This is a genomic window from Thermococcus sp. EP1, from assembly GCF_001317345.1.
Taxonomy (GTDB): Archaea; Methanobacteriota_B; Thermococci; order Thermococcales; family Thermococcaceae; genus Thermococcus_A.
Genome location: NZ_JXCG01000001.1, coordinates 398,736 through 455,277 on the forward strand (window position 1 = coordinate 398,736; position 56,542 = coordinate 455,277).

Genomic DNA, 56,542 nt, shown 5'->3' on the forward strand with positions numbered 1-56,542 from the left:
TTTTATCTTATCTCCTAATTAACTTTTTGACCTATTTTCTGTTTCATCCGTTGGATTTATTAGCCACTTTTCTTAATTTTAATATGGTGAGAGCATGAGAATAACTAGGGTTAGAACTCCATTAGAACTTAAAGATGAGTTGGTAAAGTTTGTTTTCCGCGTCTATCAAGGAACCAATGGAGCATATCCAGCCCTTGAATGGGTAGAAAATAAACCAAGTATAGATGATTTTGAGGGCTTTAAGAGAGTATATGAGCCATTCCTTGAGTTTAGACTTGGAAAAGAGTTTGATGAACTGTATTTGGGAACTGAAGAAGAGAAAGTCATTGGTACCATAGCTCTCGTTTACAATCTTGAAGGCAAAGATGTGTGGTGGGTGCCAGAGGATATCAAAGATGAAGAGACAGGTCTTATAGAGTTTTTCATGGTGGATCCTGCATACAAAGGTAAGGGCTACGGTTCACAGCTTCTTGAATTTGCCGTGGAACGTTTAAGAGAATTGAAAAAAGAGCCATATATAATAACGTTTCCAAATCTCGAAGCTTATAGCTACTATCTAAAGAAGGGTTTCAAAAAGATCATGGACTACAAAGAGTTCGTAGTGCTGAAGAAAGAATAACCACCCTTTTATTATCTTTTGAGGCTGTGTTTTCATTATAGGATAGAGAAGATGTCAACGGTGTCTTCTAATAAACTCTCCTATATCAGTAATATTTTTGATAAATTTTCTTTCGCTTTGGGGATTTATTAAGCCTAGTCCAAGAATTATGCCTTCTTCGTTCATAACGACTATTTTTTTACTGCCCTGCCAGACGTATTCCCTAACCCCATTCTTTGGAACATCTTTTCCTGTAGTAAAGAGAAATGCCGGTTTGGGTTTCAAAATTGCATAGTTTTTCTTTATCTCTACAAAGTAAAAGAACTCGATGTTAGGGTAAAATTTCTCAACGAGGTTCTTATCCTTTTTAATCGTCCCAACAAATGTTCCAAAAGAGTAGGGGTGTATTTTTAAGTCTTCTATTTCTCTCCAAATCTTTTCATTTACAGCATAAATGTCTATAAATTTTCCCTCAACTACACCAAAGAAGTTATGTTTCAGCTCTCCAAACTTTTCTGCTTCTTTTGTTATTAGTTCAAGCTCTTGTGGTAATGCCCTTCTATAATGGAGCTCCATTCTCGCCACCATTCAGAAGTCTGTTTAAACTATCTAAATCAGTTTTCTTAAACTCTCTGTGGAATTTTATGCCTAGCTCGGCTATCTGTTCTCTTGTTATAACGTTTCCTCCCTCTCCGAGTCCAGGGCAATTCTCGTCATAATAAAGCCAAAACTTTTCTCCATTGTACTCAAACGGTTCCTCCCCTTCAATGCCAAGGGGTTTGTGAGAGACCATGAACGGATAGATCTGGCAGACTAAAGGGTTGTAATCGTGGATTTTGCATTTCCCTGTTTCTGGATCGTGAAAGATGCACCCCAAATCCCATTCCCTGTATGCAAGTACGAAGCGGATCCTTTCTCCTTCTGCAGTTAAAAGCATGAATTCTTGTGGGTCATGACCATGGTTTATTATTTTCTCAATATCTGAAAGGGTTAAATAGATAAATCTACCCCGACAACAATCAAGGCAGAATTTACACTCAAAGTTTACGTCCCTTGTTAATGGTCTTGGTTTGAACCGCACTTTTTAACCCTCATGAAAAGCTATCCTCAAAACTTTTAAATCTCTCGGAATAAAAGTAGAAATATGAAAGCACGTTCTGTTGTAGTAGTCTTTTTAGTAACTTTCATAGTCATGTGCATCAGTCCTTCATATACATTCGATAAGTTCCAATTTTCAAAAACAGACAATGCTAAGCTCCTTTTTGAAAGAAGCAAGGAATTTATCTGGGGTAATAGCAGTATTTCTTTAGAGATAACTTTTGATGGTTGGAATGCAATCATCAGTGGGATTCAAGAGGTTGAGCTCTCTTTAACATCTCCGACTCTTGTTACCTTCTTCTTCGAAAACTCCTCTATTCTGAATGTGAACATTAAGAAAATCGAGGTCTACGGTGCAAAAGCAACCATGGAAGCGTTTTATGATGGAAGATACGGCCTTTTGCTGCTCAATGTGAGCCCCAATAAAAGTAGACAAAAGATTAGGATTTTCTATACTTCGCATTATCAGCCTTTATTGGACGTATATATGAGAGATCTAATTGAGTGGCACTTGAAATCTACTAAAGACTACTTCTACATTCCCCCTGAGGCTTATATGTTACTTTCAAAGCTGAAGGGAAACTTCACAATCAACGTGGAATCTTACCCAGCGAACTATATGCTTGCTGGTATTTTAAAGCTCCCAAACAACAAATACAAGCCACTTCTTCCAGAAAGGGGTACTTTTTACGCTAATGGTGGAAGATTTTACATCCTTCTTGGAAGATGGGATATTTACAAGAAGAACATCGTGATTGATGGAAAAAATGTAAATGTGGTGGCTCTTACTGATGAGGGAGAATGGACTGTTGATGAGCTTGCAAAAATTCTTAAAATATATTCCTCTCGTCTTATTCCATATCCATACGATGAGTTCATTTACATAAGGATCAAAGGGCATAGAAGTGAAACCGAGGGATTTGGACTCTATGAAGGAGCAGTGGGGACACAGTTTAAGAGTGTTATCCCCCATGAGGCTGCTCACAATTGGTTCGGAATTTATGCAGAGCTTGGACTTTTGGATGAGTCCTTCGCAACATACACTTCCTCCTTTTACAACATGACATCTGAGCAACTGGACTATTGGGAGGGAATATGCCTCAGCTCAAGGGATTGGACCCCAATAGTTGATATTAACGCTGTTACAAGAAAGCACCAAACCAATCTCTATCAGAGGGGTGGCTTTATTCTCCGATCTCTCCAGTTTGTTGTTGGAGACGAAATATTCTTCGAAGGGCTTAGAGAACTCCTTAAGATCTGCCACGTTAGAGATTGCACTCAAACTGAAGAAACACTAAACTTGATCAAGGAAATCTATGAAAATCTGACTGAGCAGAATTTGGACTGGTTCTTCAAGGAGTGGTTCTATACAGCAGATTATCCAAACTTCACAGTCTCCAGCTTGAAAATCACCCAAAATAGTGGTTATTATACTCTAATACTTAACATCACCGAAGAAAACGGCTTTGCAATGCCTCTGGAAGTGAGAATTGTAACATTGGCGGAGAACATAACGAAGAGAATCCTTGTGAATGGCTCATCTTTTCTGGAGGTTAAAACCAAGGAGAGACCCATAATGATAATTTTAGACCCCAATGACTGGATGGCTAATATTAATGGCTCCTCTTATAGAATTAACTGGGAAAAACTCACATTTGAGAAAATCGAGAAAAAAGAAAGGGAAATTAATGGAGTTAAAATAGTCATAAACTGAATTAGGTATTCAAGTGTCCATCGAATTCTCTGCTTTTTGTGAAGTTGGCATATCCCTTTTTATCAAGTCTCTTACTTACATAGGGCCCATCCTTGCGGTAGCCGAACTTTCTGTAGTACCCCCTAACACCAACACCACTTATGATAAGCATTTTCTTTCTGTCAAATTCTTCAAAGGCTATTCTCTCCGCCTCAGCTAAAAGTTCCTTTCCATATCCCCTGTGTTGCCATTCATATTTTGGTCTTCCTCCTATTGGCACAAGCGGTCCATAGACATGGAGTTCTCTGACTATTGCAGATGGGCAACAATTAATTTCTTTTCTATGGGCCTTTTCACTTGGAATTCTAAGCCTTATGAAACCAATTAATATGTCGTTCTTCACATCTTCAAAGCTCAGGAATATCTCGTGACCTTCACTTGCCTCATAATCCTCTCTCAAAAGTTTGATGTGTTCCACTTCAGGCTCTATTCCAAACTTCTGCATCACATGACCAACTTCTCTAAAGCGAATCTCTCTGGGTCTTATTCCTCTTTTCACAAGTTCGTTAAACACAAGTTGGCCCAAATTGGAATGCTTTACTCCGGCTTCCACGAGTTGTACGGGTATATCTCTCTGAATTCTCATAATCCTGACCCACTTTGGAAGGAGTTTATAAACTTCAACTAGGAGCTCTACGGCTTCTTCAGTTGTATAAGGTCTGTATTTGCCTTCTTTATACCATTTATAGAGGAGAGTATCTCTTGTAACCAGAGTAGGGTAAATCTTGAGCATATCTGGCCTAAACCGATCGTCTTTAAATATAATCTTAAATGACTCCAGATCTCGTTCAAAACTACTTCCCGGCAGGCCAGGCATCATATGGTAGTTGATTTTAAGGCCAGCGTCTTTGAGTAGCTGAGTTGCTTTAATTGTCTCCTCAACGGTGTGACCTCTCTTAACTCTCTCATAGATGAAATTGAAAACCGTCTGAACTCCAAGTTCAACTCTTGTGGTACCGAGTTTGAGCATCCTGTCAATGTGTTTCTCCATAGCCCAATCGGGCCTAGTTTCTATTGTCAATCCAACCATTCTAACCTTTGCCTTTTCATTTTTCCTCTGCTCCTCTTCGAGATAGTAGTAAGGTTTCTTGTGTGTTCTTTCCCAGGCTGCTTTAAAGAGTGGATCTTTATCAATATCTCCAAAGAGAACTGCCTTCCTTATCTTTTCCTCAAGGTTTTCAATGTCTTTGAAATGTGGAAAGTCATTCATAGCTTTGAAGGCCTCTTTAATGAACCATTCCTGGTAATCTAGATCAACTGCAGGGAAGGTTCCTCCCTGAATTATGACTTCTACTTTATCGATATCGTGACCTATATCGTAGAGTTGCTTGAGGCGATTTATCATTATGAGATAAGGATGGTAAACATTTTGGAGAGCTCTAAGAGCAGAGGGCTCTTTTCCGGTATAACTTTGAGGAGAACCTTCACTTGGCCCTCCCGGGCAATAGATACATCTACCATGGGGACAGGGGAAGGGTTTAGTCATCATAGCAACAACGGCCACACCGCTTATTGTACGAGTTGGTTTCTTTTTGAGGAAGTCCTTGAACTTTTCCCTATCCTCTTTATTCATCACTCTAAGAATGTCCGAATTAGTTGGAAGTTTGCTTAGATGGTATTTTCTCGCGATTTTTACCTTAAATTTGTTAAGCTCGTTCCTATCTTTAATCTCACCACTTATTAAGACCTTTGCAATTTCCTCACAGGCTTTTTGATATTTCTCTTCCATGCTTCTCACCTTGCAGCTCACTTAGGAAAAAAGTGGGAAGCTTAAAAGTTTTTGTGCAATAAAATAAAGGGAAGAAAAGTGCCTCAAAAGAGCAGTCCTACAAGATATGGTGCAGCAACTAGCACCATGAAGAGTATTCCAATTGAGACACCGTTTCTAACAAATGTCGCTGAGATAAGGCCCACTAGGATTGAACCAAAGATTCCTGCAATTCCTGCGTCATTGTATGCTAACACCAGTACTATTGCTAAGAATGTAGCATACAATGCTTCTGCGGGCACTTTTTTGAAGACAAACCTAGTTAATTGCTTTGAGTATTTGATCAATATGAAGTATGCTAGAAATGCGGCAAATATAGTTGCATAAATTGTTACAAGCATTATGGTTGGGGTTGAATACCTCTGGAGTAAGACATCTCTTGGTGTGGCTCCTCCAAATGCTGCGAGTTCAGCAAAGAATGGATGTGCTGGACCAGCAGACATTGGACCAGTGGGCACTCCTAGTGCTATAAGTGGTATCAACGTTCCTCCAATGTAAGTAGCATTCTTTATAGCGTCTCTCACTGCATATGCCATGAGAGATCCCTTGAGCTCGTCTTTTTGGCTTTCCTTTGTGAGATCTCCGAAGAGAACCGTTAATCCAACGGGGCTCATGAAAGTTGCTAGGATGCCACTTAATCCAGCCAAGACTGAAGAAAGGGTAACCTCCGCTTTTGTGAGATGGTGAAGGGGATTTAGTGAAATCTTTCCAGTCTTTACGAGTTTAATCCGTGCGTAATCCTCACGCTTTAGGCGGTGGTTACTTGGAGAGATTAGGGTTAAAAGCTCATAGAGTATTGGGCCTATAGTAATAGCCAAGAAGATACTTATGAAGGCTGATTGTCCGTATAGTCCTCTGAGGCCTTGAATAAGCATTGCAAAGGGGAATATTGCCAGCAGCGCAAGTATTTTGGCTTTTGACATTATTGCCAATAACAATATTCCTGCGACAATCAAATATACCCATCCAGGCCAGTTTAAAGGCCCTGCTGGATTTTTAAGCAACTCGCCTAGTGGAGCCAGGTAAAAAGACAATGGTAACGTTATTGCTATAGCCACCACAGTTCCAATAACGCTTGCGGTAATACCCTTCCTTAAAATAATTTCTGAGTATCCATATTTTCTGGCCACCAATGCATCTGGAACCTGTGGTACGGCCATAACTCCACCGGGAATTGCAGCAAGTGCAGTAGGGACAGCATCTGCGGCTTTAAATGCTACTATTGTCCCCATAAACCACGCAAGAACGAGTAATGGATCAAACCCTGCTGCAAGAAATGCTAAAGTTATGGGAGCAATTGTGGCAGTTTCGTCGGTTCCGGGTATCATTCCAATTATTATATATAGTAGAACTGAGAATGTTGTTAGAAAAGTAGCTTGGATTAAAAGGGTTGCAATCTCCATTTTACTCCTCCTCCACGATCCTTTTTGGCTCAATAGTGGCTGTTGATATTATGAACCCTAAAAATGCTCCAAGAGCACTCAAAGTAACTCTTAAGGCGTTTAACAAGTCCTCTCTTCCAAGCATTTTGACTATTTGGGGAGCACTAAAGTACATTAAAAATGCTAATATGCTTGTAATTAAAAATGCTTTTAGAAAGTCGTGTTCTGCTATAACTTCTCCGAAAATTTCGTATAGGTTTTGTCCTACTTTGCCCATAGTGGTTTCACCAAATAGCAACTTTTACGTTTCTGTATTTAAAATTTTCGGCTATAGTTGGTAGATTTTTAGATAATTGTCGAGTATTATGAAAAACATTTAAACATGTTAAAAGCAATTATTAAGAGGTGAAGAAAAATGGTAATCAGAGATGAGATTGTGACATTCCTTGATGCATACCTAGATATAAATGCCTTTTCTGACAAATCTCGCAACGGATTGCAGATAGAAGGAAAAGAAGAGGTAGAGAAAGTGGCTTTTGCTGTTGACGCATGCAGGGATACCTTTGTGAAGGCTAAGGCTCTAGGAGCAGACATGCTGATAGTTCATCACGGCTTAATATGGGGTGGGATAGATTACGTTAGGGGGCTGGTGCAGAGAAGGCTTAAATTTCTTCTTGAGAATGGAATAAATCTTTATGCAGCCCACCTGCCATTAGATGTCCATCCAGAGGTTGGCAATAACGCCCAGCTTTTGAAGCTTTTGGACTTGGAGCCCAAAGAATCCTTCGGAGAGTACAATGGCTTAAGCATTGGGTACATGGCGGAGTTTAAGGAGCCAAAGCCTCTTCCTTTAATAGCTCAAATTCTTGTAGAGAAATTGAAGATAGATTATGTAAAGGCTTATGAATTTGGGGTTGAGGAAATAAAAACTGTTGCCGTTGTGAGTGGTCGAGGAGGCTTTGCTATACCTGAGGCTATTGAAAAGAAAGTGGATCTCTTCATAACAGGTGAATTTTTACACGATGATTACCATAAGGCCAAAGAAGGAAGGCTCAGCGTTATTGCCGCTGGACACTATGCAACTGAAACCCTTGGGGTTAAGGCCCTTATGCCCCTCTTAAGAGAGAAATTTGAGGTTAAAACTGTGTTTATTGATAATCCCACGGGATTATAGTGATTTTAAAAATTCTTTTAGTTTTTTTCCAATCTCTTTAGGATGAACAACTTCAATTTCTACTCCAAGTTCCTCTATAAAGCTTCCAACCCAGCTATTTTTTAAGGGTTTATTGTTGAAAGGATATACGATCCAAAGCCTGTTGAACCCGTCTCTATGGGCTTTTATTGCGTTGTAAAGAACTCTCTGTTTTATCCATTTATAGGAATTTTCAAATTCAATTGCTAGGATTTTTTCGTTTTCTTTCAGAATAGCTAAATCTATTCGAGCACCATCTCTCGTGAAGAGCTCCTTTACGGCCTTAAATCCCATCATTTCTGAGATTTCAATTATCTCATTGGTGAGAGCTTTTATCTTAATTTTAAAACCCTCCAAAAAGTTAAAAATTAAAGAGCTTTTTTAAGCTCTTCTATGGCTTCTTTAGCCTTTAGAATGTTCTTTATCTTCCCCTGGGCGAGATCCTTCTTACCTCCGCCGCCTCCACCAGCGACTTTGGTGATTATTCTTATCAAATCACCAGCTTTATGCGGTACATCGTCTCCAACGCTGATCACAACTGCGTTTGTGTCTTCGCTTATTAATGCTACAATACGGCTTGCTTTCTTGAGTTTGAGTGCTGCTTCCCTTAAGTGATTTATTTCTCCTTCTACTATCTCTCCAATGAACTCTACTTCTCCAATTTTCTCCACTCTGCTCTCGAGTTCATAGACTAAAAGCTTTGCAAGCTCTTTGTTAAGCTTTTCTACTTCTTTTCTCGCTTGTTTCCATTCTTCAAAGAATCTTTCGGCAGTTTCGGGTAATTTTTCCGGTGGTACTCTAAAGACTTCGCTTGTTTTGCGTAAAATCTCCCTTTCTTCTTGCCATTCTTTAATAGCAGCCTCACCACATGCGAATATTATTCTCTCAACACCATCTTGGATTCTTTCTGTTCTTAAGATTTTTATTGGCCCAATTAGGCCTGTACTTGATAAGTGAGTACCACCACATGCTTGAACATCCCAGTCTTTGATATTAAGTACTCTAATTATTCTTCCGGGTACCACACCACCCTGGTAGAGCCTGAAACCATATCTTTGTTCTGCTTCTGTTCTTGGAAGCCACTCCCATTTTACCTCTCTGTCTTCCATAACAATCTTGTTTGCTAGAAGTTCTATTTTCTTAAGTTCCTCCTCGCTGATACGCTTGTAGTGAGCTATGTCTAATCTTGCCCAGTCAGTGGTTAACTGGGAACCGGCCTGCCATACGTGTTTCCCGAGAACCCTAACCAAGGCACCCATAAGAACGTGGGTTCCGGTGTGGTGTCTCATATGTTGTATTCTTCTTTGCCAGTCAATCTTTCCATGTACGAGTTCGCCTTCTTTGAATTTCTCTGGGTTCTTGACCTTGTGCAGTATTACTTTTCCTATCTTTTGAACGTCTATGACTTCAATGCCATTCAACTCTCCCAAATCGCACGGTTGTCCACCGCCTTCGGGATAGAACGCTGTGGCATCTAGGACAACCCAATTTTCAATCACTTTGAGGACTTTTGCGTCAAATTCTTTCATAAATGGGTCTTCGTAATAGAGCGTTCTTGTGTCTGGTAAATTCTGAACAAGTTCAAAATCTACTATCTTTTGTTCTCCCTCTTCTTTTTTGGCAGTCTTCTCGGCCTCTTTTGCAATTAGGCTGTAGAAGTTATCTGGAACATGAACCCTCATACCCTCTTTTTCGGCTATTTCTTTTACAATCTCGGGAGTTAATCCATGGCTTTCATAGAAGAGCATGAGTTTATCAAGTGGAAGTTCTCCAATGCCCTGTTTTTTGAGTTTGTCTATTTCTCTCTTGACAAGTCCACTTCCTCTTTCTAAAGTTTCGGCATACTTCTTTTCCTCAACATTCACCATGTCTAGGATGACATCCTCCATCTCTTTGAATTCTGGGAATGTCTTGTGGAGTTCTTTTATGTGCAATGCCATTATTTCACTGAGGGGGATTTCTAAACCAAGCTCTCTGAGGTGTCTTATACTCTTTCTTATGAGAAGTCTTGCCAGATAACCGGCTTTTACATTTGATGGAACAACCCCATCGGCCAACATGAAGGTGAGAGCTTTTGTATGGTCTGCTATTGCATAAATAAGCTCGTATGGTCTAACGAGTTTTGTAAGTTCGTCTGGAGCAATTTCAACCTTTTTAGCAACAGTTTCTCTCAATACTCTCAGGTCGCCCATATCTTCTATGTCAAACATTCCAGCAAGGCGGGAGTTCTCCATTAGGATTCTATCATCTATCTTCTCTATTCCTGCCAGTCTCTTGAGCGGCTCAACCACATATCCAAGAACGGCATCGTAGGCAGTTGGTGTCCCTTGGCTCATCCATACGAGCCTCTCCAGACCGTAACCAGTGTCAACTACCCTTGTATCCATGGGGATGTATTTGTCTCCTTTTATCTCCACTATTTGAGATGGATCTGCATCAGGTGGGGCTAATTTATATTGCATGAAAACGAGGGTTGCTACCTCTAGGCCACGGTAAAGCACTTCGAAAGCTGGTCCGGCATTCCCTCCTCCGGCCCATGGATTTTCTTTGAAAGTTATATCCTCTCCTTTCATACCTAAATCTTTAGTAAAGAACTCATAAGCGTACTCAACAGTTTCATCCATCCAGTATATCGGTTTTCCAGGATAGTTGAAAGTGTGATGTGCCATCATTTCGAAAATTGTGAAGTGTCTTCCAGTAATACCCACATTGTCAATATCAGTGAATCTAATTGAGGGTTGTGAAATAGTTAAGGGGTTTGCTGGGGGCTCGGCTTCTCCGCTTATAACCCATGGTTGGAAGTCCATAATGCTTGCACCAACTAGAAGAACATCATCTCTCCATCTAGGGAGCACTGGATAACGTTTTACTCTTCCATGTCCGTTTCTCTCAAAAAAGCCTAGAAATGCCTCTCTCATCTCATCTAGAGTATATTTCTTTGGAATTCCTGGATTTCCGATGAACTCGTACTCATCACAGGGTGGGTCTCCACATGTCTCTCTATCTGGATCTAGAGTCCAGAATGGTTTCCCACATACTTTACACGTTTTTCTTATCCATCCTTCCTCTTTGAACATCCTAGTACTCATGTCCATGATTATCACCATTTCTAATTCTAACCTAAAAGTTGTGCTTTATGTTAAAAAGCCTTTGTCTGAATGAAGCTTCATAACTTTGGAGTAAAGATGAAAAATACGCTATTTGTCAACTTCTATATCTTTGAATTCGTCCTCGTCAATTACTACAAAGGGTATTTTCATCTTCTTGAGCATTTCAATGAGCTGGTTGTGTGTCTTTTCTAGTCTTTCTATTTTGTGCCTTAAGCTTTGGTTCTCAATGTAAAGACTAGTTGCTTCTTCTGTTTTCATGTTGAGTTGGGTCTTTAACTCAATTATTTCTTCTTCAAGTTCAATAATAGAACGTTCAAGTCTTTCTATTTCCCGATAGAGGTCCTTACAGAGGATTCTTTTTATCATTACGGTCAGCCCCGCGAAACTTCCTCATCACTCAGGGGGCTCCAGACTCATCATTCCGATTTTACATTAATTCTTATGTTTCTTGGGTCTTTTAATTTTTTGTTTATTTCTTCAATCAGAATTTTTATTCTTCTTTCCACGATTTCCGGTACTTTGGAGTTTAGATCCTTCAAAATCGTCGTCAATTCCCATAATCTTTCCGTTTCATCTGATGGTATAGTATCGATAATGATTTCTATGATTCCTAATGTCCATATTGCAGTTTTCTTTTTTGTAAGTAATCTAGGCAAATATTTTAATATCAATTCCCATGCATTCTTGTCCCATTTGTTTTTTAGATAATACTTAAAGAAAATTAGAGCTCTCATTCTGTGCTTGTCTTCTAAAAACAAGAATTTGGCGATATCATTTATATTTTCTTGTGAATTTGGGAGGATACTTAATATTTTTGCAAGAATTTTTGCAGTTTTATCTACCACCCATTCATTATTTGTGGAGGAGAAAATTCTAAGCAGTTCAGGAACAAAAAGTTTAAACTCCTCCACGTTCTGAGAATTTATCTCATTAGAAAGTTCATAAAGCTCCCAGAGAGCATCTATAATTTCTGCACGATCACTGCTCCTTAATTTTGTCATGAGGTTTGAAAGATCTTTTTTCATTTTGTTCAATTCAAATTTGCTATCTGCATTCCCATCATTTTCAACTGTCTTTTTTCTGATTGTTAGATAGCTTAAACGGGGTATATAAATTGTTTTTTCTGTTAGGTCAGGGTGGATATTAAGGTACTTGGGCCCACTCACTAATCTGAGGAGACCTTCAATCCCTTTTTCTTTTTCTCTTTTGTTTTCTTTTATCTTCTGAGAAACCCATTTGATAATATCTTCATTCCCTATTATCCCAGCTAAAGTCATGGCATCTTCATACCTTTCTTCTTGAATTAAGTCCTCCAGTACTCTAAATGATTCGTTTATTCTCATACGATAGTATTCACGGATAACCTCAATGAGATAATTGATAGTTCTTTTCAGTTCGCTTCTTATAAGCCAGCTTCCAGATTTTTCAATTTCTTTCATGGCTTTTATCCATGCAAAGGATCTTTTGATGATCTCACCTGAATCCTGGTATCTTGTTGCAATCTCCTTGATAAGTTCAAGTGTAACTTCCACCACAGTTTCATCGTCACTCTCTAATAGACTGGGGATCTTTGATAAAATCCCTTCCAGAATTTCTGTTGATCTGATATCTCTAGTAGAATTCAAAAACCTCCAGAGGCCCCATGTTCCCAAGACTCGTACTCTATCGTCTCTTGAGAGTGTCATTTCAGTAAGGTAGTTTAAAATAGACGGATGGGGTTTTATGAACTTTAAAGCTTTGAATGTATTTACAAGCTGTAGGAATACAAAATCATTCTCTAGTATGCGTGGAATGCTAATTGTTTCAAAAATTTTTAAGGAAGCGTTAGCTGATAGTGATATTCCCTTTATTAGTGATTCCAGCACTCTCAGGGTTAGTTCTTGGATTCTTTGATTTTCATCAAAGAGATTTTCTAGCAGTATCTCCAAACCTTCTTCTAAAAATCTCTTTCGTTGTTCTATATCCGTAAGTTTAATCTTTTCATTCAATATCTGAAGTGTTCTGATTTTTGTGGGGAGATCTCCTTCTTTAATTCGCTCTAATAATTTATTTAAAGTCTCTTTGTCTATTCCTTTTTGAATAATTTCTTGAGTAGGTGAAGGCTGTTCTTTTATTATATAATCATTTTTGAAGAGCCCACTCATTCCACACCCCTTCGGACTCAGGGGGCATAATATTCAGGTCTTCTATCTTTAAATAGATCGTTAAATTCATTTAATTTTTTATTTCTGGCTTCTTCAACGTTTATTTCGACGACACCAACTTCTTCCTTATCTTCACTTGCTCTAAGTAAAATTTCAGCTTTTGGTGAGTTTATCTGACTCATTCCTATGAATCTCAATCCTCTCTCTTCTCCAATTCTGTTTGCGGTTATGCTGAATACCCTGTTCTCGAGGCTCCTTATTGGCATGGCCCTGGGCGCATATGGGAGAACAAGGTTAGCTGGATGTGTTACAATGTCAGCTCCCTTTAGTGCGAGGGTTCTCATGGCCTCAGGGAAAATCCAATCAAAACAAATCATTATTCCAACTTTAGCAATTCCAATATTAAATACATGAAATCCAAGATTGCCTGGTTCAAAAAAGAGTTTTTCTCTGTAAAAAAGATGGATTTTTCTGTATTTTCCAATGTAGCCTCCTCCAAGGGGCCCTACCATAACGGCAGAATTGTAAAGTTTTCCCTTTTCATCTTTCTCTGCAGTGCCGGCTACGATGAACATTTCATGTTCTTTTGCCTGTTCGACTAAAAATTGGGTTGTTTCACCATCCGGGATTTGCTGAGCTATTTCCATAACCTCATCTTTTGTCTCAAAGTTATATCCTGTGTCAAAGAGTTCTGGTAGCACAATAAGCTTAACATTCTGTTTTGCAGCTTCTTTAAGCAGTTTCTCTGCCTTGCTTAAGTTGGCATCTAGGTCTAAAAGTTTTGGTTTCATCTGAATGAAGCCTACTTTCATTTTCTCCCCCACAATTATTTAGGTTTATAAACAGTTAATAATTTATCGGGAGTCCAGGGAGAAAGTGGAGGGGATAGTTACGAAAACAAAATTTTAAGATCTTTTAGTGGCTTTAACATGGTTGACAACTCTTTATAAGTATAAATCAATATTGTGTGTATCACAAAGATGTTAAGGGGAGTTTTTGTTTCTATTTATCGATTATCAACTGTTTTCGTGGCTGTAGTATATCCAAAATAAGGGAAAAGTTCTGATTGGCCAAAATCGTTATTTATCTCCTTTATTTTGTCTTTTTTATTTTTGCTATACTCTGGTATCTTTTGATGGAAAAGCTTAAAAACCAAGCAAAGCGAGGATACTCTGGAACGATCATAGAGGTGATCATCATGAAGAGGAGACCAAGGAAATGGAAAAAGAAAGGAAGAATGAGGTGGAAATGGATTAAAAAGAGAATTAGGAGACTCAAGAGGCAGAGAAAGAAGGAGAGAGGATTGATCTGATCTTTCTTCCTTTGCCTTATCACTTCTATTTTTAAGTGATGCGTATGGAACCATTTTCTCTTTATGATGAGCTTTCTCTTGAACTTAACACTTCCTTTGGGAAAGTTCTTGTTTTAGGTGATCCTCACATAGCATTTGAGCTTTCTAGAGGTTTAAGGGTGAGAACTTGGTTTGAAAAGACCCTTGCAGAGTTTGTAAAGTCAAAAAGACCGGATTTGCTTATTGTTCTTGGAGATGTTAAAGAGCCTATTGGATTGGGAACTTTCACTAAAAAGCTGTTAATGGAGTTCTTTTCTGAGCTTAGTGAGTTTAGGATTGTTATTACAAAGGGAAACCACGATGGGAAGATAGAAGAAATAACAGCACAGTTTGAGAACATAAACGTTGTGGACTATTTTATTTTGGATAACATGCTTTTTCTTCATGGGCACCAGTCCCTTCCAAAAGTTGAATTCGAAAGAGCGATTTTAGGTCATATTCATCCTGCAGTTAGTGTAAAGATTGGGAATAGAACTAAAAAGGCCAAATGTTTTTTTAAAATTGGTAACTTCTTAATTCTCCCTACAGTAAATCCATACATAGAGGGGTTTGATGTAAGGGAAGGGATAAAAATGGTACCCTTTTTAAAGAGATCTTCAGAGGGGGAGGCTTATCTTCCAGATGGCACGTACCTTGGAGTAATTGAACTAGACCCGAAACCTTAAAATATTATGAAGATAAATTTTCATAGGTGTGAGGCAAAGATGGGAGAGATTTATGATAAACTGGAAGGGCTCCTAAGAAGCTTAGGTTTTAAAAAGAATGAACTTAGGATATACCGTCTTCTTCTTGAGAAAAACAGTTCTATGAGAGTTACAGAAATAAAAGAAGAGCTGGGAATAAGTGAAAGAAGTGTTAGGGAGCACGTGCTTAATCTCTATAGGCGTGGAGTTCTTAAAAGAGAGCTTATAGAGAGAGGTTGGCTTGGTTATGCTTACTCCGCAGTTTCTCCATCAGAACTCTTGGCAAAACTTAGGGAGAACGTTGTGAAGAAAATAAATGAAATTGAAAAGGAACTAAAAAGAGACAATGTCGAGTGATTTCAATATTTCAAGGGCCTTCTCAAGTTTTTCTCGGTCTATCTCTCCAAATTCTTCTTTCAACACATTGTAGGTTTCCTCTTTTGATAGCATTTCTCCAAGCATTAAGAGTTCGTGGAGGAGGATTCCTATTTTTCTATCTTCGAGTATTTTAGCCAATTCCGTTCCTTTCTTTTCGTCTAACTGTCGGATGGAACGTGGGGAGATTACTCCTTTTCTTTGCCACTTTAACCAGGGATTCGATTTCAATTCATGCCCTAAGTTTATTCCTAAAAAGTCTGAATCTCTGTTTAATCCATTCATGACGAGTTTCTCGGCAACTTCAAGATCTTTTTCCATATTCAGCTCCCCTAGGTATTTCATGGTATATGCTCTTGCAAAGCGTTTGAGTTGCTTGATCTCTCCTTTAGAAAGTGCTAATGAAGTTGCTAGAACGGCTTTTCCAATAATTTCGAGGCTCTCTTTACTAATTTTCTCAATGGTATCTTCACTTGAATGGTAAAACTTATCGGGCCATGTTATAGGCATCACGCTTGGAATCCCAAAAAAGTTGAAGACATCATGATCGCTTCCCATCTCGTAGGAATAGCTTTTCACTTTCATCTTTGGTAATGGACTTCCACCAAAACTTTCTCCTCCGGAGTTTGCCAAGTTAATGAAGTATTCCAGTAGTCCTGATATTATAGAAAATCGCGAAAGAGGTGTTTTTATTACCATTATAGTTGATCCAGATCTGTCTTCGCTACCACCAACCATGTCTAGATTTATCACTGCATAATACTCTTCGAGATGGGCCCAATTTTCTATAAAGGCCTGGGTACCATAGTGCTCTGGAATCCAGAGAAATGCAAATCCAAACCTGAAGGAGTTGTTGTAAAACTCTTTGAGAACTCTGGCTAGCTCTATTAACATGGCCGCGCCACTTGCATTATCATTTGCTCCGGGTTTTGGGTGGCACATGTGTGCCGTAAAGAGAATGTAGGGAGGACTTCCTATTTTAGCATATACAAGGGGCAAGGTTTGTTTCTCTGAGATGACACTCTCAACTTTGAGTTTCACTTTTATTTTTTCCCCTTTTTTGAGTTTTTGAATAATCTTGTTTGCAATTTTTTCACTTAGAGTAACTGCCGGTATTTTTGCCCACTCTAAATCATTCTTGGTCAAAAATAGCCCTATATATGGGAATGCTTTTCCGGTCCCTTTTTTGTATGCTATGAATCCTATGGCACCATTTTCGTTAGCTTTTTTATAATTTTCATACCATTTTTCTCCAATAAGGACTACTTTTCCTTTTACTTCTTTCCAATCTTCTTCTTTATCGATTGCTGTAACTTCACCTTCAACGTCGCCTGGTGGTGAATGAGCCATTACAACCAGAGGAGTTTTTGATGTGGTTATCCGTTCATTATCAATCTCTATCTCTCCATAAACGAGATCCCATGGGATCGGTGAGGCTAAGGTTAAATGCCATTTTTTCCCATCGTAAACTTCTTCTAAGAGTTCGGCTTTAAGGCCATTTATTCTGAGTTCTTCCAAAATATATCTTGCAGCCTCAACGAGCTCTTTAGAGCCTTGGATTCTGTGAAATTTGCTGATTTCTCCAATATAATTCATGACATTTTCCACATCAAAAACATCGCTTTCTTTCAAAAACTCCCTCATTCACAACACCAGATAAAATGAGTTAGAAAAAGCAATAAAGTTTACTATTCAGATCCTTTTCTTGGCTCTAGAGAAATAACCTTGCAAAAGATAGATTCAATTTGAGGATATGCTTGTTGGGGGCGATGAAGAAATCACTCTTCTCCGCCGAGCATCTTGGGTAAGGAGAGCATTTTTGGGGCTTCTAGGGACTTTATGAGTTTTAGTATCTCAGGGGGTTCCATTATTTTTGGTGTTTTTGCAAATGCTTGGTACTCTTCTTCAATTTCTTCTTTTTCTTTGGTTTTAGTGGCTTCTTTTGTACTCTCGGGAATGATCTCAGATTCTAATTTGCTGAGTCCGAGTTCTATTTCTTTTAATCTTCTGGCCTTTCCGTCTTCTATGCCCTTTTCATACGCTGTCCTTACTTCATTATATATGCCAAAGAGCTTTGCCTTTTCGTAGATCTCTCCTTTTTTCTTGGAGACCCAGGAGACCCATTCTGTATGCCCCTTATATCCAACAAAGTATCCAAACCTATAAGCCTCTTTTATAAGTTCTTGCCTTTTGGTTGCCTTTTCACTCATCTTAGTCACCAGGGTGCTTCATTATACACCTCTATGCCATTTTCCGTGATTTTTATTTTCTTCAAATTATTGTCATGTGAGGTTCCTCTCATTTTTAGTATTTGAAGTGCTCTTATCATGTTATACTGTCGCATAAAATGATGCATCATTATCACTCCACTGGCCACGTAGTAGTCATCTGTGTATTTTTCAGATTCCATCATCTCTGTTATTATGATTGCCGTTATTTCCATGGTAGAAAGCAGTTTTATTAACCTCACAACCTCTTTTCTTTTATTTTCAGGATCTTGTACCATGAATTCTAATGGAGTAAAGGAATCTATAACAACTCTTTTTGCATTTTCATGCAATATGATACTTTTTATTTCCTCTAAAATCTCTGCCCACGTTGGTTTTTTGCTTCCTTGGGTTAAAACGGCTCCTAAGTCATATATCACAATCCTTTTGCTTCGAATGTGGGACAGAAGGTTGAACCTATAATAGAGCATATCTTGGATTATAGTCTTGGGGTCATCAACTAGGGAAATATAAATTCCCTTTTCCCCGTTCTTAGCTCCTTCAACTAGAAACTGAATTCCCAAGGTGGTTTTACCACTACCTGGGGGCCCGGTAACAACGTAGACTCTGCCGGGGATAAGCCCTCCACCGATGAGACTATCAAGCCCCTTTACTCCAGTAGAGACGCGGGTATATATTGGGAGTGATTTATTTTCCATCATGTTCTCCTCCATTTGTATTTTGGCGCGGAAATATTTATTCTTTTCTTTTTCTTTGAGGATAGGCAGATCATCCCCATGTAATATTTCGATTGAAGATAAACCGTACTATAAAAGAGAACCCAATCCCGATGAGGTTTGCAATTAGATAGTGGAGCCCCATGTAAAGGAGAATTAAGTAAATAGCCCATTGTACTAGAGCTCCAGTGAGAGCAGCAAGATGGAAGTTTAGGAGTCTTAAGTGAAAAGGTTTTCTTTTTAAGTCTTTAAACGTCCAGATGTCGTTCCATGTAAAATTGTTGAGTATTGAAAGCTCGGTAGCTGGAAGAACGGCTAGTCTTTTGTCCCAACCTAGGAACTCGACGAAACCTAGTAGTGCTCCCTCATTTACAAAAATCCCACTTAAACCCACAAAAGAGAATTTAATCAATCGATCTATTTCCCCTTCCCACCTCATCAGGCGATAGATGTGCCTTAGGTAGTTAATGATCTGTTTTTGACTTAGCTTGCTTTCTCCGGCTCGTCGCAGGCCAAAGGTGAACGGGATCTCAACGACTCTCTCATATTGTCCTTTTATAAGTATTTCCAGAAGTATTTTGAATCCCACTGGATTTAAATCCGTTTTCGCAATGACGCCCTTTTTGAGAGCAAAGAATCCACTCACTGGATCTTTCACATTTCTTATCTTTGGTAGAGCAACTCTCCCAATCATTATGGCTCCTTTTGATATGAGCTTCCTCCACCAGTACCAATTTTCAACTTTCCCACCTTTTGTGTACCTGCTCGCTATGGCAATATCTGCCCCATTTTTAATAGCTTCAATAAGCTTAGGAATGACTTCAGGGGGATGTTGAAGGTCTGCGTCCATAACTATAAATATATCTCCTCTGGCTTCTTTAAATCCTCGTATGACTGCTGAAGATAGGCCTTTTTCTTTTGTTCTTCGTATAACTTTCACGGGATATATTTTTCCGAGAGTTTCTGCTTTTTCCCAAGTTTTATCGGGGGAATCATCATCTACCACTATTATCTCGAATTCATGGTCTCTTAGGGCTCTCGAAATTCTCTCAAAGAGTTCCTCAAGGTTTTCCCGCTCATTGTAAGTTGGTATTATTATGGATATCATAAAAACCCCTCAATTTTATGCGAATATACCTTTATATTGTTTTTTGAAAACCTTACTTTTTTCTTTTAAAAGCCCCGGGCTTTAGGCCGAGGTAGCTCACATTTGTTTGCGTGCTCTTAGAAAAATTTATAACTTGGCCCTTGGAAGTTAGCGCTGGGGGGCCGTGGGGTAGCTTGGCCTATCCTTCCGGCTTCGGGAGCCGGGGACCCGGGTTCAAATCCCGGCGGCCCCACCAGAGGTTTCTGGGTGAGATCATGGCATACCTTGTGATTGAGCATCTTGAGGAAATAAGTGAATGGCTTTGGTTAGAATACTCCCACGTTTCGAAGTGGTGGGGGAACAAGCTTATTTTTACCAATGTGAGGGAAGATGAGAGGGAAAAACTTGCAAAGCTTGGGAGCGTTGTCTCAGAGAGTGTTGTAAGATTTCCTTTTGACCGCTCAAAAATTATTGTTCTCGATCTCCAAGCTGAGGAGGAATTAAAACCTGAGGATATAGAGGAGGACACTATAATAGTAGTCGGCGGAATTCTTGGTGACGCTGTTCCAAAAGGAAGGACAAAAGAATTTATTACATCAAAAATGGAGGGTGTTAAAGTCAGACACATTGGGAAACCTCAGTATTCAATTGATGGCGCCTCAATTGTTGCTAAATTAATAGCAGATGGTAAACGTCTAAAAGAGATAGAATATGAGGAAAATCCAACAATAAGGCTTGATGAATTTAGTGAGATTACCCTCCACTACGCTGTTCCGAAACTTGATGGGAAGCTTTTGCTTACACCTGGATTGATTGAGCTACAAAAGAAAATGCTTGGATTTGATGAGGATATAAGTGATGAAGAACTAGTAGAATTCTTTGAAGGGAAAAGAGAGATTTAGTCTTGTGTTTTAGATTGGAACTAGCCCTTTGTCCATTTCTCACTAACTTGAACTATCTCTCTGCTAACTTTCTCTCTGTCTGCTTTGTCTACAATAAGAAAGATTTCTTGAACACTTCCATCACTCTTTGCTAGAAGCTTTAGGCCGGTGAGCGTTTCTCTAACCACCTTAATCTCAAAACCTCTTGAGTCACTCGAATAAATTCTCCCTGGAATAACTTTTTTAACTCCTTTTAATGCTGAAATCTCCTCGAGGACCTTCTCAATACCCTTGAGTAAATGGTGCTCTCGTTTAACACCTCTTTTGAAGTGCTTTGGCATGCTCTCACCAGGAGCTATGCTTTCTTTCTGACCTTAACAGCAATTCCTCTTCTCGCTTTTATCATTTCTTCTCCACTTAGAACAGCTTTACCAACACCAACCACTTTTTCGTCTCTCACAACACCAACAATATCGTCCGGCCTTATTTTGGCATCAGCCTCGTTCACACCGATAGCAAAAACGTCTCCCCTGAGATCAAAGTCTATCTTCACATAGTAGCTTTTTGTTGCTTCATAAATGCGCTGCATCCCAAAAGGAGTCACACTTATTACTCCATCCTGATATGTCCCAGTTTGATTGTTGTCTACCATGAGACGAAGCATTTTAGATCCAACAATTCTGGCGTTTTCTGGTAAAACAGCTTTTCCTGCTCCGATACCAAAGTAGAAGTCAAAGACTTTTCTTATATTTTCATAGAAGCGATAAGTTTTGTCTTTTTTTCCGCCTTTTGGCTCAAGAGTTATTTCTCTTATTGTTTCCTTTAGGGAACTTAAACTTTCCTTGCTTGTTGTTCCATTTTTAACTTTGGTAAAAACTATTTCTCTTCCACTTATTTCGCTCGCTCTCTCTGCTACTTCTACATAGGCCTCATCCAGATGTGCTATGATGGGAATGTGTTTTGGATATTTTTCGAGGGTTTTAGCTAATAACTCTGCTGCGCTGCTTATTTCTTCCTCACTCCAGTGGCCAGTAACAACAATGTCATATTTAGCCAACCACTCCCATTCTCGTGGCACTACGCCATAGGGTGACGTTAGGATAAGCTCATGTATTCTATAAATCCCGTTTCCAAGAGTTTCTTTAAGTGCTCTTCTATACAAGATGTGACTTCTTGAGTGCGAGTATGGCTTTTTAGCCGAGCAGGGAAATAAAAAGAGTGCTTCTACATTTTCTGGAGGATTAAATCTCTCAACGACCCTTTCTCTCCATCTTATGACCTCTGGTCTGTTCTGAGATGCATCACTTATGAAGTACACGATTTCTTTTTGGATTGGTGTGTATTTTTCCAAATAATCTGGGTGCTCTTTGTCGGCTATCCTTAATATTCCCACGTGAGATTGAGTATAGAAAAAGTTTTCAACAAGATAGCGAAGTTTATTTTCTTCAAGAGCTTTTCTAACCAATTCTATTGTTTCTTTTGCAAATTCCAACGAATTTGCTTCCTCTTTCCATAACATTGGTGAAAATTGAGTAAAACCTTTATTGCGGAAATCGTAGAGTTTTAGAGAACGAGTATCAAAGGCGTCTATTCCCAAATACACGGCTAAAGGGTAAAAGATGGGTTCTAAATCTGCAATAATCATTAGATTTGGGTCTTTTTCTCGGATTAGACGAATTGTTTCTACAAACTTCCGATATTCTCTTATCAGAATTTTAGAATTCCCAAGGTAAAGAGCATCAAAATTTTTTTGAGAGAAAATTTCTTCGAGAAACTCTCCCATGTATCTCGTGTCCCTTACTATAGGGAGGTAGATAGCATTAAATTTTGAATAATCAACATTATAGAGTCTTTTTAAAGCCTTCTCTATTATTTCCCTTGGAGCGTAAAAGCTGAGGGGGATCGAAGGTGCAAGGGTAAAGTCATAGTCTTCAAACTCCTTAGGGTAGAAGTATGAATTGAAAGGAGAGAGTGTAAAATCCACATTAACAAGTGCGGGGGTTCTAAAACTTTTATCTTTAACTCTAACCAGGCCAAGTCTTCCAGGCCCTTCGTGTTTTATGATTTCCATATTTCACACCAAGTTGTATCTCTGCAGGAGCAGTAGCTCATCGAGAGTAAGTTTTTCGCCGCGTTTGAACTTTTCGAGAGCTTCTACGGCTCTTTCAAATGTGGCATCTTTCTTTGATCTCATTTTTGCTACCATTTTATACGCTATAAGCTCTTTGTGTTTCTGGTCAAACTCGAATATCTTTCTTTCTACTTCTCTTAGTTCTCTTCTGATTTCTATCATCTTTTCTCTTAATTCAACGACTTTCTGGTGATATTCATCTGCCTCCTTTTTAATTTCGTCTGCCTGTTGGTATGCCTTAAGCATTTGTTCGTGGAACTGCTGGCTTTGGTTTGCTAGTTTTTGTATTTCCATACCCATGGCCCGTCTAGCTCTCTTTAGACTTTCGATCTTTTTCCTTGTCTCCTGTAATTTCTTGTGGAATCTTTCAGCTTGCTGAAGAATTTCAAGCTCTGTAGCCAAAACTTGGATTTGATCTACTATCTGTTTTTCTCTTTCAGGGGTGGTTGGGTTGGTCTGCAACTCCCATTCTAGCTTTTCTATCCTCTCTTCAATCTTCTCCTTTGGCATCTTAAGTCTTCTAAGTTGTCTGTATTCGTCCCTCTTAGCTCTGTATTCCATGGCCTCTTGATATAGAAGATCAAGCTTGGCATTTATGTCCTCTCTGTTCTTTTTAAGTTCTTGAATTTGTTGGTTAATCTCATCTCTCTTACTCTTATATTCTCTGGCTTTTTCCCTTAGTTGTCTTACTTCGTTATTCTTTTCATCTCTCTTTTGGATCCATATATTTAGCTCTTTTTGAAGCTGGTCTAATCTCTCTTGGATTCCCTTTTTCTCTCTTTCTAAAGCCTCTATTTCGGCTTTTATCCTTTTAATTTCTTCTGGATCTACTTTCACTTGCATGGTCTCTTCCCCTTCCTTCATTTTAGAATAGTTAATCATGATCTCACCCTGATTTAAGCCTCACTAAGTTGAAGTAAAAACCAAATAAAAACTTTTTGGCTAAAATGGGAAATCATTCAATGAAATTGAGAATATTTGTTTAACTTTTCTAAAAGATGAAGGAAATAAAAACAAACCCCTCACTTATTCTTTCCCTTGTTGTTTTACTGGATAAGGCATGAATTCTACAGTCCCCCTTTGCTTAACTGGCTGCTTGTAGAGCTCCATTAATGCGTAAACCTCTTCTGGGACGTTGGTATCTATGTCGAGTCCTAGTTCTTTGGCATGTTCAACGGTGATTGGATAATCATGGGTCCATCTACCCTCCGTTAAAATCTGAGCTAAGTTTTTAGCTTTTTCTTCTCCGTACTTATCTTTTAAGAGGTTGTATATGAAATCTTGGACTTGAGTTATTGCCTTCTTAGCAACATCCGCTAGTATCAAAGTTTGGTCTTCTACCTTTTCTTTTCCTTTCTGCTCTACTGCTCTTATTATACTTGGAGCAGGATATTGACCTAACTGGGGATCAACAGGACCTAAAACGGCGTGAGGATCCATTATAATCTTATCTGCGGCAAGGGCTATTAAAGTTCCACCGCTCATAGCATAGTGAGGTATTATTACCCTCGTCTCAGCTGGATGGTCTTTTAGGGCTTTTGCTATTTGTGTTGCCGCCAAAACCAGTCCTCCTGGTGTATGAAGAATTAAGTCTATGGGTTTATCCTTTGGTGCCATTCTAATAGCCCTAAGTATCTCCTCGCTGTCTTCTATGCTTATGAACTTATAAACTGGAATTCCGAAGAACCCTATACTTTCTTGTCTGTGTATCATCGTGATTATTGTGGAGTTTCTTTTTCTTGCTAGTTTTTCTAGTAGCTTTGTTCTTGCTACTTGTAATTGCCTGTACTGGATTTGTGGCCCCATGAGTAGGAAAAAGAATAGTATCCACCATATCAATGATCCTATGAATCCACTGAATGGATCCATAGAATCACCCCATTTCAGCTTTCTGTAGATTATTATAACCTGAAGTTTTTAAAAACTTTTGGTAAATGAAAATTGAAAATCTCACTTAGTTGCACTTAAATAGTGAAAATAAAGATATAACAAAATTATTTGATGATTTGTGTTCCTGTTTTTCCTTCTAAAGCTTCAACGGCTTTATCTAGGGCTGCTATTATTGCCCTTTCCCCTCCCCATTCGATGAATCTTATTGCTGCTAGAACTTTTGGTCCCATACTTCCTTTCTTAAAGTGCCCTTCTTCATAATACTTTTTCATCTCGTTAACGGTAACCTTCTCAAGCCATTTCTCTTCGGGCTTGCCATAGTGTATGGCTGCACCATTAACATCTGTGAGGATCATAAAAATATCAGCATTAACTTCTTCAGCAAGCTTCTCTCCAGCTAAATCCTTGTCAATGACAGCCTCGACACCCTTGAGTTGCCCATCTTCTTCTATAACAGGTATTCCTCCGCCGCCTGAGGCTATTACTATAAATCCCTTATCAACTAGATCTTGAATTATCGGGGCTTCAATATGGCTGATTGGATCTGGTGATGGTACTACTCTTCTCCATCCTCTTCCAGAGTCCTCTATTACTACCCATCCCTTTTCTTTAGCGAGTTTTTTAGCAGTTTCTTCATCATAGAAGGGTCCGACTGGCTTGCTTGGGTGTTGAAAAGCTGGATCGTTTTTGTCGACAAGGGTTTGAGTGACTATTGTAGCAACGGGCTTATCGATACCTCTTTTCCTTAGTTCGTTCTTTATTGCTTGTTGAATCATGTAACCGATTTGACCTTGACTCATTCCCCCACAAACATCCATGGGTTGAGCTGGAATTCCATGTACGTGCTCTCCGGCATCTTGTTGGAGGAGAAGTGCTCCCACTTGGGGCCCATTACCGTGAGTTATTACAACTTCATACTCGTTATTAAGGATAATATCGACGATTTGCTTTGCAGTCTTTTTAACATTCTCCATTTGCTCTTCATAAGTACCCTTTTGGCCTCTTTGAAGAATAGCGTTCCCACCTAATGCTATGACAACTCTCTTCCTCATTCTTATTCCCTCCGTCACTGGTGCATAAGATTAGACATCAGAGAATTAAAAGGGTTTCTTAGTGTCGCAATGGGTTTTATAGAAAAAAATTTTGAACATTGCTTCAATAATTTTGCAAAAGTAAAGGAAATGCATCAAATCAGTTTCTAAAAGATTTCAAAGGTACCACTCGTTAAAGTTTCCAATTCCCAGACTTTGTAGGGTTTTCATTACTCCTAGGGCGATGCCTTCTACCTCAATGCCCCCTTGGCCTTTATTAGCATCCCCTACAATGTAAACGTTTTCCATCGGAAAGTCCACGTGATTACCTGAGGCAACCCTATTAACAGGGTTTTTATCAAGGTATGTCTGCACCATCAAAATCTCTCCATTCCTTTCAAGCTCTGGGAATAAGTAGTACAGATCTTCAATTCCAAGGTGTTGTTCTCTTTTTATATTTCTGCTTTTTATGGCCTGGTGAGTCATTATGAGAGTGTAACCTTCTTTTGAGAGTTCTGGACTCAAAGCTGAGGGCTCATTGTATCCGTTTATTCTCTCTGTATCTAGTGTAAAGACAACGGTATTTCCAATTTTTGACTTCCCTTTAAGGGCAATGTTGATTTTAATGCCTTCTGCAGGTTTTAAGGAATCAACTCTCCGTAAGTACTCTCTATCAAAGTTCTCCCTTCCAAAGAGTTCCACAGTTTCCTTTATTCCAATGTTTGAAATTAGTATATCGTAGGGATACTCTGATCCATCAGCTGTTATAATTCTCCCTTCTTCCGCTTCAACAACTTTCTTTCTGGTAATTATTTTTCCCCCATTTTCTCTTACAATTCTTGCTAGCTCTTCACTAACTGCCTTGCAACCACCTTTTATGAGGCCTGGTCCACCCCATTTAAGGGTTGCTTTGATTTCTTTGGCTAACTCTATTGCAGGAACTTCTTCTGGAGTCAAACTGATTGCCCATCCAAGGAAGCTCTTTATGAAAAGATAGACAAATTCATTGTCTCCTACTTTCTCCCTTAGCCAATCCCACGAATTAAGGGATGCTTCCTCACCTTTTGGTAGTCTATTGGCTCTTATTTCTGCAAGGAGTTTCATAGCCTTGGCTTTTTCCTTTAGACTCAAGTATTTCCATCCTTTTCTATAGTGGTGGATTCTCCCATCTATAAAGAACTTCCCTTTAGGGTTTGAGTTTACGATCTTAACGTTTGCATTAAGAAGGCTTAACAGATGTGCGAGAGGGCCATCTTCACCATGTGGAATCATGTGCAATGCTCCAGTTGATAATTGAAATCCCTTGTAGTTTAAATTTGTGAATCTACCACCCACAAATGGGGCCTTTTCTAAAATTGTTACATCATAGCCCTCTTTAGCTAAAAATGCACTTGTTAAGAGACCTCCAAGTCCTGCTCCTATTGTTACTACTTTCTTCATTTTATCGCCTCCTTGGGTTACCAAAAGGATCTATCAATCCAGCTCTTATTAGGGAGGAACTTATTTTGCCCCCAAGTTTACTTTTAATTAGCTTTATGGTAACTATTTCAAGGGGCCTTAATCCTTTCTCCATTCTTGCCCTGTTAACAAGTAGTGCGCCTTTATATGTTTCTTCACTCACAATTATAGCTTCTAAATCTCTTATTTTATCTGTAAATCCTATGGCTGTATTTATTTTTATTATCCGATAGTCTTTATATTCGTTCACTTCAAAAAACTTTAGGAGATCTCTTAAACGAACTTCATATGGGAGTATCTTTTCAGCATAAGGCTTGGTTTTTATCATTTCATCAGAAGTTACTCCAATATAAACGTATTTTCCTACCTCAAAAGCTTTTCTAAGAAGAGCTTTGTGTCCTAAATGAAGCCTATCGAACGTTCCTCCCACAACAACTTTTTTGTATCTCTTCATTTGTATCACTCGGCTTATTCGTTCTACACCAATAAATTTTTTTATCACTGTTTGAAAACTTTTTGGAGGTGAAGGTATGAGATTCTTTTTTTACCCTACATCAGTAGCAGTATTCGGGTCTTTCAAAAAAGGCGCGATCGCATATGAGATCTTGAAAAATATTGTAGAAGGGGGATTTGAAGGACAAATAATACCCGTGAATCCAAAAGGAGGAGAAATAGAAGTTGCAGGTATAAATTTTAAAGTGGACGAAAAGTTGGAGAAAAATGTTGATGTTGCGATAATAGCGATTCCTGCGAGATTCGTACCTTCTCTAATTGAGGAGATTGGTGATAAAATCAAAGGAGCAGTAGTAATTAGCGCTGGTTTTAGTGAGGTTGGTAATTTAGCTCTTGAAAAAGAACTTGTTGAAAAAGCTAGGGAAAAGGGAGTAAAAATTATTGGGCCAAATTGTGCTGGGATTTTTGGGGTTCATGCTAATTTCTTTGGATCATTTGAAGTTCGGGTGAAAAAAGGGGGCCTTGCTTTAATCTCCCAGAGTGGAGCCTTTGGTGGTGCTGCATTAGCAATGGGTAATGAGGAGGGGATTGGGTTTTCTGCCTTTGTTTCTTATGGAAATGCCGCTGACTTAACCGAAAGTGATTTCTTGAAGTACTTTGCGGATGATAAAAACACAAAGGTTATTGCCCTCTACATAGAAGGGGTCAAAGATGGCAGAAAATTCATCGAAGCTTTGAGGTACGCAACCAGCAAAAAACCTGTGATAATCTTGAAAGCAGGAAAAAGTAAAAGTGGGAGTAAGGCAGCTCAGAGTCATACTGGAAGCCTTGCAGGAAGTTATGAAATTTATAAGGCAGCCCTCCAGCAATTTGGGGCAATAGAAGTAGAGGAGATGGAAGAACTTTTTGATGCGGCCAAAGTGTTTGAGATGTATGAAAAAGGAGGGAAAAAAGTAGCTATAATAACGAATTCTGGAGGCCCAGGGGTTCTAGCCACAGACAAAGTTGAAAGACTAGGGTTAAAAATTGCAAAACTAACTGATAACACAATAAATGAGCTTCGAGAGTTCTTGCCTCCTCAATGCTCAGTTAAAAATCCAATTGACCTAATAGCAGATGCAGATTATGAGAGATATAAACAAACAATAGAGGTAGTCTGTAAAGATGAAAACGTTGATACATTGCTTGTTATTTGTGTTCCCCCAATATTCATCCCCAGTGAGGAAATTGCAAGAGCAATAATTGATGCAAAATGTAACAAACCGGTTATAGTGAACTTTATGGCTGGTGAGCTTGTTAGGGAAGGAATAAAGGTATTGGAGGAATGTGGCATTAAGAACTTTCCTACTCCAGAGAGAGCTGCTAAGGCACTTCACTGGCTTAATCTTAGAAAGGATTTTAATGAATAGGGGCTCATATTTTAAGGGGTGGTGTGGGGGTGTATCACTTAATATATCCAATGAGAACGTACCTCATAGTCTCGGGCCAAGGAGAAGAGAGTAATGTCATGGCAGCTGATTGGGTAACCGTACTTTCCCATAGACCAACTTTGATTGGGGTTGCGATCTCTCCGAAGAGGTACACCCATCGCTTGATTTCTAAATATAGGGAGTTCGTAATAAGTGTTCCAAGTTTAGAGATGCTTGAGGATGTGTGGATTGCAGGAACAAAGAGTGGTCCTTCCAAACTTAAGGAGATGAATATAACTTTAGTTCCTTCAACTAAAATAGGAACACCGAGCATAAAAGAAGCTTTAGCTAACATGGAGTGCAAAGTAATTGATGCCAGAGAGTATGGAGATCACACATGGTTTGTAGGTGAAATTGTAGGTTATACTTATAACAGGGAAGTTTTCCCACGTGGTAAGCCAGACATAACTAGAGCAAATTTCCTCGCCCATGCAGCGTGGACAGATTTTGTGACATTTGAGAAAAAGATTCACAAGGCTGAATAGATTTTGAAAATTTTTTCGGTTCTCGTTAAAAATGCTTGTTTTTTCTTTTTGCTCATTTAAATCTATTGGTTTTAGATTTTTTCTGATCTTCTCCCTGCCGTGAACGACGAGGCTTTTAGAAAGAAAATGTCATGTTTTCTATCTGACTCCTCCCCCGTCCTAAGGGGCAAGGCTTGAAAAAGTCACTTGAATTGTACGTGAAAACTTAGCTTGTTAAGTAGAAAATTCGGAAAGAACAATGCTTTTAAATGCTTTTCTGTATCCTCTTTTGATGATCGCCTTAGGAATTGAAGGAACAGCTCATACTCTTGGCATAGGAGTTGTTACAGAAAAAGAAGTTTTGGCCAATGTATTTGATACTCTCACTACCGAGAAAGGAGGAATACACCCAAAGGAGGCTGCAGAACATCATGCAAAGCTTTTAAGGCCGTTATTAAAGAAAACCCTTAAAGAGGCAAGAGTTTCTATAGAAGATGTAGATGTCATAGCTTTTTCTCAGGGCCCGGGATTGGGTCCAGCTTTGAGGGTGGTAGCCACAGCTGCAAGAGCTTTGGCTATAAAGTATAATAAACCTATTGTGGGGGTCAATCACTGTATTGCACATGTTGAGATTACTAAAATGTTTGGCGTAAAAGATCCAGTTGGTCTTTATGTTAGTGGAGGAAATACACAGGTTTTGGCTTTAGAAGGAGGCAAATACAGAGTTTTTGGAGAAACCCTTGATATAGGAATTGGGAATGCCATAGATACATTTGCTCGAGAAATTGGCCTTGGATTCCCAGGTGGTCCTAAAATCGAAAAACTTGCTCAAAAGGGAGAACGCTATATAGAACTCCCTTATGCAGTAAAAGGGATGGATTTGAGCTTTTCTGGGATTTTAACTGAGGCTGTTAGAAAATATAAGAGCGGCAAATATAGAGTGGAAGATCTGGCTTATTCCTTCCAGGAAACCGCTTTTGCAGCGTTGGTTGAAGTTACAGAAAGGGCGGTAGCTCATACTGGCAAAGAGGAAGTGGTTCTTGTTGGAGGGGTAGCAGCTAACAATCGTCTGAGAGAAATGCTCAAGATGATGACTGAGGATAGGGGAATAGCATTTTTCGTCCCTCCCTATGACCTATGTCGGGATAATGGGGCGATGATAGCGTATACTGGTTTAAGAATGTTTAAGGGTGGAATAAGATTTAATCTTGAAGAGACTATTGTTAAGCAGAAATTTAGAACAGATGAGGTGGAAGTAACCTGGGATTAAGTTTTTATTAGAATTTCTTCTTTATTTTTAAGGTATATTTCGGATAGATTCTTTTTGAAAACCTTACGAACTTCGTTTTTCGTGGGGATTTTTCTATCCTTATCGTTAAATTGGGTGGGAGTTGGGTGTAGAATTGGCCATCCACTGTGAGGATAATTTCTCTTTCTGTTGAAACTTCTATATCTATTGAGGAGGAATCAGGTACTACAAGAGGTCTAGCAGTCAGAGCAACGGGTGCTAGGGGGACTAGTAATATAGCATGGAGCCTTGGATCTACTAATGGACCTCCAGCAGAGAGGGCATAAGCAGTTGAACCAGTGGGTGTTGAGATTATCAATCCATCCGCCCGAATCTCCTCAGCAAGTTCTCCGTCTATATAGTATTTTAGCTGTGTAACTTTTCCTGGAACTCCAGAAAGTATTACTACATCATTGAGCGCATCAGGCACTGTGATTCCCTCTACAAAAACCCTTATCTTCATCCTTTCGTCGATAAAGTAATCCCCTTCAAGTACTCTGGAAATTGCGAAAAATGTCTCGGCCGGTTCTACCTCGGCTAAAAATCCCAAGGTGCCCATGTTTACTGCTAGAATCGGGATATCTTTTGAGGTTTTATGCTCGACTCTAAGCACCGTTCCATCCCCACCGATTACAATGATCATGTCAACATCCATCTTTTCTAAAGGCAAAACATCCTCGGGGGAGAAATGGGGGAAATTTTCATGAGTCTCTTTATCCACATAAACGCCATAATTACTAACCCTAAGAAAATCATAAACTCTATATGCTAGTTTTAGAGCTTCTTCACGATCCCTTCGGGCTACAATCCCAAACTTCATTTTCTCACACTCTCTTTACTGAATTTTACTCCTAAGTATATGCTTAACCCACCGCCAATAATTGTTGGGAGCCAGAAGGATATAAATCTATCTAAGACCGTTGCAGTAACAGCGAGGCTCTTATCAATTCTTAAACTTAAATAAAGTGCGGAGTTTACAGCTTCAGTTATTCCAAGCCCTCCTGGAAGGATGCTTATCATTCCCAGTGCAATACCGGCCATTTGCACCATAAGGATTTTGTGAAGCTCAAGAGTATACCCAATGCTCTCGAAAATAAAATAAGTTCGGAGGAGCATGAATCCCCACAAGGCTAAGGAATAGAAGAGTGTTTTTCCCATTACAACTGGATCTTTAGAGAGTTCCAAAAATGTTTCTCTGAATTCTAGGACAGACTTTTTAATTTTTTCTTCTAGTGTTTCTTCTATTCCTACAAACTTTTCAGGGAAAATACGTCGGATAAGGTTTGTTATTTTATCCAATACTTTAAAGGCGAGTTTCTCATTTAAGGATATTAAAAGACTTATAAGAACTATCATAAGGAGTACTGCAGTTGATATGGATAGAACGGATAGTAATAGTTTAATCTTTAATGAAAGAGCGTATTTAAAGGCAATTAGGGTGAATAGCAATACGGGTATTACATCTAATATTCTATCGGCCATTATTGTGGCAAAAACCTGTCCATAACCACTTTTTGACCTTTTGGTTATTACATACATTCTTGCTGGTTCTCCACCTGCCCTTGCTCCAGGGGTCAGGTTATTTGCAAATACACCTATTAGAGTTGCTATCAGGATATCTCTCATTCTCACAGAAACCTCAGCACGTTTTAAGAAAATTCTCCATCTAAGAGTCCAAGCAATAGTTGCAAAAGCCTGCATAAGTACAGCTAAGAGAAAATATCTCAAATTAGCTTGCATTATAAGAGCTAGGGTTTCTTCCACCCCTGCCCACCAAATTAGGAGCAAGATTACGATAATTCCTACTCCAATTAAAGTAAAATCTCTTCCCTTCATTAGCTCACCTTCCTCAGCCTTGCTATAAAGAATCCTTGAGTTTTGTGTTTGTGGGGGTAGAAACGTTGAACTTCTTTGATTCCAATACCTGGAGAGCCAATAAAGATTTTTTGCTCTTCTAGCTTTAGGCCTTTCTTCAGCATGTATTTGACGTTTCTTTCATTCTCTTCATAACTCAGAGTGCAAGTTGAGTATATCAATACTCCACCTCTTCTAAGGCTTTTTATGGCCGCATTTATAAAGTGTCTCTGATACCTGGCAGTTGCCTCTATATCTTTTGGTGTTTTTGTCTCCCAAAGTTTTGGTCTAACTCCCAAGGCTGTACATGGGACATCCAATAGGATCTTATCAGCCTGGATTCCGAGGTCTGGCAAGTTCCTTGAGTCCATATGGATTAATTTAACATTCTTAACTCCGAGCCTTTCTAGTTCTAGTTTCATCTTTGATAGCCTGTTTTTGGATTTATCTAAAGCTAGGATCTCTCCTCTGTTTTCTAATAGTTGTGCTATGTGAGAAGTTTTTCCTCCAGGAGCAGCAGCCATGTCTATTATTAACTCCTCTTCTCTAGGATCCAAAACATGGGGGACTATCATTGAGGGCAAACTTTGGGCATAGAAATAGCCCTTTTCATAGGATTTTAGCTCACTTAAGCTTGGGAGCTTGAACTTTGGAAGAGTGACTTCAACGGCAATTCCCCGAGTTGCTAATATCATTTCCTTGGAATTCATTTTGGCAACTCCTATGCCAACTAAAAGTCCTTTGGGGTCTCTGATCTGGACTTTATCTCCCTCTCTTATGTTTTTATCTGCTTTTAGGACTCCGGGGGCATAAAGCTGTGCTCCCTGATAAACGCTTTCAGATGCGAATTTATTTGCAACAACAGTGGGAAGCTTGGGGTTATAATCATCCGGGAAATTAGGTCCCTGTCGTTCAAAATATATTCCTTCTTCTAGATATGGGCTTCGTTTTGGTTTAAGACCCTCTTTTTGAAGCTCTTGGATAAGTTTGTCTCTGCTGATCTTGAGTGTATTTACCCTTATGTAATACTTTTCCACAGGCTCCCTTAATTTTTCCATGATGCTCTCTGCTTCATTTCCAAAGAGTTCATAGTAATATCTTTGGAGCTCTTCAGGGAACGCTTCTTTATACATGAGATCACCTTAGATTTCCAGAACCTTGTACTCTTTTGCCAGTTCTATAAATTCAAAAAGTTTTTTCTCGATTTCTATTGCGTTGTTCCCCTCGATTTCAAACTGGAGTATCTTCTCTTCACTCTTTACAATATGTTTATAAACATCATTTGGAGGTTTTGGGTTGTTGTGATTGTATATGTCCTCTAAAAAGTTTTCGCTCCCGTAAATATAGCTTTGGGGGAATTTTTTCAGGAACTGGGCGATAAACTCTTTACTCACCTTTTCTCTTGGAATACCAAAAACAAAGTAAAAACTTTGAATAGTTGCCCCCACTTCTCCTTGTGGCTTTATTTCAAACGCAGGGTGGGGATAGAGCATCTCCCTCCATTCTCCTTCTAAATAAATGTACGCATTGAAAACTTCTTCAACATTTTCTACTTTGAATCCTAGTGGACGAAGTTTCTCCCTGAGTTCTTCATTCAATCTAAAAATCTCGCCCCAAATTTTATTTAGATGATTGTGAACTTCGAGCATATTCATAGTTATCACCTCCAGAAAGAAATATAGAGGAAAGTTTAAATGTTTATCCTGAAAGCGCCCAATTTAGCCCCTCTACAATATTTGTTTCGACGGTTTTTTCAACGGTTGGCAGATCAAGGGTAATTTCTCTGCTAAATACATTAACATTTAACGATAACTTTAGGACTAACTTGCTTCTTTCTCCTCTTTTTATATGTTCTGCGATCACTTTTGGTAAGATATCCGTGTCGATCACTGTTCTTATCTTGGCAGTTTCTCTACCATTGGCTGGGATTGTAACACGCTCTAGAAGTTCTCCTTGAGCCACTGAATAATCATTGGCGTCTATTGTGTACTTGATTCCAAATAGAGGGAGTGGGAATGGATTGGGATTATAGATCTTTACATCACTTAGGATTTCAATGGTATTTTTGCTGATTTCTCCCCATTTAGAAGGCATACCTTCCACGGCAGGAGTCTTTATCAGATCCCCGCTACTTTCAATACTTATATTGCTAATGTATGAGAGTAGGTCCGTCTCTATAGGCTGGGAAAAGCTTCCTCTCAAGAATGGCAATCCAAATATTGAACCACGCACTCTTATCTCAACTTCACTTTTTTCCCCATTTTTAATGTGTTGCTTCAGGGCTTCGACAATTTCTTTACTGTTGAGAATGAGCACTCCTCTGGCGCTATCCTTAAAGAACCCTATCTTTAGGTCTTTCAATGTTCCGACTTTTATGCCTGCCCAATATAGCTCTGCTTCTTCTATTCCTCCAGATATTGGTAAAGGTTTTCCAAAGTAAACGCTTATATCTAGTTCAATACTTTTTTCGTCTACATAGCCCCATGCTCCGCTTATTTGGGGGGTTAGGGTGAGGAGGGCATAACCTAAATAGAAACCCCATAAAACAATGAGTAAACTGATGACTGCGAGTACTTTTCCAAGAATTCCCACTTCCACCACCTATCAAAAAGAAAGAAATAAAAGCTTAAAAGGTTTTTCAAGTTAGCTCTTTTTTCTTCTCCGGTACGTCCATAGGATTACTATTGCGGTCAAAATTCCAACTATTACTCCTGCCATTCTTAGAGTATTTCTAGCTTTAATATTCTCCTCTACTGGAATTGTGATCGACTTTTCAAAGACATATACATTATCGTCTCCACTTTCTTTATCTCCCACAGCTCTAATTCTTATCTGTATTGTATACTCTTTAGGGATTGCATTCCTGTCTATGCCTAACTCAAGAACTCCTTCTCCTTCTTGCCCGGGATCTAATGTACCTACGTAATCCGATCTTTTTGGCAATGTGAATGGTTGATCGGCTTTTACAACTCCTTCTATTACCACATTTTCTGCTTGTTCTCCCCCAGTATTTTTGAGTCTTATATAAACTCTGATGTCTTCACCTTGTATTGGGGACTTATCAAATCTTACATCCTCTATTTCGATTTTTGGCTTTTCTTTCACTATTATTGGGATTTTTATTAATTCTTCTTTGCTCTCCCCAGAAGCGTCTTTGTATTCTATTTTTACAGGAATCTCATAAGTTCCTCCCTTTGTGTTTTCTCTTACATTTATTTTAAAACTGGTTTTTGCAGAATCGCCTTGTCTTAGAGTCCCCAGGTTTATTATTTGTTCACTTGTTTCACTAAGTTCAAAGGGATCCCTTGGCATTGGTTTTAAAATAACATATCGTGCACTTCCACTTCCAATATTCTCTACTTCAAAGGTAACTTCTACATTATTAGTTCCAGGTAAAACCCTAGTTGGAGATGTTGATATTTTAGATATAATTATGTGCTCTTTCCCAAGGATATTGACTCCAATAATTCTTTCGTCACTTAATTTTTCATCGTTTGGCGTACTTAAGTATTCTATTGAAATCCTAAGAGGATATATTCCATTTTCGAGTCTTTCATCAGATTTCAGTCGGAATTCTAGAACTTTCTCTTCATTTGGTTTTATTTCATTTACGTATTTGGTATTGTCCTCTCCGACGGGAAGGAAGGGGTTTATATTCTCCTTTGCTAGTTGTTCCATGATCTGGTTTAAAGCAGTTTGGAGATTTTCACTTATAGCTTGGCTTCCTTGTATTGGGAGGTTTTGGAGAGATGATAAGTCAATTTTTGTAACTTCCCCGGGTATAGTGACTTTATTTGGTTCAATTTTAAGAGAAAATGCTTTTGCTGCTTCATCCCCGACGTTTTTTATCTTTACCTTTAATATAAATTCATCTCCTGGTTCTATGGTGCTTGGCTCGAGGTCTATATCTTCAATCTCAATAAAAGCCTGATTTCTTTTTATTATCTGAATTGAAAACTCAAAGGTTTGTTCTTTTTGTTCTTTTGAATCTCCACTGAAATAGGAGACTTTCAGACTAAGTGGATAACTCCCAGTATTAGCATCTTCGCTTGCATGGAGTCGGAATTTGTACTCAACGGTTTTATCACTATTTATCACATATGTAAAGTGCTGATTTGTAGCGTTATCTATTAATATCGCTTCCTTAGTAAGTTCAATTGGAGAATTCATCTCAACGAGAACGCTTTTCGCAGATTCGAATCCCATATTCCTAAGTCTAACTGTGATCTCAAAATCCTCTCCAGGGTGAACAATCTCAGGCTTTTCTACGTATTCCAGTTCAAAACTTGCATCACCTTCTCGAATTACAGTTATAGAAAAGTAGTTAAACCCCTGAACCATCTGCATGGTCCCTTCACTTTGAATGTAGTATGCCATTGATATATAGAGAGGGTAGATTCCAGGATCAATATTTTCATTTACTTTAACTTTGAACTCTAAAACTCTCTCCTCTTTCCCATCTAAGTACTCCACATACTTTACAGCAGTGTCTGCAGGGAGAAGGGCGCTTTGGAGTACACCACTTTGGGATGCTACTTGAACCAGTACGTCAGTACTTCCACTGGGAGAGGGAGTTAGAGATACAGGTGTTGGCGAGAGAACGACCGTAATGTACTTGGCCTTCAAAGCTCCTTCATTTTTGAGATGCACTCTTATTGTTATTTCATCTCCAGGTCTAATCCTTTGTGGTGTCTCAACCCAGCTTGTGAGATATGCGGATATCATTGAGGCCTCCCATTCTTCTGGTCCGCTGATGCTTATTCTTGCTCCGTTAGGATAAACCTGAAGGGCCGTAACAAGAACTTTCTCTCCATCCACTTCTACTTCAATAGTTTCATTCTCTCCTACTAGTTCTATGTTTGGATAAGTTATAGTCGTTAAGAGCTCATCTTCGCTAATTCCAAGTTCTGGATGTTCTTCAATCGTCTTAAAGACAGCATCAATTATTTCTTCTTCACTTGCGTTCTCAAGCCATACCAAAAACTGTGCAAATTCTATTGGGTTTAGGGGATCATACCCTAAGGTTTCTGCCATGGCTGCCAAAAATGTGGTATTTGTTAGGAGCTCTTGGATTTTTTCGGCATTAGGGACTTTAATTGAGGTATATTCCATGTTGAGAACCTTTCCATCTTTTAATATTAGAATCATTGCCTTATACTGGTTGTCGGAATAATCTTTTTGTACATCTTGAAGCATGATCACGAGTGGTCCTACTAGGATCGAGTCCCCTTTATTCAGGTAACCCTCAAATAAAAGCTCTTCTTTGGCTAGAGTAGCATTAATTCCACTTAAAAGTATTAATACACCAATCAATACCCCAATACTCTTACGATTCATTTATTATCACCTCTCTCTATCTCTCTTCCATAGAATATCTGGAGTAATGCAGGGGTGACAGTAAAAGCAGCAAACATTGAGGCAAATATTCCCACCGCCAGAGTTTTTCCAAAGTTGTGGATAGCAGTAAGTTCCCCCGCTAAAAGTGCTAGAAATCCTCCAGCTGTGGTTAGTGCTCCAACTAGAATTCCTGGCCCTACACCCTCAAGAGCCGTTATTATGGGATGAGGATTATTTTCCTTAAATTCTTCTAGAAAGCGATGTGTTAGATGCATTCCATAATCAACTCCAAGACCTACTATCATAGAGATCACTCCAGCAAGAGTCTGGGTAAATGGAATTCCAGCAAGGCCCATATATCCGACTGTCCATAAAGCTCCCAGGAACATTGGCAAAATCATTGCTAACGAGATTTTAAAGTTCCTGAACAAGAGTACTACTATGAAAACGACCAAAAATGTTCCATATGTGGATATTTTACCTAGTTCTTGGTTTGTAAGTGCATCAAGGACATAGTTTAGGTAGTTATCTCCGGCTGGTCTGATCTCAACAGTTGGTGGGAAATCTGCACTTTTTGCTTGCTCCTCAAAATACCGCATTATTTCTCTAAAGTCGTCTGGTCTAACCCCTCCAAAATTGCCTCTAAACTGGATTATTGCTAGGGAGTAATCATCATTCACTAAATTTTGCCCCTGAGTATCTGCCAGGACATTTTTTATTTTCTCTTTGTCTTCCGGTATGTACCCGTATTCCCGAAGAACGAGATCCGCAATACTATTGGCTTCAAAGACGTTGTTATAATGGGAATCTGCCATTATGCTCTTTTCAAAGCGATACATTGCTCTAACTATAGTGGGGTCTCTAACATCCTCAGCTTTAATTAGCATGTATACTTCATCCTGGCCTCCGAACTCATAACGAACATCTTTCATGACCTCTATTTCTGGTATCCCCTCCGGGATCATTTTTTCTAATCTTACCTCTGTAGTGACTTTAGTTAGGCCATATCCAAATACAATGGTTATTAAAAAGACAACCCAAAGAACGGTCTTTGGGTGCGTTTTAACTCTTCCACCTATAGAATGAAATATCTTAGCAATAAACCCAGAATGCGCCCTGATTTCGGGAGTTTCATAATGTCCTTTGAACTTTTTCATAAGCTCTTCTTCAACCATTATGACTGCTGGAGTTATCACCACAGCATTTATGGCTGCTAGACTCAGTCCCATTATTAAAACAAAACTTAATCTTTGGAGACTTGGAAGAACTGAAAAGCTTAATGCAGCAAACCCCGCCATAGTTGTTAGTGCAGCCCCTAATAGAGCTTTTCCAGTCTCAGCTATTGCTTCTTCTGCAGATTCCTCAATACTACGGCCCTTCTTTCTTTCCTCATAGTAACGATTTGTCACATGGACTCCATAATCTATACCAGTTCCAATTATCATAGCTCCAATCACTGTGGTAACCATGTCTATCGGGATATTTAGCAATCCCATAAATCCAAGAGTCATGGTTACTCCGAAAGTTAATGGGATTAGCGGGATAAGAGCCTTTATTGGAGAACGATAAAAGTATATTAGAAGCAGCACAACAAATAGGAATGCAATTGCCATTGTTCTAGTTAAATCGCTCTGAAGCATCACGAGAATACGATATGTTATTCCAAGGATCCCTGTTTGTATGGCTTCGACATTTTTTGGAAAACCGGCTTCTTCTATATCAACTTGGATGTCTGTATGAACTCTTTTTATTGCAGTAGATCCAGAAACACCAGTAAGTGTTGCCATAACAAGTGTGGCTCTATAGTCGGAACTTATTAGCCCCTGTTTCATGTCCTCTGGAAGCATACTCAAAACGAATTTAACCTCTTCTTCATTTTCGGGTAGTCTACCTAAGACTTGAATACATATGTCGGCAATACTCATTGTAGTTGTTACATATTCATGTTGTCTTAACCGCTCTTCTAGATTGTAAATGGCTTTAATCACTTCTGGATCTCTGATATCGTAAACTCCCCCTTCTTGGATAGAGTTTACTCTAACAATTATGATGGCAGAATCTCCACTTTGGAACTCATTTTGAAGTGTTAAATAATCCTTTACTGCAGGTAAGTCTTCTGGAAGTTGTTTTGTTATATCACTTTCAAACCTCAGTTGCTGTATCCCATAAAATGAGACTATGAGAAGAAATATCGCTATAAGAGAGAAAGCACTTTTGTATTCTACTATGATTCTCGCTAATCTTTTGAGCATTTTCTCACCTCAAAACTTTTGGAATTTTCCGAAAGTTTTATATGAATAAAATCTTAAAAACCTTTGGGAAGTTAAGTGGATGGGGGGAATAATATTGGGTGTGGAAAAGGCCAAAAAAATAATGATGGATCATTTTGCAAATACAGCACGAAGATTTGGCTTAAGTGAGCTCTATGGGTATATATATGGGGTTCTTTTCTTTGAAGATGAACCTTTAAGCTTGGGGGAAATAGCAGAACGTACTGGATATTCCCTTTCTCATGTGAGCACTGCTTTAAAGCTTCTTGAAAATTTAGGATTAGTTAAGAGAATAAAAAAGCCGGGAGATAAGAGAGCATATTACACGGCGATAAAAAATATAAGAGAATGGAGAAAAGAGGCGTATTATAAAAAAATCGAAGAAGATGTCAGACAAACTAGGGAGAGTCTCCTTAGAGCACTTAAAGCTATAGAAGATGACAATAGTGAAGAAGCTATTAAACTAAGGGAGAGAATAGAATTTGCTCTTCAAAGAAATGCCATTACAGAAAGGATAATACATATCTTTTTGAAAAATGAAGAGGAAGAGGTTTTAAGGGTGCTCCTAAAGTGTCTTGAGGAAAGATTAAATGGTACAAAGACTTAAAAATAAAGTAGAGTTAATTACGGCGGTGGTTAAATGAATGAAATAGCCGAGGCCCTTTGGTACATTCTCCCTGCATATTTTGCAAATGCTTCTCCCGTACTTTTCAAGGGGAAGACTCCAATGGACTTTGGTAAAATATTTATTGATGGCAGGAGGATATTTGGAGATGGAAAAACGTGGAGAGGCTTTTTTGGTGGGCTTTTTGCTGGAGTCTTAATATCAATTATTCAGTATTATTGTACTCCTAGTTTTTATGGTTCATTCTATTCTGCCTTAGAGCTAGGATTTGCTCTTTCATTTGGAGCTCTTTTTGGTGATTTGGTGGGAAGTTTCGTAAAAAGGAGAGTAGGGATGGAGAGAGGATATCCTGCAGTTGGTCTTGATCAATGGGGTTTTCTTGTCGCCGCTCTTATTTTGGCCTACCCAGTAAGAACTCTTTCAACTAAACAAGTGCTGTTTTTACTTGTTGTTACTCCGTTTATTCACTGGAGTGCTAATATCTTTGCGTATAAAATGAAATGGAAGAATGTTCCGTGGTAAGCACTTTGTTTCATAATAAATTTTTATAAATTCAGGAACCTTAACTTAGTTGGTGAAAATTATGAAGATAAAGGTGAGATATTTTGCTCGTTTTAGAGAGCTTTCAGGGGTTAACGAAGAAATTATTGAGCTTTCTGAGGGTAGCAAAATAAGTGATCTAATTGAACATATAAAAAATCTTCATCCAGAGCTCGAAAAGGAAGTTTTTGGTGAAGATTACAATGATGAAGCAGATGTAAATGTGTCGAGAAATGGTCGTTATGTTTCTTTTGATGAAATGTTAGAAGATGGCGATGTGATAGCTTTGTTCCCCCCTACAAGTGGTGGATGAAATGTTAAGTAATAGAGAACTTGAGAGGTATGATAGACAAATTAGGATATTTGGGGTTGAGGGACAAGAAAAATTAAAGAAGAGCAAAGTTGCTATTGTGGGAATAGGAGGATTAGGAAGTCCTGTTGCTTATTATCTAGCTGCTGCAGGAGTCGGGGAACTCCTCCTTATAGATGAACAAACTCCAGAGCTAAGTAATCTGAATAGACAGATTCTCCATTGGGAGGAGGATTTAGGAAAAAACCCTAAAGCTGTTTCGGCAAAGTGGAAGCTTGAACGATTTAACCCTGATATAAAGATAAAGACTTTTACTGGAAAATTAACTGAGGAAAACATCGATGATATTATTAAAGATGTAGATGTGATGGTTGACTGTTTGGATAACTTTGAGACTAGGTATCTTCTGGATGATTTTGCTCAGAGGAGAGGTATTCCTTTTGTACATGGTGCGGTAGAAGGACTTCATGGTCAGCTTACAACAATAATCCCGGGTAAAACAAAAAGTCTTAAAGAACTTTTCCCTATCCCTCCAAAGAAAAAAGAGAAGTTTCCAATTTTAGGTGCCACTGCAGGGGTTATCGGCACAATCCAGGCAACAGAAGTTGTTAAACTTATTACTGGACATGGGGAGGTATTGGCCAATAAATTACTTATAGTTGACTTACTGCATAACTCTTTTGAGGTGATAGATCTTGAAGATTAAACTTTTCAAGAAACCGGAAGATTTTGACATGGACAAAGCAATAGATCTTATATCATCATCCAAAGCAGGAGGAATAGCTATTTTCTTAGGAAAAGTGAGAGATGAGAGTCATGGAAGGCATGTGAAAAAACTAATTTATGAGGCTTATGAGGAAATGGCCATTAAGGAAATGGAACGAATACGGGAAGAGGCATTAAGGAATTTCCCTATACTTGATATTTTAATATGGCACAGATATGGTGAGCTGGATATAGGAGAGAACACAATATTAATAGTTGCTGTAGGGAAGCACAGGAAAGAGGCCTTTGAAGCATGTATGTGGGCAGTTGATGAGGTAAAAAAGAGGGTTCCGATATGGAAAAAGGAAGTTACCGATGAAGGTGAGTTTTGGATTGAAGGAGATAAAGCAGTTATGTATAAGAAGGATCATTAGTCTTATAACGTAATCATAAATTCTAGTAAATAAAAAACAACTTAAAATAGTAAGATTAATAAAGGGGCTTATTTTCTTCCTTTTTTGGTGGTTAAATGGAAACAGTTCGAAATAATATCTTGTGGCCGAAGCCCAAGAATATCACGGCCTTTGCTAAACCACCATGGGCTGAAAAAGAACATACAGGAAAGCTGGAGAGACTCATAGTGCAACTTGGAGCAGGAAACGGAAAATTTTCAGAAATAACTGGAATTCCAAGATCTATAGGTTGTATTGGCAATAATAGATTCATACTAAGAGAAGATCCAGTGGAAGTAGATCGGATAAAGGAAATACTCTATGAGTTCTCTTTGATCTCAGGTGGTGATTTGTATCTTACCAATTATGATGATCCAAGGACTCTTGAGGAAATAAGCAACTATGCGGCTTCTTTAGATATTGAGAATGTATATGCGGTTGTGAAACTTGAGGATTTTAACAAAATTTCTCTTTCTCCTGGTGTGAAGCCCATTGTGGAGTTAGAATATTCGAAGGAAAATGTCGAAAAAGCTGTTACGCTGGAAGATGTTCATGCTTTGCTTCTTATGGTGCAAAGTAAGGAGGTAGAGAAGGTCTTTGATATTCCATTTTATGGTGAAATTTATGTAGATCTGCTCTTTCCAGGCTCTTTAAGAAAAGTTGATTTCGACCTCATGGAGGTGAAAAGGGTATATACTCCTACACCTGAGTACCACCCATGTTTGAGTGGTACTCTCGCGATTACAGGAGAGGGGTTTGTTCTTCCCTGTCCACTTTTAAGGAACTTTATCGGAGGGAATATAAAACAAATGACTCTCAAACAAATACTTAGAAAACGCAAACTTAAGAGATTCTGGAAACTAAAAAAAGCCTCTTTAGAGGCATGTAATGGGTGTCCATTTGCTCCTATATGTCATGATTGTCGGGCCTTGGAGTATAGGGCATCTGGGGATATTTATGGAATTGAGTATTGTCCGCTTGATGGAGAATTTTTTAAATAATTGTGCAAAAAAGTTTTATGTATAGAATGTTATGTAATGAGGGGTGGGTGAAATGGTCAAGATTGAAGTTGTTAATGTGGAAAAACCAGAGGGCGCTGAATGTATAATTGGTCAAGGGAACTTCTCAATATTTACTGTTGATGACTTAGCTCGAGCACTTTTAACTGCAGTGCCAGGGATAAAGTTTGGAATTGCTATGAATGAGGCAAAGCCTCAGTTAACCAGATATACTGGGAATGATAAAGAACTAGAGGAAGTGGCGGCAAAAAATGCTCTAAAAATTGGGGCTGGACATGTATTTGTTATAGTTATGAAAGATGCATTTCCAATAAATGTGCTAAACACAGTTAAGAATCATCCAGCAGTTGTGATGGTTTATGGGGCCAGTGAAAATCCATTACAGGTTATAGTTGCTGAAACTGAGCTTGGTAGGTCTGTTCTTGGAATAGTTGATGGAAAAGCTGCCAATAGGATTGAAACTGCTGAACAGAAGAAAGAAAGAAGGGAATTAGTGGAGAAGATAGGATATACCATTGACTGAAACCCTTCGCTAGGCTGAGGGGCACTGAGCTCAATCTTTTTAACTTTCTAATTCTTTTGATGAGTAGGTGGAAGACATGAGGATGATTTTTGTAACATCTAACAAAGGAAAATTAGATGAGGTTAGAAGCTACCTTTCCCCCCTTGGGATTGAAGTTATACAAAAAAAGGTGGAATATCCCGAGATACAAGCAAATACTCTTGAGGAAGTTGTGACTTTTGGGATTAATTGGTTGAAGGACTATTTTGATCAACCTTTCTTCATAGACGATTCGGGCCTTTTTATTGAGGCTTTTCATGGTTTTCCGGGGGTCTATTCTGCATATATTTACAGAACTCTCGGAAATGAGGGGATACTAAAGTTAATGGCGGGGCTAGAAAATAGGAAAGCTTATTTTAAAAGTGTAATTGGATATTATGATGGAGAGTTACATCTCTTTAAGGGCATTGTATATGGAAAGATCATTGATCAAAAACGAGGAGAGCATGGGTTTGGGTTTGATCCAATCTTCTTGCCAGATGGAAGTACTAAAACATTTGCTGAGATGGCCACTAGCGAGAAAAACAAGATTTCACATAGGGGTAGGGCATTGACAGAATTTGCAAGATGGTTAAAAGAAAACCTTAAAAAGAGTTAATTGACAATATCTATCCGTAATTTGTTGGAAATATGACAATTATGTGGGGGATTTGGATGAGTGATGCAATTGATGCTGTGGATTTAAAACTGCTTAAAGAGCTTAAAGAAAACTCAAGGGAAAACATCGCTACTCTAAGTAAAAAACTTGGGATTCCAAGGACGACTGTGCATTATAGAATTAAGAAACTCATTAACGAAGGAATTATAGAAAAATTCACAATCAAACCTAACTACAAAAAGCTTAACTTGGGGACTACAGCGTTTATCTTAGCTAGGTATGACCCGGAATTTGGCCTTTCTCAAAGAGAAGTGGCTAAAAAAATTGCACAGATTGAAGGGGTTCATGAAGTTCACATAATTGCTGGTGAATGGGACCTCTTAATAAAGATTAGGGCACCCTCAGCTGAGGAGATAGGAAAAGTTGTCGTTGACAAACTTAGAGAGGTTAAAGGAGTAGGGCAGACCGTAACAATGGTTTCGTTTGTGACAGTTAAAGAAGAGCTCTGAATTTTCGGGGCGATGATTACCGTTCTCCTTTCTGATTTTATGATGATGCGAGGAATTGTATGAGCCCTCTAAGTTTCTTTCTTATCTTTTCTCAGAAGAGCGTGGGATGGTGGGGGCGCGGGGATTTGAACCCCGGTCCGCGGGTTTCTCCGGGTCAGAGCTCCAAAGGCTCATCCCCAAATCAGCAAACCCGCTCGTCTTCACACCTCTGGAGCCCGCGATGATAGACCAGGCTACACCACGCCCCCGCCAATAACACTAAATTAGGTCTCAATTTATAAAGTTTGCGATAAAATTAGAGAAGTTAATAAATTATTTAGTCTCTCTTTTGCTCTGAAATAGGCCTTTTGGGTGTAGTCTGTACTTTGTATTCCTTCTCACGAGTTCTCTGCACCGTAAAATTTAAATACTTCTACTCAATATAATACCAAATGGTAACTAAAATCACTGTTCTCTTGAAATCCTATAAAACTTATCAACAACCTTCATAGGAGGTGATAGAAGTGATAAAAAGGGTTGAAACAGGGATACCAGGTATGGATGAAATACTTCATGGTGGAATTCCTGAAAGGAACGTAGTTCTGCTTAGTGGGGGTCCAGGAACAGGAAAGACGATTTTTAGCCAGCAATTCCTGTGGAATGGGTTGCAGAAAGGAGAACCAGGAATTTATGTTGCATTAGAGGAACATCCAGTTCAGATTAGACAGAACATGGCCCAGTTTGGTTGGGATATTAGGCCTTATGAGGACCAAGGAATGTTCGCTATGGTCGATGCTTTTACAGCAGGGATTGGGAGATCAAAGGAATATGAGAAATATATAGTCCACGATTTGACAGACCTTAGAGAGTTTATTGATGTTCTCAGACAAGCCATAAAGGATATAGACGCTAAGAGGGTAGTGGTAGATTCTGTAACAACCCTTTATATAAACAAGCCGGCTATAGCGAGAAGTATAATTCTACAGTTGAAAAGAGTTTTAGCCGGAACAGGGTGTACAAGTATATTTGTGAGCCAGATTAGTGTTGGAGAAAGAGGATTTGGTGGACCTGGGGTAGAGCATGGAGTTGATGGTATTATAAGGTTAGATCTAGACGAAATCGATGGAGAGCTCAAGCGTTCTCTCACAGTATGGAAAATGAGAGGTACAAGTCACTCAATGAGGAGACATCCCTTTGATATAACAGATAAGGGAATTATAGTTTATGCAAATAAAATACTGAAGAGAGGTGGAATTGTAGAAATCTGAGGGGGTGGGAGGATGAAAATAGAAATACCCCTTAACCCAATTGGGAGACAGGAGATTCACCAATTGGAGAGTATCCTTCTCTTTGCAACTCTCTTTAGGCCAGAGGTTATCGAGTTAATTAAGGACTCAGCAGAGAGGTTAACGTGGGTTGATAGTCTGGCAGTTGCAGCTGGAGCAATAGCAAGAGAAAAAGCAGGAATGATAACAAGTGAAATCGCAAGGGAGCTTGGAAGAACAGAGCAGACCATAAGAAAACATCTTAAAGGTGAAAGCAAGGCAGGACAGCTGGTGAGAGAGACTTACGAACTAATTAAGCAAGGAAAGCTGGATGAATTAATAAAAACAATTGAAATAATTGAGAAGGGCGGACTAAAGGAAGTCATTGCAAAAGAGGAGTATGAAAAATTGATGAAAGAGTACGAGAAACTCAAATTAGAGTATGAGGCGGTCAAAAAAGAACTTGAGAAGATGAAAGAGATTGTAAGACTTGCGGAAGCTGAAAAGGCCCAAGAAGAAATAGAAAGATTAAGAAAAGAGCTTGAAAAAACAAGGATGGACTTTGAGAGACTTAAAAAAGAGAAGAAAAGTATTGAGAAAGAGTTGATGGAAACTAAACTAAAACTCATGGAGCTCCAGAGCAAAAGAGTGGAGGAAGAAAAGCTTAAACAGCTCGAAGAGGAAGTTAAAAAGCTGGAAGACCAGCTTCGCGAAAAAGAGGAAGAAATCAAAAGATTAAATGAAGAAAAGAGGTCTTTAGTTCAGAAAATCGAAGAGCTCGAGGCTTATAAGATCAAGTTTGAGAATATTAAGGATAAGATAGAGAAAATAAGGATGGAACTTGAAAAACTTCTTGAATGACTATTTTTCATTTCTTCTATCAAGCTTTTCTTCCCAAGTTAGTATCATATGGGTAAAGGTACCTTCTTCTTCCTTAATACCTCTCTTGACTTCTGAAACGTGAGCATATTGGGCCTTGAAGTGTTCAAGAATATAGTCCACTGCTTTCTCCGGGTCTGCTTTCTCTCCACATGTGTAAACATCTAGTGCTGCATAACCTTCTTCAGGCCATGTGTGGACTGATATATGACTCTCAGCGACGATGACCACACCACTAACCCCAGTTGGAGAGAACCTAAAGAAGTAGCTGGCTTTTATCTCCATGTCCCCTGCTTTTGCTGCACCGATGAAAATCTCTCTTATTTTGTTAGGGTCTTTCAAAACTTCTGGATCACATCCTGAAGCCTCAACTACGTAGTGATATCCAATAGTATCCATGAGCATCACCTAATCCAGTTATTCACCTTAGGTTTTAAAAGTTGCGTGTCTAGTAAGTGCGCTATTGAATAGATTTTTAAATGCTACGGTGGAGTATCTAAAAAGACAATGCCGTACATTAAAAACCACGTAAGAGGTGAACAGGATGCTTGAGAATACTCTCAAAAAGCTTGCTGCTACTGATCCTAAAAAAATGATAACTTATCCACTAATTGTTTTTCTTGTAGCGGTTTTAATACTTGCAGTTCACTTTCCAAACCTTGGAACTGACCTCAAGGGAGGAGTTGTTGTAACTCTTCATGGAGGAAATGTGGATTCAAAAGAAGTGGAAAGTCTCTTAAAGCAAGAAAACTTTGATGTAGTAGTTAGGGAAGTTAAAAGTATAACTGGAGATACTAAAATCGAGATAAGAGCTTCTACAGATGTTAATGTTCAACATATCATTGAGGTAGTAAAATCGAAGTATCCTGATGTTACGATATCTCAAACTCAATTTGGTCCAAGTTTATCAAGAACTGCTCAAGAACAAAGTTTAAAAGCTGTCTCACTAGCGTTTCTTGGAATGGCAGTCGTTGTGTTTCTATTTTTCAGAGTGCCAGTCCCTTCTTTAACAGTTATATTCTCAGCTTTTTCTGATATGACAATAGCCCTAGCATTGATGAGCATTTTCGGTTTAGAACTAACACAAGCAACTATTGCCGCTTTGTTAATGCTTATAGGTTATTCAGTTGATAGTAATATCCTTCTAACTACTAAACTTCTAAGGAGGAAAGAAGATACAGTTGAAGATGCTTACTTTTCAGCAGTCTCTACAGGATTTACAATGAGTACCACAACCTTGGGAGCTCTAGCTTCATTGTGGATTCTTTCTCAAGCTGAGGTTATAGACATGATTGCAATTGTATTGATCTTTGGGTTGCTTGCCGATTTCATGAACACGTGGATACTTAATGCTGGAGTTCTAAGATGGTATATCCAGAGAGGTGAGAAGAGATGAATCTGAAGAAGATCCTCTTAAACGGCAGAGTTCTTTTGCTCATACTTGTCATCTTAGGATCTATAGTTACAATACTCTCTCAAGGTATAACTTATGGACTGGATATTAGTGGTGGTGTTGAAATCACAGTCCAACTTGAAAAGCCAGTAGACCAAAATATTATGGAAGAAGTTAGGACATCTTTGGAAACGAGATTAAACACTCTTGGAGTTAAGGATATCACCTTAGAGCCTTGGGGAGATCAAATAATTAAAATACGAGTTGCAAATGTTACTGAAGAGGAGGCAAACAGTATTATAGATACAATAAATCGTCAGGGTGTTTTTTATGCAGAATTTAATGGAATCATATTTGCTACTGGAGAGGACATCAAGAGAGTAGACCAAGTTAGTTATGAGCCTAGAGAGGCCAGCTGGATAGTTCCATTCTCGATTTCAAAAGAGGCTGCGGAAAAATTTGCTCAACTAGCCCTTGGAAAGGTCGGATATCCGGTAGATATATTCCTTGACCCTCCTGTGAACTCGCTTTTAATAGTTTCCCAAGATGTCTACGCGGTTATGATAAATGAGTTTCAATTTGTACCAGATGCTAAATCACTTCCCCAGAGACTCAAAGAGGCATTTAATATTGATGTTATCGCATATGGAAACCAGACTGCAGAAGAAATAGCTAAACTTGCAGAAGGCAAAGAAAAGGTTATCTTAATTGGGGTTAATGGTAATCTCGAGTCTCAGTTGAAAAACTTTGGAATAAAAGTGGAAAAAAGAGAACCACGTGCAGGGGAGGCTATAGACGAGTTTATTAGGAGGGTTATAGGTTTATATGGTCCATATAAGCTACAAGAAGGCCTCACAACAGGAGAACCACATACAGAGCTTGCAATATCAATTGGGGGTGCTAAAGAGGATATTGTTGCAATGAGACAGGCTCAAGTTGTCTCTGTAGTTCTTAGAAGTGGGTCATTGCCTGTAAAAGTATTTGTAGAGGGAGTTAACTACATTCCACCTACCTTAGGAGAGCAATTTAAAAGTCAGGTCTTGCGAGCAGGTTTAGTGGCATTGCTTGTGGTAGGCTTTGTTGTGTATCTTCACTATAGGAAAGTACGGATAGCAGTTCCAGTAGTAATAACCAGCTTAAGTGAGGTTATAGCAATTTTAGGAATTGCAGCCCTGATTAAATGGAACCTTGACCTTCCAAGTATTGCGGGTATAATAGCAGCCATTGGTACTGGAGTTGACCAACAGATAGTCATAACTGATGAACTCTTGGGAGGAAAGAAGATAGGGAAAATAACAAAAAGAAGTGGTATTCTGAAGAGGATGGGAAGAGCATTTTTCGTCATATGGGCCTCAGCAACCACCACAATAGTGGCAATGAGCTTCCTATTTAAGTTCTTTGTTGGAGGGCTAAGAGGATTTGCATTCACTACAATACTTGGAGTACTCATTGGAATCTTAATAACAAGGCCAGCATATGCTGAAATCGCGAAAATACTCCTCGCTGAGGAGAGGTGACGTTGAATGTTTGTTGTGATAATGGGTGCTGGAAGAGTTGGTTATCTTGTGGCCAAAATGTTGGAAAATGAAGGGCACGATGTTACGATAATTGACATAAACAAAGAAAGAGCTAAGGAACTCTCTTTCCTTATTAATGGGCTTGTACTCGAAGGAGATGCAACAGATCAGAAAACTCTAGAAGAGGCTAATGTTAAGCAGGCAGATACCTTTGCGGCTTTAACTGGCAGGGATGATGCAAATATTTTAGCATGCATCCTTGCAAAGCATTTGAATCCCAAAATAAAGACCATCCTCAGAATAAGCAAGCCCAAGAATAAGGAGGTCTTTGAGAGGGTTGAAGATTTAAAGAAATACTTTGATGTGGTCATAAGCCCTGAAGAAATTGCGGCCAATTACATTTTCAGAAGCATAACAATTCCTGGCTTTGATAGAGTGCTTTTCCCAAGAGAAGGTGCGGAGATTGTAAAGTTCCCATTGAATGATGGAAGTGAGATCTCAGAAAAGGTTGTTAAGGAGCTTAATTTACCCAAGGACTCTCTTATAGTTGCAATATATGACGAGAAAGGAAATCTGATTATTCCCTCAGGAGACACAAAATTACCAAAGAAAGGAGAAGTTGTGGTTTTTGCAAAGAATGCAGTATTAAAAGATATTAAAACTGTATTTGAGCGAAAGAAAACTACCGAAGGTCAGAGTTGACTAATGTTCAATAGTGAATATGAATCTTTATTTTTGTTTTATCATTTATGCAAAAATTTTCATCTTTCCTGTTCTTCTTTGTGCACTTTTGAGCATAAATTATTTAAAGTATTCACTTAACACTCCTTTGAAACGGTTACTTTCATTAACTTCATCGGAGGGCTTTTCATGGAGACAATCATTAAAGAAATTGTAGATGCGGAGAAAAAGGCAGAAGAAAGGATTGAAAAGGCAAAAGGAGATGCAAAGACAATAATTGACCGGGCAAAAGAGGAAGCAAGAAGGATTGAAGAGCAAATAATAAATGAGGCCCAAAAACAGGCGAACTCTTTAATAGAAGAGAAAAGAAAAGAAGGACAGGTTGAAGCAGAGAAAATTACAAAGGATGGAGAAAAGGAGATTGAAGAGATAAAACTCAAAGCAGAACAAAATTTTGAGAAAGCTATTGATGAGGCAGTAAAACTCATTAGAGGGAGATGATGTATGTTTAAACCTGAAGAAATGGTGAAGATCGAGGTTCTCAGTTTAAACCGTTATAAAGATTCCCTTCTTACTTACCTTCATGAAGAGGGAGTTTTGGAGATCAGAGAGATAGAAGTAAGTTTGGCTCAAAGAGACGCTCCTAATGAATTCTACAGAAAAGCAGCATCTTACAGCATAGGTCTCTCGAGATTAATCGATTTTTTGGGTAACTATAAGGAAGGGGTACAGGGAGGCCTTAAAGGATTTATTTTTCCACAATTAAAGTCAAAGAAGAGATATAAATACAGAGGGATAGAAGAGCTGATAAAAGAGATAGAATCTTTTCTAAAAATTGCTGAACCTAAAATTAAAGAAGTAGAGGCTAAAATAACCTCTCTAAACACAGAACTAGAGAGGATAAAAACAGAGATAGAAATCTTAGAATTGCTTGCTGCAATTGATTTGGAGATAGAATACCTTAAGCCCACGAAGAGTGTAGAGATAGCAGTTGGTTTTATTGAAAGAGAAAAATTTGACCCTCTAATTAAAGAACTACTCACCACCCTACAAAATAGAATTGCCTATGTGTCAAAGGAACTAAAAGGAAAATATCTGGTTGTTTTTGCTATCTTGAAAAAAGATTACGATAAGGCTAATCCAATCCTTGCAAAATATTCCTTTGAACGTCTTGAAGTTCCAGATGTAAAGGGTAAACCAATGGAAGCTATAGAAGACCTTCGAAAGGAGATGGAGTTAAAGAAACAAGAGCTAGAATCTGTTGAAGAAGAGGCTAGAACCCTTGCAAAACAGTACCATGACGAACTTGTATTTTACCAGGAACTTATGGAGAATGAAAGAGAGAAAGCAAACATGCTAGGGAACCTGGTGAGAACCAACATGACATTTGCACTTGTAGGATGGGTACCTAAGAAACATGTACCTCATATCACAGAAGGCATCAAAAAAATAACTCACGGAAAGGTGTATGTTAATACAAAAGCTCCAACAAAAGAAGAGTTTGATGAGATACCAATTAAGCTCAAGAACCCAAGGTTTATAGAACCCTTTGAACTGTTAACAGAGATGTTCGGAGTTCCAAAGTATAATGAATTAGACCCAACTCCAGTACTGGCATTTACTTATTCATTCTTCTTTGGTTTCATGCTTACAGACTTCCTTTATGGACTGATCATAGCTACTGTGGCAGCTTTGCTGATTAAGGGGCATAAAAAACTAAATGATGGGACCTACAAGTTTTCAAATGTCCTAGTCTGGAGTGCGTTCTTCACAATCGTAATGGGGGTTCTCTTTGGCAGCTATTTTGGAGATGCTCTTCAAAGAGCTGGAATAAATGTTCCAGCGTTATTAGATCCATTAAGGGGTGCATTAACAGTTTTAGGTCTAGCACTGGCTATAGGGCTTATTCACTTGTTTGTAGGATACACCCTTGGCTTTATAGTAAAGTTCAGGAATGGAGAAGTAAAAGACGCAATCTTCGATCAACTTTCTTGGATGCTAATAATCTTCGGAGTGGTGTTTCTAGCATTAGCAATGGCAAACATGATAAGCATGCTTCCAGGAGAGGTCATTTTTGGAGTTGGATTTATATTATTTGCAATATCACAATTTAGAAGCGATCTACCACTACCAATGAGATTCCTAATGACAATCTCCAACTTCTTCGGATTTGTGGGGAACTGGCTTAGCTATGCACGTCTAATGGCATTAGCATTGGCAACCGCAGGAATAGCAATGGTCATAAACATAATTGTCCAATTGATATGGGGAATAAAAGTTGGGCCTATACCATTGGGAATAGCGGTAGGGGCCGTGGTCTTTATTGGGGGTCATATATTTTCAACTGCTATAAACGCCCTTGGGGCATTTGTTCACGCTTTGCGTTTACACTATGTTGAGTTTTTTGGGACCTTCTATTCAGGAGAAGGTAAAAAATTTGAGCCATTTAAAGCTAAAAGAGAAGTATCTGAACTTGAATTAGAGATTTAGGAGGTGTAGGAATATGGAACCAATAGTTTACGTTGCATTGGGTGCTGCACTTGCGGCTGGTATTGCTGGAGCTGCATCTTCATTTGGAGTTGGTATTGCTGGAGCTGCTGCAGCTGGAGCAGTTGCTGAAGATGAAAAGAACTTTAGAAACGCCTTGGTACTCCAGGGTCTACCAATGACCCAGAGTATTTATGGGTTGATTACTCTCTTCCTTATAGCTCTAGTCTCTGGAATACTTGGAGGAACCTTCAGATTTGCTGAAAGTACCACAGATAATGTAATTAAAGCGGCAATACTTTTGGGTGCTGGTTTAACTGTTGGGTTAACAGGATTATCAGCAATTCCACAGGGTATTATTGCATCAGCAGGTATTGGAGCTACTGCAAAGAACCCCAAGACATTCACACAGTCAATTATCTTTGCTGCTATGGCCGAGACAATGGCTATCTTTGGTTTGGTCGGTGCGTTGATCCTCATAATTACGGGAGTTGGCTTCTGAGCCTTCTCCCCAACATTTCAAGGAGGAGTCACTAATGGAAGGAGCAAAACTAATTATCGAGGAGATTAACAGAGAGGCAGAACAGAAAATAAAATACATTTTAGAAGAGGCGGAACATAAAGCAGAGGAGATTAAAAAAGAAGCCGAGAGAAGAGCCAAAGCAAAAGCAGATTGGATTATTAGAAAAGCTCAAACTCAAGCAGAAATGGAAAAACAGAGAATAATAGCAAATGCGAAGCTTGAAGTTAGGAGGAGGAAGCTTGCACTTCAAGAAAAATTGATCAATGAAGTTATAGACTCCATAAAGGAAAGATTAGCTTCAATTCCGGAAGAAGAATATTTAGAGGTACTTAAGGGTCTAATAGTTGAGGGGATTCAGGAACTTGGAGAGGAAAAAGTGGTACTTAGCTCAAATGAGAGAACACATTCTTTGATAGAAGAGCACTTAGAAGAAATAAAAGGGATTGTAAAAGAAAAGATTGGTAAAGATGTGGAAATCTCACTTGGAGAGCCTCTGGAAACCCTAGGTGGCGTGGTCATACAAAATTCCACAAAAACGATAAGGATAGATAATACTTTTGAGACTAGGATGGAGAGACTTCAATCTGAGTTAAGGGCTAAAATAGCAAAAATCTTATTTGGGTGAGGGATGTGGAAGTAGGAACCATAACTGCACTGTTGGACACGAGCTTGGCAGTTATTTTTACATGGATAGCATACAAAACGGGTCAGATATTGTGGAAATATACTCCCTATTCATACCCTAATGCAAGGATTAATGCTATGGAGGCGAGGTTATTTACTGAACAAAAACTAGGGGAACTTGCGGAGTCAAAAACACTTAACAACTTTGTCATGAACTTGGAAGATAGTGATTATAAACCATATTTAGGAAATTTGACTTCTTTAAATGCAGAAGCTATCGACAAAGCTCTAGAAGTATCTCTAGCAGACACATACAGACTAATGATGGAAATTTTGCCGAAGAGGACGAGAGTATTCTTCCAACTTCTTCTTGAAGAGTGGGACATTAGAAACATTTCTTCAGTAGTTAAAGCCAAATTAAGAGGAGAAGTTGCAAGAGACTATGTCCATGAGTTGGGGACTATGGTGGAAAAGGTAAAAGCAATGGCGGAGGCAAAGACCTTAGAAGAAATTCTTGTTATACTTGAGGGCACAGAATACGAAGAACCCTATCAAAGGCTGCTCCTTAAGGAGATAACTTCAGAAGAATTTGAAACTGAATTATATAAAAAACACTATTCCAAGCTTCTTGAATATGCTGCTTCTCGGAAGGCGGAAGAGAAAAAGATTCTTGAAGAGTTTGTGAACTTGAAAATAGATAAAATAAACCTAATTACGATCTTAAGGGCAAAAGTACATAGGTTAAGTGCGGATAAAATCAGAAAAGCTCTTATTCCAGGTGGAAAGATAAACAGGAGAACACTTGAAACTCTATTAAATGTTGAGGACATTGAAATGGCACTAGCGGAACTCGATTCTACGGAATACTCCTCAATATTGAGAGATGTTCGGGATAAGGTTGTGGGAGATATATCAGCTTTTGAAAGAGCATTTGACAAGTATATTCAACAAAAAAATGGCAGAACTCACAAGATTCTATCCCCTCAGTATAGCTACTCCGGTAAGCTATATCCTTCAAAAAGAATCAGAAATTAGAAAGCTTAAGGCGATTGCTAAATTAATAGAGGATGGGCTAAAGCCAGAAATAATAAAGGGAATTGTGGGTGAGCAGCTATGAAGATAGTGGTATTGGGTGACAAGGACACAGCACTTGGCTTCAAACTTGCAGGAGTTCATGAAACGTATTCTTTTGGAGACGCACCACTTGAGATAGAGCGAGTGAGAAATAAACTAAGAGAGTTAGTAGAAAGAGAAGATGTTGGTGTGATATTTATAACAGAGCGTTTAGCTCAAAAAGTTGAGATTCCGGATGTTACACTCCCTATAATTCTTCAAATTCCTGATAAATATGGGTCATTATATGGTGAAGAACAACTAAGAGAAATTGTTAGACGGGCCATAGGTGTTGAGATAAAGAGGTGAAAGAAATGGGAAAGATAGTTAGGGTTACTGGACCATTAGTCGTTGCAGATGATATGAAAGGCTCTAGAATGTATGAAGTGGTTAGAGTAGGTGAATTGGGGCTTATTGGGGAAATCATTAGGCTGGAAGGTGACAAAGCAGTTATTCAGGTTTATGAAGAAACTGCTGGTATTAGACCAGGGGAGCCTGTTGTAGGTACAGGAGCATCTTTGAGTGTTGAACTTGGACCAGGATTGCTCACTTCAATATATGATGGAATTCAAAGGCCTCTTGAGATATTGAGAGACCAAAGTGGAGATTTTATAGGTAGAGGGCTTACAGCTCCTGCTCTTCCAAGGGACAAAAAGTGGCATTTTACACCAACTGTTAAAGTAGGAGACAAGGTAGTTGAGGGAGATATAATCGGAACTGTCCCAGAAACGGGGATTATAGAACACAAAA

The 56,542-nt window shown here is 38.8% G+C and carries 58 protein-coding genes, 2 tRNA genes and 1 pseudogene (1 of these 61 running past the window's edge); 31 read left to right on the top strand and 30 right to left on the bottom strand.

The window, feature by feature from the left end; translation table 11 throughout:
* The first annotated feature begins 94 nt into the window (after positions 1 to 94).
* Positions 95 to 619, top strand: a complete 525-nt coding sequence (locus tag EP1X_RS02055) for a GNAT family N-acetyltransferase (protein WP_055281207.1) — start codon at positions 95 to 97, stop codon at positions 617 to 619.
* 54 nt (positions 620 to 673) lie between these two features.
* On the opposite strand, the gene EP1X_RS02060 is transcribed toward EP1X_RS02055, so the two are convergent.
* A complete protein-coding gene (locus EP1X_RS02060) occupies positions 674 to 1,174 on the bottom strand; it encodes a PUA domain-containing protein (protein ID WP_055281208.1) in 501 nt (166 codons plus the stop codon).
* Positions 1,158 to 1,679, bottom strand: coding sequence for a YkgJ family cysteine cluster protein (locus EP1X_RS02065; RefSeq protein ID WP_055281210.1), 522 nt, complete (start codon positions 1,677 to 1,679; stop codon positions 1,158 to 1,160). The genes EP1X_RS02060 and EP1X_RS02065 overlap by 17 nt, the downstream gene beginning before the upstream one ends.
* Before the next feature lie 63 nt (positions 1,680 to 1,742).
* Here EP1X_RS02065 and EP1X_RS02070 point away from each other — a divergent pair, with 63 nt between their 5' ends.
* Complete coding sequence (locus tag EP1X_RS02070) at positions 1,743 to 3,410, top strand: M1 family aminopeptidase (RefSeq protein WP_055281212.1); 1,668 nt, start codon at positions 1,743 to 1,745, stop codon at positions 3,408 to 3,410.
* Between the two features lies 1 nt (position 3,411).
* On the opposite strand, the gene EP1X_RS02075 is transcribed toward EP1X_RS02070, so the two are convergent.
* The 3 genes from EP1X_RS02075 to EP1X_RS02085 all read right to left on the bottom strand — a co-directional run bounded on the left by EP1X_RS02075 (position 3,412) and on the right by EP1X_RS02085 (position 6,876).
* Positions 3,412 to 5,178, bottom strand: coding sequence for a tRNA uridine(34) 5-carboxymethylaminomethyl modification radical SAM/GNAT enzyme Elp3 (locus tag EP1X_RS02075; RefSeq protein WP_055281214.1), 1,767 nt, complete (start codon positions 5,176 to 5,178; stop codon positions 3,412 to 3,414).
* An 83-nt stretch (positions 5,179 to 5,261) separates the two neighbouring features.
* Entirely contained in the window at positions 5,262 to 6,620 is a 1,359-nt protein-coding gene (locus tag EP1X_RS02080) for a tripartite tricarboxylate transporter permease (protein ID WP_055281216.1), read from the bottom strand.
* Position 6,621: 1 nt separating this feature from the next.
* Positions 6,622 to 6,876: a hypothetical protein gene (locus EP1X_RS02085; protein ID WP_055281218.1), complete on the bottom strand. Its 255-nt coding sequence runs from the start codon at positions 6,874 to 6,876 to the stop codon at positions 6,622 to 6,624.
* Positions 6,877 to 7,014: 138 nt separating this feature from the next.
* On the opposite strand from EP1X_RS02085, the gene EP1X_RS02090 reads away from it, so the two are divergent.
* Positions 7,015 to 7,773: a Nif3-like dinuclear metal center hexameric protein gene (locus EP1X_RS02090; protein ID WP_055281221.1), complete on the top strand. Its 759-nt coding sequence runs from the start codon at positions 7,015 to 7,017 to the stop codon at positions 7,771 to 7,773.
* Here EP1X_RS02090 and EP1X_RS02095 read toward each other — a convergent pair.
* The 5 genes from EP1X_RS02095 to EP1X_RS02115 form a co-directional block, all read right to left on the bottom strand.
* A complete protein-coding gene (locus tag EP1X_RS02095) occupies positions 7,768 to 8,148 on the bottom strand; it encodes a hypothetical protein (RefSeq protein WP_371180376.1) in 381 nt (126 codons plus the stop codon). The two genes, EP1X_RS02090 and EP1X_RS02095, sit on opposite strands and share 6 nt — an antisense overlap.
* 11 nt (positions 8,149 to 8,159) lie before the next feature.
* Positions 8,160 to 10,886, bottom strand: a complete 2,727-nt coding sequence (gene alaS / locus EP1X_RS02100; RefSeq protein ID WP_055281223.1) for an alanine--tRNA ligase — start codon at positions 10,884 to 10,886, stop codon at positions 8,160 to 8,162.
* Between the two features lie 102 nt (positions 10,887 to 10,988).
* Positions 10,989 to 11,267 carry an initiation control protein YabA gene (locus tag EP1X_RS02105; protein ID WP_055281225.1) on the bottom strand — a complete coding sequence of 93 codons (279 nt, stop codon included), beginning with the start codon at positions 11,265 to 11,267 and terminating at the stop codon, positions 10,989 to 10,991.
* A gap of 50 nt (positions 11,268 to 11,317) precedes the next feature.
* Entirely contained in the window at positions 11,318 to 12,766 is a 1,449-nt protein-coding gene (locus tag EP1X_RS02110) for a hypothetical protein (RefSeq protein WP_156300692.1), read from the bottom strand.
* 296 nt (positions 12,767 to 13,062) lie between these two features.
* Entirely contained in the window at positions 13,063 to 13,857 is a 795-nt protein-coding gene (locus tag EP1X_RS02115; RefSeq protein WP_055281228.1) for a nitrilase, read from the bottom strand.
* 544 nt (positions 13,858 to 14,401) lie between these two features.
* Between EP1X_RS02115 and EP1X_RS02125 the strand changes: the two genes are divergently transcribed.
* The gene (locus EP1X_RS02125; RefSeq protein ID WP_055281230.1) at positions 14,402 to 15,061 is read left to right on the top strand and encodes a metallophosphoesterase; all 660 of its coding nucleotides are present in this window, start codon (positions 14,402 to 14,404) and stop codon (positions 15,059 to 15,061) included.
* 39 nt (positions 15,062 to 15,100) lie between these two features.
* Positions 15,101 to 15,436, top strand: coding sequence for a transcriptional regulator (locus tag EP1X_RS02130; protein WP_055281232.1), 336 nt, complete (start codon positions 15,101 to 15,103; stop codon positions 15,434 to 15,436).
* Here EP1X_RS02130 and EP1X_RS02135 read toward each other — a convergent pair.
* From EP1X_RS02135 to EP1X_RS02150, 4 genes are all read right to left on the bottom strand, one after another.
* Positions 15,413 to 17,098, bottom strand: a complete 1,686-nt coding sequence (locus EP1X_RS02135) for a DUF4910 domain-containing protein (RefSeq protein ID WP_055281234.1) — start codon at positions 17,096 to 17,098, stop codon at positions 15,413 to 15,415. The two genes, EP1X_RS02130 and EP1X_RS02135, sit on opposite strands and share 24 nt — an antisense overlap.
* A gap of 134 nt (positions 17,099 to 17,232) precedes the next feature.
* Positions 17,233 to 17,664: a hypothetical protein gene (locus EP1X_RS02140; protein WP_055281236.1), complete on the bottom strand. Its 432-nt coding sequence runs from the start codon at positions 17,662 to 17,664 to the stop codon at positions 17,233 to 17,235.
* A gap of 5 nt (positions 17,665 to 17,669) precedes the next feature.
* Positions 17,670 to 18,380: an ATPase domain-containing protein gene (locus EP1X_RS02145; RefSeq protein ID WP_253276529.1), complete on the bottom strand. Its 711-nt coding sequence runs from the start codon at positions 18,378 to 18,380 to the stop codon at positions 17,670 to 17,672.
* 70 nt (positions 18,381 to 18,450) lie between these two features.
* Entirely contained in the window at positions 18,451 to 19,506 is a 1,056-nt protein-coding gene (locus EP1X_RS02150; protein ID WP_055281240.1) for a glycosyltransferase family 2 protein, read from the bottom strand.
* Positions 19,507 to 19,663: 157 nt separating this feature from the next.
* On the opposite strand from EP1X_RS02150, the gene EP1X_RS02155 reads away from it, so the two are divergent.
* Together EP1X_RS02155 and EP1X_RS02160 are read left to right on the top strand one after the other, a co-directional pair.
* Positions 19,664 to 19,741 (top strand) — tRNA-Pro (locus tag EP1X_RS02155).
* Positions 19,742 to 19,760: 19 nt separating this feature from the next.
* Positions 19,761 to 20,387, top strand: a complete 627-nt coding sequence (locus EP1X_RS02160) for a hypothetical protein (RefSeq protein WP_055281242.1) — start codon at positions 19,761 to 19,763, stop codon at positions 20,385 to 20,387.
* A gap of 20 nt (positions 20,388 to 20,407) precedes the next feature.
* On the opposite strand, the gene EP1X_RS02165 is transcribed toward EP1X_RS02160, so the two are convergent.
* The 7 genes from EP1X_RS02165 to coaD form a co-directional block, all read right to left on the bottom strand.
* On the bottom strand, positions 20,408 to 20,707 hold the full coding sequence (locus tag EP1X_RS02165) for a DUF2103 domain-containing protein (RefSeq protein WP_055281244.1): 300 nt from the start codon (positions 20,705 to 20,707) through the stop codon (positions 20,408 to 20,410).
* 14 nt (positions 20,708 to 20,721) lie between these two features.
* Positions 20,722 to 22,437 (bottom strand): archaeosine synthase subunit alpha, encoded by a 1,716-nt coding sequence (gene arcS / locus EP1X_RS02170; protein WP_055281246.1) that lies wholly within the window; start codon positions 22,435 to 22,437, stop codon positions 20,722 to 20,724.
* Positions 22,438 to 22,440: 3 nt separating this feature from the next.
* Positions 22,441 to 23,340, bottom strand: a complete 900-nt coding sequence (locus EP1X_RS02175; protein ID WP_055281396.1) for a coiled-coil protein — start codon at positions 23,338 to 23,340, stop codon at positions 22,441 to 22,443.
* Between the two features lie 183 nt (positions 23,341 to 23,523).
* Complete coding sequence (locus tag EP1X_RS02180; RefSeq protein WP_055281248.1) at positions 23,524 to 24,366, bottom strand: ATP-dependent Clp protease proteolytic subunit; 843 nt, start codon at positions 24,364 to 24,366, stop codon at positions 23,524 to 23,526.
* Positions 24,367 to 24,491: 125 nt separating this feature from the next.
* On the bottom strand, positions 24,492 to 25,439 hold the full coding sequence (gene arcC, locus EP1X_RS02185) for a carbamate kinase (protein WP_055281250.1): 948 nt from the start codon (positions 25,437 to 25,439) through the stop codon (positions 24,492 to 24,494).
* Between the two features lie 156 nt (positions 25,440 to 25,595).
* Entirely contained in the window at positions 25,596 to 26,858 is a 1,263-nt protein-coding gene (locus EP1X_RS02190; protein ID WP_055281252.1) for an NAD(P)/FAD-dependent oxidoreductase, read from the bottom strand.
* Between the two features lies 1 nt (position 26,859).
* Positions 26,860 to 27,330, bottom strand: coding sequence for a phosphopantetheine adenylyltransferase (coaD, locus tag EP1X_RS02195; RefSeq protein ID WP_055281254.1), 471 nt, complete (start codon positions 27,328 to 27,330; stop codon positions 26,860 to 26,862).
* 76 nt (positions 27,331 to 27,406) lie between these two features.
* Between coaD and EP1X_RS02200 the strand changes: the two genes are divergently transcribed.
* The 3 genes from EP1X_RS02200 to EP1X_RS02210 all read left to right on the top strand — a co-directional run bounded on the left by EP1X_RS02200 (position 27,407) and on the right by EP1X_RS02210 (position 30,532).
* On the top strand, positions 27,407 to 28,738 hold the full coding sequence (locus tag EP1X_RS02200; protein ID WP_055281255.1) for an acetate--CoA ligase family protein: 1,332 nt from the start codon (positions 27,407 to 27,409) through the stop codon (positions 28,736 to 28,738).
* A 50-nt stretch (positions 28,739 to 28,788) separates the two neighbouring features.
* Positions 28,789 to 29,283, top strand: a complete 495-nt coding sequence (locus EP1X_RS02205) for a flavin reductase family protein (protein ID WP_055281398.1) — start codon at positions 28,789 to 28,791, stop codon at positions 29,281 to 29,283.
* Positions 29,284 to 29,554: 271 nt separating this feature from the next.
* Entirely contained in the window at positions 29,555 to 30,532 is a 978-nt protein-coding gene (locus EP1X_RS02210; RefSeq protein ID WP_055281399.1) for a bifunctional N(6)-L-threonylcarbamoyladenine synthase/serine/threonine protein kinase, read from the top strand.
* 7 nt (positions 30,533 to 30,539) lie between these two features.
* Here the strand turns inward: EP1X_RS02210 and EP1X_RS02215 are convergent, their stop codons facing one another.
* Genes EP1X_RS02215 through EP1X_RS02245 form a run of 7 tightly spaced genes read right to left on the bottom strand, consistent with a single transcriptional unit; the run spans position 30,540 to position 39,993 of the window.
* Positions 30,540 to 31,370: an NAD(+) kinase gene (locus EP1X_RS02215; RefSeq protein WP_055281257.1), complete on the bottom strand. Its 831-nt coding sequence runs from the start codon at positions 31,368 to 31,370 to the stop codon at positions 30,540 to 30,542.
* The gene (locus tag EP1X_RS02220) at positions 31,367 to 32,386 is read right to left on the bottom strand and encodes a flippase-like domain-containing protein (protein WP_055281259.1); all 1,020 of its coding nucleotides are present in this window, start codon (positions 32,384 to 32,386) and stop codon (positions 31,367 to 31,369) included. The genes EP1X_RS02215 and EP1X_RS02220 overlap by 4 nt, the downstream gene beginning before the upstream one ends.
* Positions 32,386 to 33,537: an RsmB/NOP family class I SAM-dependent RNA methyltransferase gene (locus EP1X_RS02225; RefSeq protein WP_055281261.1), complete on the bottom strand. Its 1,152-nt coding sequence runs from the start codon at positions 33,535 to 33,537 to the stop codon at positions 32,386 to 32,388. The genes EP1X_RS02220 and EP1X_RS02225 overlap by 1 nt, the downstream gene beginning before the upstream one ends.
* Before the next feature lie 9 nt (positions 33,538 to 33,546).
* A complete protein-coding gene (locus tag EP1X_RS02230; protein ID WP_055281263.1) occupies positions 33,547 to 34,059 on the bottom strand; it encodes a DUF3201 domain-containing protein in 513 nt (170 codons plus the stop codon).
* A gap of 43 nt (positions 34,060 to 34,102) precedes the next feature.
* Entirely contained in the window at positions 34,103 to 35,005 is a 903-nt protein-coding gene (locus EP1X_RS02235; protein WP_055281264.1) for an LEA type 2 family protein, read from the bottom strand.
* 42 nt (positions 35,006 to 35,047) lie between these two features.
* The gene (locus EP1X_RS02240; protein WP_055281265.1) at positions 35,048 to 37,741 is read right to left on the bottom strand and encodes a COG1361 S-layer family protein; all 2,694 of its coding nucleotides are present in this window, start codon (positions 37,739 to 37,741) and stop codon (positions 35,048 to 35,050) included.
* Positions 37,738 to 39,993 carry a hydrophobe/amphiphile efflux-3 (HAE3) family transporter gene (locus tag EP1X_RS02245; protein WP_055281267.1) on the bottom strand — a complete coding sequence of 752 codons (2,256 nt, stop codon included), beginning with the start codon at positions 39,991 to 39,993 and terminating at the stop codon, positions 37,738 to 37,740. Before EP1X_RS02245 ends, EP1X_RS02240 begins: the two co-directional genes overlap by 4 nt.
* A gap of 79 nt (positions 39,994 to 40,072) precedes the next feature.
* Between EP1X_RS02245 and EP1X_RS02250 the strand changes: the two genes are divergently transcribed.
* The 9 genes from EP1X_RS02250 to EP1X_RS02290 all read left to right on the top strand — a co-directional run bounded on the left by EP1X_RS02250 (position 40,073) and on the right by EP1X_RS02290 (position 45,331).
* Positions 40,073 to 40,618 (top strand): GbsR/MarR family transcriptional regulator, encoded by a 546-nt coding sequence (locus EP1X_RS02250; protein WP_253276530.1) that lies wholly within the window; start codon positions 40,073 to 40,075, stop codon positions 40,616 to 40,618.
* A 33-nt stretch (positions 40,619 to 40,651) separates the two neighbouring features.
* Positions 40,652 to 41,158, top strand: a complete 507-nt coding sequence (locus EP1X_RS02255) for a CDP-2,3-bis-(O-geranylgeranyl)-sn-glycerol synthase (protein WP_055281269.1) — start codon at positions 40,652 to 40,654, stop codon at positions 41,156 to 41,158.
* A 61-nt stretch (positions 41,159 to 41,219) separates the two neighbouring features.
* Positions 41,220 to 41,489 (top strand): ubiquitin-like small modifier protein 1, encoded by a 270-nt coding sequence (locus EP1X_RS02260; RefSeq protein WP_055281270.1) that lies wholly within the window; start codon positions 41,220 to 41,222, stop codon positions 41,487 to 41,489.
* A 1-nt stretch (position 41,490) separates the two neighbouring features.
* Complete coding sequence (locus EP1X_RS02265) at positions 41,491 to 42,192, top strand: ThiF family adenylyltransferase (RefSeq protein ID WP_055281272.1); 702 nt, start codon at positions 41,491 to 41,493, stop codon at positions 42,190 to 42,192.
* Complete coding sequence (locus tag EP1X_RS02270; RefSeq protein WP_055281274.1) at positions 42,182 to 42,625, top strand: molybdenum cofactor biosynthesis protein MoaE; 444 nt, start codon at positions 42,182 to 42,184, stop codon at positions 42,623 to 42,625. Before EP1X_RS02265 ends, EP1X_RS02270 begins: the two co-directional genes overlap by 11 nt.
* Before the next feature lie 95 nt (positions 42,626 to 42,720).
* A complete protein-coding gene (locus EP1X_RS02275) occupies positions 42,721 to 43,644 on the top strand; it encodes an SPASM domain-containing protein (RefSeq protein ID WP_055281275.1) in 924 nt (307 codons plus the stop codon).
* Between the two features lie 52 nt (positions 43,645 to 43,696).
* Complete coding sequence (locus EP1X_RS02280) at positions 43,697 to 44,185, top strand: adenosine-specific kinase (RefSeq protein ID WP_055281277.1); 489 nt, start codon at positions 43,697 to 43,699, stop codon at positions 44,183 to 44,185.
* A 76-nt stretch (positions 44,186 to 44,261) separates the two neighbouring features.
* Entirely contained in the window at positions 44,262 to 44,822 is a 561-nt protein-coding gene (locus tag EP1X_RS02285) for an XTP/dITP diphosphatase (protein ID WP_055281279.1), read from the top strand.
* A gap of 56 nt (positions 44,823 to 44,878) precedes the next feature.
* Positions 44,879 to 45,331: an Lrp/AsnC family transcriptional regulator gene (locus EP1X_RS02290; RefSeq protein WP_055281281.1), complete on the top strand. Its 453-nt coding sequence runs from the start codon at positions 44,879 to 44,881 to the stop codon at positions 45,329 to 45,331.
* 107 nt (positions 45,332 to 45,438) lie between these two features.
* On the opposite strand, the gene EP1X_RS10045 is transcribed toward EP1X_RS02290, so the two are convergent.
* Positions 45,439 to 45,579: transfer RNA gene (locus EP1X_RS10045), tRNA-Trp, on the bottom strand.
* A 255-nt stretch (positions 45,580 to 45,834) separates the two neighbouring features.
* Between EP1X_RS10045 and EP1X_RS02295 the strand changes: the two genes are divergently transcribed.
* Both EP1X_RS02295 and EP1X_RS02300 read left to right on the top strand, forming a co-directional pair.
* A complete protein-coding gene (locus EP1X_RS02295) occupies positions 45,835 to 46,578 on the top strand; it encodes a KaiC domain-containing protein (protein WP_055281283.1) in 744 nt (247 codons plus the stop codon).
* Positions 46,579 to 46,590: 12 nt separating this feature from the next.
* A complete protein-coding gene (locus EP1X_RS02300) occupies positions 46,591 to 47,436 on the top strand; it encodes a transcriptional regulator (RefSeq protein WP_055281285.1) in 846 nt (281 codons plus the stop codon).
* Here the strand turns inward: EP1X_RS02300 and speD are convergent, their stop codons facing one another.
* Positions 47,437 to 47,853: an adenosylmethionine decarboxylase gene (gene speD, locus EP1X_RS02305; RefSeq protein WP_055281287.1), complete on the bottom strand. Its 417-nt coding sequence runs from the start codon at positions 47,851 to 47,853 to the stop codon at positions 47,437 to 47,439.
* A gap of 145 nt (positions 47,854 to 47,998) precedes the next feature.
* Here speD and EP1X_RS02310 point away from each other — a divergent pair, with 145 nt between their 5' ends.
* The 10 genes and pseudogenes from EP1X_RS02310 to EP1X_RS02355 form a co-directional block, all read left to right on the top strand.
* Positions 47,999 to 48,850: a protein translocase subunit SecF gene (locus EP1X_RS02310; protein ID WP_055281289.1), complete on the top strand. Its 852-nt coding sequence runs from the start codon at positions 47,999 to 48,001 to the stop codon at positions 48,848 to 48,850.
* Positions 48,847 to 50,364: a preprotein translocase subunit SecD gene (locus tag EP1X_RS02315; RefSeq protein ID WP_055281291.1), complete on the top strand. Its 1,518-nt coding sequence runs from the start codon at positions 48,847 to 48,849 to the stop codon at positions 50,362 to 50,364. Before EP1X_RS02310 ends, EP1X_RS02315 begins: the two co-directional genes overlap by 4 nt.
* Positions 50,365 to 50,370: 6 nt before the next feature.
* Positions 50,371 to 51,066 carry a TrkA family potassium uptake protein gene (locus EP1X_RS02320; protein WP_055281294.1) on the top strand — a complete coding sequence of 232 codons (696 nt, stop codon included), beginning with the start codon at positions 50,371 to 50,373 and terminating at the stop codon, positions 51,064 to 51,066.
* 168 nt (positions 51,067 to 51,234) lie between these two features.
* The gene (locus EP1X_RS02325; RefSeq protein ID WP_055281295.1) at positions 51,235 to 51,546 is read left to right on the top strand and encodes a V-type ATP synthase subunit H; all 312 of its coding nucleotides are present in this window, start codon (positions 51,235 to 51,237) and stop codon (positions 51,544 to 51,546) included.
* Between the two features lie 3 nt (positions 51,547 to 51,549).
* On the top strand, positions 51,550 to 53,535 hold the full coding sequence (locus EP1X_RS02330; RefSeq protein ID WP_055281297.1) for a V-type ATP synthase subunit I: 1,986 nt from the start codon (positions 51,550 to 51,552) through the stop codon (positions 53,533 to 53,535).
* 13 nt (positions 53,536 to 53,548) lie between these two features.
* The gene (locus EP1X_RS02335) at positions 53,549 to 54,034 is read left to right on the top strand and encodes an ATP synthase subunit K (protein WP_055281299.1); all 486 of its coding nucleotides are present in this window, start codon (positions 53,549 to 53,551) and stop codon (positions 54,032 to 54,034) included.
* Positions 54,035 to 54,068: 34 nt separating this feature from the next.
* Entirely contained in the window at positions 54,069 to 54,680 is a 612-nt protein-coding gene (locus EP1X_RS02340; protein ID WP_055281301.1) for a V-type ATP synthase subunit E, read from the top strand.
* 5 nt (positions 54,681 to 54,685) lie between these two features.
* Positions 54,686 to 55,796 (top strand): annotated as a pseudogene (locus tag EP1X_RS02345) (V-type ATP synthase subunit C).
* Positions 55,793 to 56,101 carry a V-type ATP synthase subunit F gene (locus EP1X_RS02350; protein WP_055281303.1) on the top strand — a complete coding sequence of 103 codons (309 nt, stop codon included), beginning with the start codon at positions 55,793 to 55,795 and terminating at the stop codon, positions 56,099 to 56,101. Before EP1X_RS02345 ends, EP1X_RS02350 begins: the two are co-directional and overlap by 4 nt.
* Before the next feature lie 5 nt (positions 56,102 to 56,106).
* Positions 56,107 to 56,542: the start of an ATP synthase subunit A gene (locus EP1X_RS02355; RefSeq protein ID WP_055281305.1), read on the top strand. The gene runs 1,322 nt beyond the window's last position; only the first 436 of its 1,758 coding nucleotides appear in the window; its start codon is at positions 56,107 to 56,109; its stop codon lies off the right edge, out of view.

Excerpts from the sequence above, each read along its gene's own strand:
- EP1X_RS02055 (WP_055281207.1), top strand. The coding sequence starts at position 95 with ATGAGAATAACTAGGGTTAGAACTCCATTAGAACTTAAAGATGAGTTG.
- EP1X_RS02060 (WP_055281208.1), bottom strand. The coding sequence starts at position 1,174 with ATGGAGCTCCATTATAGAAGGGCATTACCACAAGAGCTTGAACTAATA.
- EP1X_RS02070 (WP_055281212.1), top strand. The coding sequence starts at position 1,743 with ATGAAAGCACGTTCTGTTGTAGTAGTCTTTTTAGTAACTTTCATAGTC.
- EP1X_RS02075 (WP_055281214.1), bottom strand. The coding sequence starts at position 5,178 with ATGGAAGAGAAATATCAAAAAGCCTGTGAGGAAATTGCAAAGGTCTTA.
- EP1X_RS02080 (WP_055281216.1), bottom strand. The coding sequence starts at position 6,620 with ATGGAGATTGCAACCCTTTTAATCCAAGCTACTTTTCTAACAACATTC.
- EP1X_RS02085 (WP_055281218.1), bottom strand. The coding sequence starts at position 6,876 with ATGGGCAAAGTAGGACAAAACCTATACGAAATTTTCGGAGAAGTTATA.
- EP1X_RS02090 (WP_055281221.1), top strand. The coding sequence starts at position 7,015 with ATGGTAATCAGAGATGAGATTGTGACATTCCTTGATGCATACCTAGAT.
- alaS (WP_055281223.1), bottom strand. The coding sequence starts at position 10,886 with ATGGACATGAGTACTAGGATGTTCAAAGAGGAAGGATGGATAAGAAAA.
- EP1X_RS02105 (WP_055281225.1), bottom strand. The coding sequence starts at position 11,267 with ATGATAAAAAGAATCCTCTGTAAGGACCTCTATCGGGAAATAGAAAGA.
- EP1X_RS02115 (WP_055281228.1), bottom strand. The coding sequence starts at position 13,857 with ATGAAAGTAGGCTTCATTCAGATGAAACCAAAACTTTTAGACCTAGAT.
- EP1X_RS02125 (WP_055281230.1), top strand. The coding sequence starts at position 14,402 with ATGGAACCATTTTCTCTTTATGATGAGCTTTCTCTTGAACTTAACACT.
- EP1X_RS02130 (WP_055281232.1), top strand. The coding sequence starts at position 15,101 with ATGGGAGAGATTTATGATAAACTGGAAGGGCTCCTAAGAAGCTTAGGT.
- EP1X_RS02135 (WP_055281234.1), bottom strand. The coding sequence starts at position 17,098 with ATGAGGGAGTTTTTGAAAGAAAGCGATGTTTTTGATGTGGAAAATGTC.
- EP1X_RS02140 (WP_055281236.1), bottom strand. The coding sequence starts at position 17,664 with ATGAGTGAAAAGGCAACCAAAAGGCAAGAACTTATAAAAGAGGCTTAT.
- EP1X_RS02145 (WP_253276529.1), bottom strand. The coding sequence starts at position 18,380 with ATGGAAAATAAATCACTCCCAATATATACCCGCGTCTCTACTGGAGTA.
- EP1X_RS02150 (WP_055281240.1), bottom strand. The coding sequence starts at position 19,506 with ATGATATCCATAATAATACCAACTTACAATGAGCGGGAAAACCTTGAG.
- EP1X_RS02160 (WP_055281242.1), top strand. The coding sequence starts at position 19,761 with ATGGCATACCTTGTGATTGAGCATCTTGAGGAAATAAGTGAATGGCTT.
- EP1X_RS02165 (WP_055281244.1), bottom strand. The coding sequence starts at position 20,707 with ATGCCAAAGCACTTCAAAAGAGGTGTTAAACGAGAGCACCATTTACTC.
- arcS (WP_055281246.1), bottom strand. The coding sequence starts at position 22,437 with ATGGAAATCATAAAACACGAAGGGCCTGGAAGACTTGGCCTGGTTAGA.
- EP1X_RS02175 (WP_055281396.1), bottom strand. The coding sequence starts at position 23,340 with ATGCAAGTGAAAGTAGATCCAGAAGAAATTAAAAGGATAAAAGCCGAA.
- EP1X_RS02180 (WP_055281248.1), bottom strand. The coding sequence starts at position 24,366 with ATGGATCCATTCAGTGGATTCATAGGATCATTGATATGGTGGATACTA.
- arcC (WP_055281250.1), bottom strand. The coding sequence starts at position 25,439 with ATGAGGAAGAGAGTTGTCATAGCATTAGGTGGGAACGCTATTCTTCAA.
- EP1X_RS02190 (WP_055281252.1), bottom strand. The coding sequence starts at position 26,858 with ATGAAGAAAGTAGTAACAATAGGAGCAGGACTTGGAGGTCTCTTAACA.
- coaD (WP_055281254.1), bottom strand. The coding sequence starts at position 27,330 with ATGAAGAGATACAAAAAAGTTGTTGTGGGAGGAACGTTCGATAGGCTT.
- EP1X_RS02200 (WP_055281255.1), top strand. The coding sequence starts at position 27,407 with ATGAGATTCTTTTTTTACCCTACATCAGTAGCAGTATTCGGGTCTTTC.
- EP1X_RS02205 (WP_055281398.1), top strand. The coding sequence starts at position 28,789 with ATGAGAACGTACCTCATAGTCTCGGGCCAAGGAGAAGAGAGTAATGTC.
- EP1X_RS02210 (WP_055281399.1), top strand. The coding sequence starts at position 29,555 with ATGATCGCCTTAGGAATTGAAGGAACAGCTCATACTCTTGGCATAGGA.
- EP1X_RS02215 (WP_055281257.1), bottom strand. The coding sequence starts at position 31,370 with ATGAAGTTTGGGATTGTAGCCCGAAGGGATCGTGAAGAAGCTCTAAAA.
- EP1X_RS02220 (WP_055281259.1), bottom strand. The coding sequence starts at position 32,386 with ATGAAGGGAAGAGATTTTACTTTAATTGGAGTAGGAATTATCGTAATC.
- EP1X_RS02225 (WP_055281261.1), bottom strand. The coding sequence starts at position 33,537 with ATGTATAAAGAAGCGTTCCCTGAAGAGCTCCAAAGATATTACTATGAA.
- EP1X_RS02230 (WP_055281263.1), bottom strand. The coding sequence starts at position 34,059 with ATGAATATGCTCGAAGTTCACAATCATCTAAATAAAATTTGGGGCGAG.
- EP1X_RS02240 (WP_055281265.1), bottom strand. The coding sequence starts at position 37,741 with ATGAATCGTAAGAGTATTGGGGTATTGATTGGTGTATTAATACTTTTA.
- EP1X_RS02245 (WP_055281267.1), bottom strand. The coding sequence starts at position 39,993 with ATGCTCAAAAGATTAGCGAGAATCATAGTAGAATACAAAAGTGCTTTC.
- EP1X_RS02250 (WP_253276530.1), top strand. The coding sequence starts at position 40,073 with ATGGGGGGAATAATATTGGGTGTGGAAAAGGCCAAAAAAATAATGATG.
- EP1X_RS02255 (WP_055281269.1), top strand. The coding sequence starts at position 40,652 with ATGAATGAAATAGCCGAGGCCCTTTGGTACATTCTCCCTGCATATTTT.
- EP1X_RS02260 (WP_055281270.1), top strand. The coding sequence starts at position 41,220 with ATGAAGATAAAGGTGAGATATTTTGCTCGTTTTAGAGAGCTTTCAGGG.
- EP1X_RS02265 (WP_055281272.1), top strand. The coding sequence starts at position 41,491 with ATGTTAAGTAATAGAGAACTTGAGAGGTATGATAGACAAATTAGGATA.
- EP1X_RS02275 (WP_055281275.1), top strand. The coding sequence starts at position 42,721 with ATGGAAACAGTTCGAAATAATATCTTGTGGCCGAAGCCCAAGAATATC.
- EP1X_RS02280 (WP_055281277.1), top strand. The coding sequence starts at position 43,697 with ATGGTCAAGATTGAAGTTGTTAATGTGGAAAAACCAGAGGGCGCTGAA.
- EP1X_RS02285 (WP_055281279.1), top strand. The coding sequence starts at position 44,262 with ATGAGGATGATTTTTGTAACATCTAACAAAGGAAAATTAGATGAGGTT.
- EP1X_RS02290 (WP_055281281.1), top strand. The coding sequence starts at position 44,879 with ATGAGTGATGCAATTGATGCTGTGGATTTAAAACTGCTTAAAGAGCTT.
- EP1X_RS02300 (WP_055281285.1), top strand. The coding sequence starts at position 46,591 with ATGAAAATAGAAATACCCCTTAACCCAATTGGGAGACAGGAGATTCAC.
- speD (WP_055281287.1), bottom strand. The coding sequence starts at position 47,853 with ATGGATACTATTGGATATCACTACGTAGTTGAGGCTTCAGGATGTGAT.
- EP1X_RS02310 (WP_055281289.1), top strand. The coding sequence starts at position 47,999 with ATGCTTGAGAATACTCTCAAAAAGCTTGCTGCTACTGATCCTAAAAAA.
- EP1X_RS02315 (WP_055281291.1), top strand. The coding sequence starts at position 48,847 with ATGAATCTGAAGAAGATCCTCTTAAACGGCAGAGTTCTTTTGCTCATA.
- EP1X_RS02320 (WP_055281294.1), top strand. The coding sequence starts at position 50,371 with ATGTTTGTTGTGATAATGGGTGCTGGAAGAGTTGGTTATCTTGTGGCC.
- EP1X_RS02325 (WP_055281295.1), top strand. The coding sequence starts at position 51,235 with ATGGAGACAATCATTAAAGAAATTGTAGATGCGGAGAAAAAGGCAGAA.
- EP1X_RS02330 (WP_055281297.1), top strand. The coding sequence starts at position 51,550 with ATGTTTAAACCTGAAGAAATGGTGAAGATCGAGGTTCTCAGTTTAAAC.
- EP1X_RS02335 (WP_055281299.1), top strand. The coding sequence starts at position 53,549 with ATGGAACCAATAGTTTACGTTGCATTGGGTGCTGCACTTGCGGCTGGT.
- EP1X_RS02340 (WP_055281301.1), top strand. The coding sequence starts at position 54,069 with ATGGAAGGAGCAAAACTAATTATCGAGGAGATTAACAGAGAGGCAGAA.
- EP1X_RS02350 (WP_055281303.1), top strand. The coding sequence starts at position 55,793 with ATGAAGATAGTGGTATTGGGTGACAAGGACACAGCACTTGGCTTCAAA.